This is a genomic window from Spirosoma flavum (assembly GCF_042686045.1).
GTDB lineage: Bacteria > Bacteroidota > Bacteroidia > Cytophagales > Spirosomataceae > Spirosoma > Spirosoma flavum.
Window position 1 is genome coordinate 345,472 of record NZ_JBHUOM010000023.1, and the last position, 57,671, is coordinate 403,142.

At 46.9% G+C, this 57,671-nt stretch carries 45 protein-coding genes (2 of these 45 only partly in view); 20 read left to right on the plus strand and 25 right to left on the minus strand.

The window, feature by feature from the left end; genetic code table 11:
- The 3 genes in view from pepT to ACFS25_RS22165 are tightly spaced (at most 57 nt apart) and all read right to left on the minus strand, a layout consistent with a single transcriptional unit that may run on beyond the window.
- Positions 1-47, minus strand: the start of a protein-coding gene (gene pepT / locus ACFS25_RS22155) for a peptidase T (RefSeq protein ID WP_381505354.1). The gene continues 1,201 nt to the left of window position 1, outside the view; the window shows 47 of its 1,248 coding nt (coding positions 1-47); the start codon lies at positions 45-47; its stop codon lies off the left edge, out of view.
- 49 nt (positions 48-96) lie between these two features.
- A complete protein-coding gene (locus ACFS25_RS22160) occupies positions 97-570 on the minus strand; it encodes a pyrophosphohydrolase domain-containing protein (protein ID WP_381505356.1) in 474 nt (157 codons plus the stop codon).
- A 57-nt stretch (positions 571-627) separates the two neighbouring features.
- Positions 628-1,191, minus strand: a complete 564-nt coding sequence (locus tag ACFS25_RS22165) for a hypothetical protein (RefSeq protein ID WP_381505358.1) — start codon at positions 1,189-1,191, stop codon at positions 628-630.
- 240 nt (positions 1,192-1,431) lie between these two features.
- On the opposite strand from ACFS25_RS22165, the gene ACFS25_RS22170 reads away from it, so the two are divergent.
- Together ACFS25_RS22170 and ACFS25_RS22175 are read left to right on the plus strand one after the other, a co-directional pair.
- The gene (locus ACFS25_RS22170) at positions 1,432-2,334 is read left to right on the plus strand and encodes a hypothetical protein (RefSeq protein ID WP_381505360.1); all 903 of its coding nucleotides are present in this window, start codon (positions 1,432-1,434) and stop codon (positions 2,332-2,334) included.
- Between the two features lie 157 nt (positions 2,335-2,491).
- A complete protein-coding gene (locus tag ACFS25_RS22175) occupies positions 2,492-5,593 on the plus strand; it encodes an AsmA family protein (RefSeq protein ID WP_381505362.1) in 3,102 nt (1,033 codons plus the stop codon).
- A gap of 31 nt (positions 5,594-5,624) precedes the next feature.
- On the opposite strand, the gene ACFS25_RS22180 is transcribed toward ACFS25_RS22175, so the two are convergent.
- The 3 genes from ACFS25_RS22180 to ACFS25_RS22190 form a co-directional block, all read right to left on the minus strand.
- Positions 5,625-6,797, minus strand: a complete 1,173-nt coding sequence (locus tag ACFS25_RS22180) for a M28 family metallopeptidase (protein WP_381505364.1) — start codon at positions 6,795-6,797, stop codon at positions 5,625-5,627.
- A gap of 199 nt (positions 6,798-6,996) precedes the next feature.
- The gene (locus ACFS25_RS22185) at positions 6,997-9,186 is read right to left on the minus strand and encodes a glutamine synthetase III family protein (RefSeq protein WP_381505365.1); all 2,190 of its coding nucleotides are present in this window, start codon (positions 9,184-9,186) and stop codon (positions 6,997-6,999) included.
- A 130-nt stretch (positions 9,187-9,316) separates the two neighbouring features.
- Entirely contained in the window at positions 9,317-10,351 is a 1,035-nt protein-coding gene (locus ACFS25_RS22190; RefSeq protein WP_381505368.1) for a glutamine synthetase beta-grasp domain-containing protein, read from the minus strand.
- A 422-nt stretch (positions 10,352-10,773) separates the two neighbouring features.
- On the opposite strand from ACFS25_RS22190, the gene ACFS25_RS22195 reads away from it, so the two are divergent.
- The gene (locus ACFS25_RS22195; protein ID WP_381505370.1) at positions 10,774-11,748 is read left to right on the plus strand and encodes a gluconolaconase; all 975 of its coding nucleotides are present in this window, start codon (positions 10,774-10,776) and stop codon (positions 11,746-11,748) included.
- 105 nt (positions 11,749-11,853) lie between these two features.
- Here the strand turns inward: ACFS25_RS22195 and ACFS25_RS22200 are convergent, their stop codons facing one another.
- From ACFS25_RS22200 to aroQ, 3 genes are all read right to left on the minus strand, one after another.
- Positions 11,854-12,429, minus strand: coding sequence for a MarC family protein (locus ACFS25_RS22200; RefSeq protein WP_381505372.1), 576 nt, complete (start codon positions 12,427-12,429; stop codon positions 11,854-11,856).
- A 92-nt stretch (positions 12,430-12,521) separates the two neighbouring features.
- Positions 12,522-13,532, minus strand: a complete 1,011-nt coding sequence (locus ACFS25_RS22205) for an aminotransferase class V-fold PLP-dependent enzyme (RefSeq protein ID WP_381505374.1) — start codon at positions 13,530-13,532, stop codon at positions 12,522-12,524.
- Positions 13,529-13,963 carry a type II 3-dehydroquinate dehydratase gene (gene aroQ / locus ACFS25_RS22210; RefSeq protein ID WP_381505376.1) on the minus strand — a complete coding sequence of 145 codons (435 nt, stop codon included), beginning with the start codon at positions 13,961-13,963 and terminating at the stop codon, positions 13,529-13,531. The genes ACFS25_RS22205 and aroQ overlap by 4 nt, the downstream gene beginning before the upstream one ends.
- A 77-nt stretch (positions 13,964-14,040) precedes the next feature.
- Here aroQ and xerD point away from each other — a divergent pair, with 77 nt between their 5' ends.
- On the plus strand, positions 14,041-14,946 hold the full coding sequence (gene xerD, locus ACFS25_RS22215; protein ID WP_381505378.1) for a site-specific tyrosine recombinase XerD: 906 nt from the start codon (positions 14,041-14,043) through the stop codon (positions 14,944-14,946).
- Positions 14,947-15,146: 200 nt separating this feature from the next.
- A complete protein-coding gene (locus ACFS25_RS22220) occupies positions 15,147-16,172 on the plus strand; it encodes a Gfo/Idh/MocA family protein (protein WP_381505380.1) in 1,026 nt (341 codons plus the stop codon).
- 60 nt (positions 16,173-16,232) lie between these two features.
- Here ACFS25_RS22220 and ACFS25_RS22225 read toward each other — a convergent pair whose 3' ends face one another.
- Complete coding sequence (locus tag ACFS25_RS22225; RefSeq protein ID WP_381505382.1) at positions 16,233-17,558, minus strand: ABC1 kinase family protein; 1,326 nt, start codon at positions 17,556-17,558, stop codon at positions 16,233-16,235.
- Between the two features lie 62 nt (positions 17,559-17,620).
- Entirely contained in the window at positions 17,621-18,289 is a 669-nt protein-coding gene (locus ACFS25_RS22230; protein ID WP_381505384.1) for a TetR/AcrR family transcriptional regulator, read from the minus strand.
- Between the two features lie 127 nt (positions 18,290-18,416).
- Between ACFS25_RS22230 and ACFS25_RS22235 the strand changes: the two genes are divergently transcribed.
- Complete coding sequence (locus tag ACFS25_RS22235) at positions 18,417-18,965, plus strand: hypothetical protein (RefSeq protein WP_381505386.1); 549 nt, start codon at positions 18,417-18,419, stop codon at positions 18,963-18,965.
- A gap of 192 nt (positions 18,966-19,157) precedes the next feature.
- Here the strand turns inward: ACFS25_RS22235 and ACFS25_RS22240 are convergent, their stop codons facing one another.
- The 4 genes from ACFS25_RS22240 to ACFS25_RS22255 all read right to left on the minus strand — a co-directional run bounded on the left by ACFS25_RS22240 (position 19,158) and on the right by ACFS25_RS22255 (position 24,118).
- Positions 19,158-21,287, minus strand: a complete 2,130-nt coding sequence (locus ACFS25_RS22240; protein WP_381505388.1) for a ComEC/Rec2 family competence protein — start codon at positions 21,285-21,287, stop codon at positions 19,158-19,160.
- A complete protein-coding gene (locus tag ACFS25_RS22245) occupies positions 21,284-21,736 on the minus strand; it encodes a GNAT family N-acetyltransferase (protein ID WP_381505390.1) in 453 nt (150 codons plus the stop codon). The genes ACFS25_RS22240 and ACFS25_RS22245 overlap by 4 nt, the downstream gene beginning before the upstream one ends.
- Positions 21,737-21,807: 71 nt before the next feature.
- The gene (locus ACFS25_RS22250; protein WP_381505392.1) at positions 21,808-23,172 is read right to left on the minus strand and encodes a M43 family zinc metalloprotease; all 1,365 of its coding nucleotides are present in this window, start codon (positions 23,170-23,172) and stop codon (positions 21,808-21,810) included.
- Positions 23,153-24,118, minus strand: coding sequence for a PhoH family protein (locus ACFS25_RS22255; protein WP_381505394.1), 966 nt, complete (start codon positions 24,116-24,118; stop codon positions 23,153-23,155). Before ACFS25_RS22255 ends, ACFS25_RS22250 begins: the two co-directional genes overlap by 20 nt.
- Positions 24,119-24,478: 360 nt before the next feature.
- On the opposite strand from ACFS25_RS22255, the gene dnaB reads away from it, so the two are divergent.
- Positions 24,479-26,071: a replicative DNA helicase gene (gene dnaB, locus ACFS25_RS22260; RefSeq protein ID WP_381505396.1), complete on the plus strand. Its 1,593-nt coding sequence runs from the start codon at positions 24,479-24,481 to the stop codon at positions 26,069-26,071.
- Positions 26,072-26,181: 110 nt separating this feature from the next.
- A complete protein-coding gene (locus tag ACFS25_RS22265) occupies positions 26,182-26,757 on the plus strand; it encodes a DUF2911 domain-containing protein (protein ID WP_381505398.1) in 576 nt (191 codons plus the stop codon).
- A 76-nt stretch (positions 26,758-26,833) separates the two neighbouring features.
- On the opposite strand, the gene ACFS25_RS22270 is transcribed toward ACFS25_RS22265, so the two are convergent.
- From ACFS25_RS22270 to ACFS25_RS22295, 6 genes are all read right to left on the minus strand, one after another.
- A complete protein-coding gene (locus ACFS25_RS22270) occupies positions 26,834-27,634 on the minus strand; it encodes an LOG family protein (RefSeq protein WP_381505400.1) in 801 nt (266 codons plus the stop codon).
- 301 nt (positions 27,635-27,935) lie between these two features.
- Positions 27,936-29,147, minus strand: coding sequence for a pyridoxal phosphate-dependent aminotransferase (locus tag ACFS25_RS22275; protein ID WP_381505402.1), 1,212 nt, complete (start codon positions 29,145-29,147; stop codon positions 27,936-27,938).
- A gap of 71 nt (positions 29,148-29,218) precedes the next feature.
- Positions 29,219-30,094, minus strand: a complete 876-nt coding sequence (locus ACFS25_RS22280) for an alpha/beta hydrolase (protein WP_381505404.1) — start codon at positions 30,092-30,094, stop codon at positions 29,219-29,221.
- 92 nt (positions 30,095-30,186) lie between these two features.
- Positions 30,187-30,837, minus strand: coding sequence for a hypothetical protein (locus ACFS25_RS22285; RefSeq protein ID WP_381505406.1), 651 nt, complete (start codon positions 30,835-30,837; stop codon positions 30,187-30,189).
- A gap of 33 nt (positions 30,838-30,870) precedes the next feature.
- Positions 30,871-32,409: a TolB family protein gene (locus tag ACFS25_RS22290; protein ID WP_381505408.1), complete on the minus strand. Its 1,539-nt coding sequence runs from the start codon at positions 32,407-32,409 to the stop codon at positions 30,871-30,873.
- Between the two features lie 428 nt (positions 32,410-32,837).
- Positions 32,838-33,041, minus strand: a complete 204-nt coding sequence (locus ACFS25_RS22295; protein WP_381505410.1) for a hypothetical protein — start codon at positions 33,039-33,041, stop codon at positions 32,838-32,840.
- Between the two features lie 588 nt (positions 33,042-33,629).
- On the opposite strand from ACFS25_RS22295, the gene ACFS25_RS22300 reads away from it, so the two are divergent.
- Together ACFS25_RS22300 and ACFS25_RS22305 are read left to right on the plus strand one after the other, a co-directional pair.
- Positions 33,630-34,460 carry a hypothetical protein gene (locus ACFS25_RS22300; protein WP_381505412.1) on the plus strand — a complete coding sequence of 277 codons (831 nt, stop codon included), beginning with the start codon at positions 33,630-33,632 and terminating at the stop codon, positions 34,458-34,460.
- Positions 34,461-34,568: 108 nt separating this feature from the next.
- Positions 34,569-36,716 (plus strand): alpha-galactosidase, encoded by a 2,148-nt coding sequence (locus ACFS25_RS22305; protein WP_381507051.1) that lies wholly within the window; start codon positions 34,569-34,571, stop codon positions 36,714-36,716.
- A 121-nt stretch (positions 36,717-36,837) separates the two neighbouring features.
- On the opposite strand, the gene ACFS25_RS22310 is transcribed toward ACFS25_RS22305, so the two are convergent.
- Entirely contained in the window at positions 36,838-38,151 is a 1,314-nt protein-coding gene (locus ACFS25_RS22310; RefSeq protein ID WP_381505414.1) for a PQQ-dependent sugar dehydrogenase, read from the minus strand.
- A 179-nt stretch (positions 38,152-38,330) separates the two neighbouring features.
- Positions 38,331-39,212, minus strand: a complete 882-nt coding sequence (locus ACFS25_RS22315) for a TraB/GumN family protein (protein WP_381505417.1) — start codon at positions 39,210-39,212, stop codon at positions 38,331-38,333.
- A gap of 165 nt (positions 39,213-39,377) precedes the next feature.
- Between ACFS25_RS22315 and ACFS25_RS22320 the strand changes: the two genes are divergently transcribed.
- Complete coding sequence (locus tag ACFS25_RS22320) at positions 39,378-42,773, plus strand: methylmalonyl-CoA mutase family protein (RefSeq protein ID WP_381505418.1); 3,396 nt, start codon at positions 39,378-39,380, stop codon at positions 42,771-42,773.
- Between the two features lie 398 nt (positions 42,774-43,171).
- Here the strand turns inward: ACFS25_RS22320 and pheA are convergent, their stop codons facing one another.
- Both pheA and ACFS25_RS22330 read right to left on the minus strand, forming a co-directional pair.
- Positions 43,172-44,245 carry a prephenate dehydratase gene (gene pheA / locus ACFS25_RS22325; RefSeq protein ID WP_381505420.1) on the minus strand — a complete coding sequence of 358 codons (1,074 nt, stop codon included), beginning with the start codon at positions 44,243-44,245 and terminating at the stop codon, positions 43,172-43,174.
- Between the two features lie 88 nt (positions 44,246-44,333).
- On the minus strand, positions 44,334-46,232 hold the full coding sequence (locus ACFS25_RS22330) for a DNA topoisomerase IV subunit B (protein WP_381505422.1): 1,899 nt from the start codon (positions 46,230-46,232) through the stop codon (positions 44,334-44,336).
- A 247-nt stretch (positions 46,233-46,479) separates the two neighbouring features.
- On the opposite strand from ACFS25_RS22330, the gene ACFS25_RS22335 reads away from it, so the two are divergent.
- The 9 genes from ACFS25_RS22335 to ACFS25_RS22375 all read left to right on the plus strand — a co-directional run.
- Positions 46,480-49,071, plus strand: coding sequence for a polysaccharide biosynthesis/export family protein (locus ACFS25_RS22335; protein WP_381505423.1), 2,592 nt, complete (start codon positions 46,480-46,482; stop codon positions 49,069-49,071).
- A 16-nt stretch (positions 49,072-49,087) separates the two neighbouring features.
- Positions 49,088-50,212 (plus strand): hypothetical protein, encoded by a 1,125-nt coding sequence (locus ACFS25_RS22340; RefSeq protein WP_381505425.1) that lies wholly within the window; start codon positions 49,088-49,090, stop codon positions 50,210-50,212.
- A gap of 41 nt (positions 50,213-50,253) precedes the next feature.
- Entirely contained in the window at positions 50,254-51,093 is an 840-nt protein-coding gene (locus tag ACFS25_RS22345) for an ABC transporter permease (RefSeq protein ID WP_381505427.1), read from the plus strand.
- 111 nt (positions 51,094-51,204) lie between these two features.
- Positions 51,205-52,461, plus strand: a complete 1,257-nt coding sequence (locus tag ACFS25_RS22350; RefSeq protein WP_381505429.1) for an ABC transporter ATP-binding protein — start codon at positions 51,205-51,207, stop codon at positions 52,459-52,461.
- Positions 52,462-52,552: 91 nt separating this feature from the next.
- On the plus strand, positions 52,553-53,662 hold the full coding sequence (locus ACFS25_RS22355) for a DegT/DnrJ/EryC1/StrS family aminotransferase (protein WP_381505431.1): 1,110 nt from the start codon (positions 52,553-52,555) through the stop codon (positions 53,660-53,662).
- Positions 53,663-53,761: 99 nt separating this feature from the next.
- Positions 53,762-55,858, plus strand: coding sequence for a hypothetical protein (locus ACFS25_RS22360; RefSeq protein ID WP_381505433.1), 2,097 nt, complete (start codon positions 53,762-53,764; stop codon positions 55,856-55,858).
- Between the two features lie 59 nt (positions 55,859-55,917).
- Positions 55,918-56,625 carry a WbqC family protein gene (locus tag ACFS25_RS22365; RefSeq protein ID WP_381505435.1) on the plus strand — a complete coding sequence of 236 codons (708 nt, stop codon included), beginning with the start codon at positions 55,918-55,920 and terminating at the stop codon, positions 56,623-56,625.
- Between the two features lie 64 nt (positions 56,626-56,689).
- The gene (locus ACFS25_RS22370; RefSeq protein WP_381505437.1) at positions 56,690-57,343 is read left to right on the plus strand and encodes an acetyltransferase; all 654 of its coding nucleotides are present in this window, start codon (positions 56,690-56,692) and stop codon (positions 57,341-57,343) included.
- An 84-nt stretch (positions 57,344-57,427) separates the two neighbouring features.
- On the plus strand, positions 57,428-57,671 hold the 5' end (the start) of the coding sequence (locus ACFS25_RS22375; RefSeq protein ID WP_381507054.1) for a glycosyltransferase family 4 protein. 935 nt of this gene lie beyond the right edge of the window; 244 of the gene's 1,179 nt are visible here — the first part of the coding sequence; the start codon lies at positions 57,428-57,430; its stop codon lies off the right edge, out of view.

Genomic DNA, 57,671 nt, shown 5'->3' on the forward strand with positions numbered 1-57,671 from the left:
ACATAACGCAGAAAGCGATCTACAGCGGTGAATTGATAGTCTTCCATAAAGTTTATTTGTGCAGCGTATTGACCCAAGTAACTAGTACACGAAAATTCACAGCGTATTGGCAAGGATTTTATCCAAATCAGCCGGAGAGTAATTTACACTTTTGAGCGTTTTATGATCGGCATCGCGATAAACCAGAAACTTACCATCTGATTCGATAAAGTGGCAGGGAACACCTTTGGCCTGATACTGCGCCACCGTAGCTTCGGCTTCGGCAACGGTCAGGCAGGCTTTGCTCATATTCGAGCGTTGTACTTCATCAAACAGGGCTTTGAATTTATCACCCAAGCCAAATTCAAGCACCGCTCCTGATAGCACATATTGCAAATCGCAGAGAGCATCGGCTACGGCCACAAGGTCGTTATCGGCAATGGCTTCCCGCAGTTCGTCTAACTCTTCGGCTAAAAGAGAAACCCGTAACTGGCTGCGCGCTTCGGACGGAATTTGGGGAGTTTCTAAAACAGGCGCATGAAAAGTGCGGTGAAATTCCGCTACCTGATTAAGCGAATCGGGTTGTTGCATGATGGTGGAAAGGGAAGCCTGCAACCGGGGCCATCCCGGTTGCAGGCTTCATTTAATTTAATCTTCGTCTTCTTCGCTGGTGAAAGAATAGAGCGTAGTATCCAGCGATAATGTGTTTGCTTTGAAATGCGTGATGAAGTTTTCGATCACTTCGTCGGTCATTTCTTCAACGTTCAGGCAGACGTCTAAAGCAATACCATAATCGGACTCCATATCGACTTCAACGTGCTCCTGCACCTTAACCGTCTCCGTCTCTTCAATTTCCTCGATGATTTCGGTCAAGGCTGTTTCTGCCTCTTCCTCCAGTTCGGGAGCGATTTTGTAGTTGAGTTCGCGCTCTTCGGGCGGTATATAAGTAGGAAATGTTTTCTGAACCTGCTCAACGGCCATTTCATACACTAAGCTGCTATGGTGCAGCCGGAGCGTATAAACCAGCGTGTCGAAAATAACTTCCTGGCCCTGATATTGCCCCGGAAACTGAATGTGAACACATTCGCCAGCTTCCAGCACGTCCAAATCATCGTCTTCTACATAAATAAACGATTTGCCTTCCTGCTGACACTCCTCTTTGAGCGCGCTTATTTCTTCAGGGTCGAACCCTTCATTTTTGTAGTTTGCCATGCGACAAAAGTAATGGATAATAGGCAATCGACCACGCAGGCCACGTTGAAAGAGCAATCAGGCAAGCCCGTGAATCCGTAAGTTCATTTAGTAGTTTACTTGCCTTTCCCCTCAAAACATACCAGAAATGTTGATTTATTTCTTTCGGCGAACCTTTCCTACGGTCGCAACGCCGTTGGCAGAACTTGCGTATTCAGTGTAGATTTACCTATTTATTGGGGCAACCTTTACCACCCTTCGATGAGAAACATCTCACTTCTTTCTTTCTTAATTGGCTTGACTATAGTTGCGCGGGCTCAGGAGGTCGTGATTGATACGAATTATTATGCGCCACCGCCTGTCGTTCGTCGGCCAGTGCTAATAGCTGATCCTGACCAGAATCTTAACCATCGCCAATTAAAAGGTAATAGACAGGCTGACAATCGACGCGACCTGCTCAATCAATTCAACGAAGTGCAAACGTGGTATATAAGTGCCGAGACTGGCTTTCGTAGCGACGGCAGCATACTAAGTAATTCACTCGACAGATTGGTGAGTAACCCCACTCTGACGAAGGCCGTTTGGAGCGGGTTATTTGGATATACATACCGAAATTCATGGGCCGTTGAAGTTGGCTATACCCGTGCACCTATCCACCTGAATATTACCATTGCCAACAGCAACGACCCACTTGTTTTCAACTACACGAATAGCGGCTATGGTATTCCTCTACGAATAAAACGGCGCATTGGGTCTGGGAGCCGGTCAGCCAATGGTACCGGTTTCTGGGTTACGGGCGGTGCCTGGCTGATCCCGAACGGCAACGGACAAACGGGCGATTTCCGTCTGATTGGGTATACCTATCACAGTAGAAATCGTACCGATACACTAAGGCTCAACAACTCAACAACCATTTTTAAGCGCGTAACGGGAGTTGCCGAACTGGGAATTGACTACACAACCCGGCTATCGCCTACTATAGAACTAGGATTCTACGCCCGCAAATACTGGGGTCTTGGCAACGCCCTCCGATCAGATCTGGTCTATACCGTCAATAATAGTGCAAAACAACAAGCGACTATTACAGCCGATGGCACGGGATGGGGCTTCGGATTGGCGTTGCGTTATATTTATGGGCGACAACAAGAAATGAAGAAGCCCTAAAAATCAGTCTTACTCAGACTCCTTCGTCTGCAATAGGTTAATCCGTTCCCGATTACGTTCTCTTAGTCACCTCTATTTAAAAAGAGACTAGTTATTGGTGTCCTGCACTACCTTTATTGTCCGGCATTCGTTGGCAACACATCCCATTCCACTACTAATGAAATTTGTTCCGAAATCCGTACCAACGGTGCTTAAACGAGTTAGTCTCGGCTTAGGCAGTGCAATCTTGCTAATCGGCCTGTTACCTTACTTATTCCCAGGTTTTTTTACCGAAAAGATTAACGGCTGGACAGCTAGCCATCTTAAAGGGAAATTGACTTTTTCGCACGCGACCCTGTCATTTTTCTCGCACTTCCCCAATCTAACGTTAACTCTCTACAACATTTCGCTCAATGGTTCAGCGCCATTTCAGCACGATACATTGCTGGCAGCCCGCGAAATCGGATTGGGTGTCGATCTATCCAGCCTATTCAACCAGCGTATTATCATTGACAACTTATTCATGACCGATGGCATAATCAATGTTCAGGTAGACAAACAAGGGCGAGCCAATTATAACGTATATGCAGCTTCGTCTGATTCGTCACCTACTCCTAGCAGCGACAGTGCTACTGCCCTAACCATCGAAAAAATACAAATTGAGCGCACCAATATAGTTTACAATGACCAGTCAATTCCAATGTTGATTCGGGCAAAAGGGGTATTCTACGAGGGAAAAGGAGATTTGAGCAAAGCGATTTTTGATTTATACACGCACACCCACATTGATTTTGTCGATCTGTATTACGACCATCAGCCCTACGTATTGGGAAAGCGCATTGATGCCGATCTGATCACGCAGATAAATACGAATTCACTGGCCCTGGGATTTGCCAGAAACGACCTGAAAATCAATAAGCTGCCGGTTCAGTTTAATGGAAAATTTGTTTTCTTACGCAACGGGTATAGTATGGATTTCAATGCTAAATGCGTTGAAACCGATCTTCAAAATATTATTACGGCCTTGCCGCCTGAGCTTTTGCGGTGGTCGGCTAAAACCGACATACAGGGCTTCGGGGCGTTTACGGCCTCGTTGAAAGGGCAATATATCGCGGCTACGAATACCAAGCCTGATTTACAACTTAACGTCAAGCTGCGAAATGGCTTTGTGGCCTACGAAAAAGCACCCTCGCCGGTAAAGAATTTATGGCTCGATTTAGCCGTAAAAATCCCTCAATTAAACCCTGAAGAACTGGATCTGACGTTGGATTCGCTCTATTTTACGATTGATAATGGCTTCTTGGCTTCACGGTTGCGGTTGAAGGGGCTTAGTAAACCAACCATTCATACCGTCATCGACAGTGATATTGACCTGGAGAAGTGGGATAAAGCCTTTGGCCTTCCATCCTTTGATGTGAAAGGACTATATAAATTACACTTGCAGGCCGACGGCACATTTGCGACTGCGCTTAAACGCACCAGCCTACGCAAAATAGAACGGGTAATTACCAGCATTCCGAGCTTTACCATGACATCCTCACTGTCAAATGGTTACTTCAAATATGCATCTCTACCCCAACCGATTCGTGATATAAACTTCACCCTTGGTGCCGCCTGTCCCGACCACAATTACCGGCACGCTCATGTAGCGCTGGAAAACCTACGGGCTAAAGCACTGAAAAATGTGGTCAGTGGATTCATCAAAATCAACAACACCAACGGCTTATCAATTGATGCGAATGTGCAGGCTCTCGTTCACTTAGCCGAAATCAACTCGTTTTATCCCCTCGATAGTCTGAAGCTAACCGGCGACATGATCGTTCAGGCACAAGCAAAGGGTCAGTACAAACCCGCTGAACGTCAGTTTCCCGTTACCAATGCTACCTTCCAACTTAGGGATGGCTCCATTCAAACCAAATACTACGCACACCCGGTGGAGCGTATTCAGGTCCGCGCCAGTGTGCACAGCCGAACACCGTCATTGCGTACACTACATGTTGCCCTAACTCCAGTTTCATTCTGGTTTGAGGGACAACCATTTCATTTACAGGCTACTCTGCGCAATTTCGATAACCTGACTTACGCCATCACATCGCGGGGCATCGTCGATATAGGAAAACTATATGGCGTGGTGGCCCAACCGGGATATGATGTAAAAGGTACGATCAAAACGGATTTATCACTGCGGGGCAATCAACAAGACGCGATGGCCGGTCAGTATGATCGGCTTTCTACTAAAGGGACGATGCTGGTTCGGGAGCTAACGCTTTCCTCTGACCTGTTTCCCTTGCCTTTTCAGATCAAAACCGGCCTGTTTCGCTTCGCACAGGATAAGGTGTGGTTTGACCAGTTTAGAGCTACATACGGCACTTCTACGGTAGATATGAATGGCTATCTTACCAATCTGGTTGATTATCTTACTAAGCGTCAGGCACCGCTTCGAGGCAGTTTTATGCTGACAAGCAAGGCTATTGATGTAGATGAATTTATGGCTTTTGCCCCTAAATCACCGACGGCGGCTACCAAAAAGATACAGCCATCGGGCGTAATAATTGTTCCGGACAATCTATCCGTTGACGTCAAGGTGGCTGTCCAAAAGGTGAATTATACTGGTTTAGTACTTCAAAATGCCAAAGGCCAAATGGTGGTTGATAGTGGTCGGATCAAGCTCCAGCAAACCGGCTTCACATTAATTGGTACGCCCGTTATGATGGATGCTACCTATCAGAGTCTATCGCCCAAACAGGCTGCGTTCAATTACCATATCAAAGCCAGCGATTTTGATATTCAACGGGCCTACCACGAAATTTCTTTGTTCCGTGATTTGGCTACGTCAGCGGCCAATGCCGAGGGGTTAATTTCAGTAGACTACCAATTGCAGGGAAATCTGGATGCGTCGATGCAACCCATTTATCCGTCGCTCACAGGGGGTGGTGTGTTATCCGTTCGGAAAGTAAAAATGAATGGCTTTCGCCTGTTTGGCGCGGTAAGTACTAAAACCGGACATAATATTAGTAATCCAGACTTAGCCGATATTACGATCAAGTCTACAATTGCCCACAATACGATCATAATTGAGCGGACCAAAATGCGCGTTGCTGGCTTCCGCCCCCGGCTGGAAGGAAAGGTAGGGCTGGACGGTCGGCTGAATTTAACATTCAGACTTGGCCTTCCACCATTAGGTATCCTGGGAATCCCTATGACCATCACGGGTACGCAAACGAAGCCAAAAGTACGTGTAGGTAAAGGTACTGACCACGATGAAACAGCTCAACAATAGGACTACCCTTTTTGCTAAATACCATTAGAGTTTATGCGTTACTAGCTGTAATCCATTGCATTACAACCACTTCAGCGAGATCAATGGCCGCATCGATAGGTGCCAGATCTATATGATCAAGCGTATCGTTAGGCTGGTGGATACGCGGCATCTGGCCATCAGTGTCTAGGGCGCACAAAGCCAGAACAGGTATTTTATTCCGCACGAACCAGATGCTGTCAAAATCGGCGGTGTGCCATTGCCCAACCTGCGCACGATCTCTAAAGTCATCGGTTGCAAGTAGCTGACGCGCCAATCGGGTCGGTTCGTTTTGGTAGTGTATCGTTTCGAGCGTACCCGTCTTCTCTACAACCGTCAGTTTTCCCGCCCCAAGCGTATCGAAATTAATGGCCATCATTTGAGCCCGGTTCCATTTTCGTTTATGTGCTTCGACATAGTAATAGGCTCCAACCATCCCGACTTCGGCGGCACTGGTCAAAACAACCTCTATATCCAGATTAGGAAGGTTAGTTTGCCGGAGTCGGTCAGCGGTAGCCAGAACAGCCGCCACACCCGTTGCGTTATCGTTTGCTCCATTAGCGTAGCCTTTGAGCCAGTAGCCAGCCGTGACGATAATCGCTTGCCCGACAAAATAGACCATCAATGTGTAACGTAGATAGATGATATACGGTAGGCCAGCGCCGGCAACTTCAGCTAGAGCCGCCACCCCGGCCAGTAGCGTCAGGCTTAGCGAGATAATGAGCGACGATCTGAAATTAGCCTGTTGTTTCGGCCCGTAAAGCCACGAGATGGGAGCAGTGTCGTAATGGGCCATCAGAATCACTTTTTGTCTACTTTCCACGGCCCCACTAGCGGGCCAATGCCCGATAATGTTATACGCCGTATGTTGAGCGGGGAACTTGACAATGAACGAGTACCGCCAATTGAAATACAACCAGGTCAACCACACAAAATACCAGACCAGGCCAATGGCTACACCCGTGACCGGCAATAAAGCTAGCCCGATTAACAATCCTCCAGTTAGCCAATAAATAATTGTGGCATACGTTTTGGGCGTTTGAAAAGGCTCCTTACGCACGCTTGCACCCATTGTTGACAAGTACGTTTGCAACAGTCGGACGGCTTCAGTTTCGTTTGGGGTTGCCGTTCCCCGATGGGGTATTTTAGTGAGTTCGCGGAGAATAGTTTGAATCGAAATGGGCATTTAAAAGAAATTAAGCTGGGGTTATACGATAGCGCAGATCGACAAGGCAACAAAAAATAGTTCGATTTTAACGACCTGCGCTAAGGCTAAAATTCGGTCGAAGTCATTCTGTTTAGATCGCTAAAACATTTTATTCATCAACACACCAGGTGGTTAGGCAGGCCATAAGATATGGCTTACTTAACCACCTGGTGTGTATTTATTTTACAAACAATAGCTCTCTATATTTCACCAACGGCCAGTCTTCGTCATCCACGATTTCTTCGAGTTTATCCACTTCATAGCGAATTATGTCGAAGTGATCTTTTACTTCTGTTGCATAAAGTTTTGCCCGCTCGGCGGTGTCAGTCACGTTATTGGCCTTTTTACGCGATGCAATCATAGCCTCTACCCCCTTTTTGATAACGATCACGCGGGTCGAAATTTCGCGTAGTATATCCTTGATGGGTTCGGCTTCAGCGTCCATACCTAATCCGGCTAAGTTACGAGCTGTCTCGGCCAGATTATTCTGGTATTTCAGCGCGGTTGACACGACATGGTTCATGGCCAGATCGCCCATTACCCGCGACTCGATCTGCACATTTTTGATGTACTTTTCGAGTTCAATCTCGTATCGTGACTCTACCTCAGCATGATTCATAACCCCTGTTCGCTCAAACAGGGCCAGTGATTCGGGTTTCACAAAAATACCTAATGCCTCGGGCGACGATTTAATGTTCGACAAGCCCCGTTTTGCGGCTTCTTCCACCCATTCATCGGAGTACCCGTTTCCCTCAAACAGGATCCGCTTCGAGTTTGTATAGTATTCTTTTAAGATATCGACAATGGCCAATTCTTTCTTTTCTCCTTTGGCAAGTCGCGCGTCGAGATCAGTTTTGAACCTGTTTAGCTGATCGGCCACAATAGCATTCAACACGGTCATTGTTGAGGCCGAGTTAGCCGCGCTGCCTACCGCCCGAAACTCAAATTTATTCCCGGTGAAAGCAAACGGTGAGGTACGGTTACGGTCGGTATTGTCGCGCATCAGACTTGGAATGCGATTCAGACCAAGCTTATAATATACGTTATCGCCCTTGTTGACAGTCACTTCTGATTTTGTCTCTAAGTCGTTGAGGGCTTGCGTAAGCGACTCACCCAAAAATATGGAGACAATGGCGGGGGGAGCTTCGTTAGCGCCAAGCCGATGTTCGTTTCCGGCTGATGCAATGCTGGCACGAAGCAAATCGGCGTTGTCGTGAACTGCTTTTACTACGTTCACCAGAAAGGTCAGGAAGCGTAAACTTTCTTTAGGTTTCGTACTGGGAGCCAATAGATTAACACCCGTATTAGTCCCCATTGACCAGTTGTTATGTTTGCCGCTGCCATTAACCCCGGCAAAGGGTTTCTCGTGAAAAAGCACTTTTAAGTTATGCTTCTCCGATATTTTTTCCATCAAATCCATCAGCAGGGCATTGTGATCGACGGCCAGATTGACCTCTTCAAAGGTGGGTGCTACCTCAAACTGACCCGGTGCTACTTCATTATGGCGCGTCCGGACAGGCATTCCAAGCTTCATCGACTCAAATTCAAAATCGACCATGAACGCATTGACGCGGGGCGGAATTGACCCGAAATAATGATCTTCCAATTGTTGTCCACGGGCGGGCGCGTGCCCAAAAACCGTACGGCCCGCCAGCACCAAATCAGGTCGGGCGTAGAACAAAGCCCGGTCAACGACAAAGTATTCCTGCTCCGGCCCGAGTGTCGGCGTCACTTTCGTAATGTTCCGATCAAAGTACTGACAAACGGCGGTAGCGGCTTTATCTACGGCATTGAGGGCTTTCAACAATGGCGTTTTATAGTCCAGAGCCTCCCCCGTGTAGGAAATAAAGACCGACGGAATGCAGAGTGTTTTACCACCTGCCCCATTGTCCATCAGAAAGGCGGGCGACGATGGGTCCCAGCCAGTATACCCACGCGCTTCAAAGGTGTTGCGAAGCCCACCGTTTGGAAACGACGACGCGTCAGGTTCCTGTTGAACCAGCGCACTCCCTTTAAATTTCTCAACAGCTTTACCATCTACTGTGATGTCGAAAAAAGCATCGTGTTTTTCGGCTGTTTCACCCGTTAACGGCTGAAACCAGTGTGTGTAGTGGGTGGCCCCTTTAGAAGTAGCCCACGATTTCATGGCACTGGCTACTTCGTCGGCAATGGTCCGGTCAATCTGGCCGTTGGTGCTGATAGCCTCCGTCACTTTCAGATAAGCTTCGGGCGAGAGCAGCGTCCGCATGACCTCATTATTAAACGTATTACTCCCAAAAAAATCACCAACGCGCTCGGTGGGCGCAACTACCGGCACCGCATGACGACTTTGCGCAATTTCAAGGGCTTTAAAACGAAAATTAGACATTATAAGGTTTAGGCGTTTTTAGGTTTAAAATTTAACCAAACTTACACGCCTTCGGCACGGATTACAATGGGTAGCATAAAAAAGCCCGGTCACTCACGTAACCGGGCTTCACCAGGGTATTTATTCAGGCTTATGCTTCTTCCAGCACGTCAGCCGATTTAACAGTTTTGATGATTACAGCTGCTACTTTATAGGGATCAGCCGCTGAGTTTGGCCGACGATCTTCGAGCCAGCCTTTCCAGCCGCGTTCTACCGTGGCGATGGGGATACGGATTGAAGCACCCCGGTCAGAAATACCGTAGGAGAACTGATCGATAGACTGGGTTTCGTGTTTACCCGTCAGGCGCAGTTCGTTATCGGCACCATACACCGCGATATGTTCCTTGATAATGGCTGCAGGCGCGAACGACTTGCAAATTTTATCATATACTTCCTTGCTACCCGATGTACGAAGCGCCGTATTCGAGAAATTGGCGTGCATACCCGAACCATTCCAATCAGTGTCGCCCAGAGGCTTACAATGCCAGTTGATAGCTACGTCATATGTTTCACCAATGCGCTCAAGAAGATAACGAGCGATCCAAATCTGGTCGCCAGCATCTTTTGCACCTTTGGCAAAAATCTGGAATTCCCACTGGCCCGTGGCTACTTCGGCGTTGATACCTTCTACGTTCAGACCAGCATCAAGGCACACATCAAGATGTTCTTCTACGATGTTCCGGCCATAGGCGTTCTGTGCACCTACTGAGCAATAGTAAGGTCCTTGTGGGCGTGTTGGAAAACCTTCAGCCGGGAAGCCAAGAGGTTTATCCGTTTCCATATCCCATAGGAAATACTCCTGTTCAAAACCAAACCAGAAATCATTATCGTCGTCTTCGATCGTAGCGCGGCCATTGGTAATGTGGGGAGTACCATCGGCGTTTAACACTTCGCACATAACGAGGAAGGCATTTTTACGCTGTGGATCAGGACAGATGTAAACTGGTTTCAGCAAACAGTCCGATGAACCGCCTTCAGCCTGTTGGGTCGAAGAACCGTCGAAAGACCACATAGCGCAATCTTCGAGTTCACCCGAGAAATCAGCTTCAATCTTAGTCTTGGAACGCAGGCTTTGCGTGGGCTTGTAGCCATCGAGCCAAATGTATTCTAACTTCGCCTTTGTCATGATTACAGTGGAATTGAATTGAATTAGGGTTTTGTTACGATACTTTCAGCAAATATAGTACGGCTTTACAATAAAATATAAATGCTAATAGGCCTTTTAACCGTATTTCTTATTGGTTTTACGGAAATATTATAATTATAATTCGTTTGGTACTGTAAAACACAATATTTACTGGGAATTTTTATGACATTATAATTTAAACCGGCAAGCCCGGAATATTAACATATAGACCATATACAGCCTTGAGAATCTGCTTGTTTTAGTAAAATTCATGTGTTGTTAGCCCGATAGCCTTTTCACAGAAGTTGATGTCGGGCAACAAGGCAGTTAAGAATCCATTAAAAAAGCACTGAACAAAGTTAGGTTACAGACGATTAGTAAAAAGCGTCCTATTCGGCGTGTGTTCACTCAACATAATCAGTATGAAAACAGATTACACACTCAGTATTTTTCTGGTAGCTATTGGTATAGGATTGGTAGCTTGCGAAGACCATAGACTCAGTCCAAATGCTTCCTTTCCCGAACGAGTTAATTTTGTGGCTCAACGCCAGTATCCGGAGGGAATTGCCTACTCGGCCCAACTCGATAGATTCCTTGTTTCCTCAATTACTCAGGGTAAAATTGGTGCCGTCGATATCAACGGCAATTATACCGATTTGATAACGCCACCCGAACTGATTAGCAGTATGGGAATCAAGGTGGCCGACGGACATATATTTGTCTGCAACAGCGATCAGGGTGTTTCCATCAAAAGCACACCACAAACGGCCACCAAAACCGCCGAACTGTTGGTATTTAACCTCAATAGTCTTCTGCTTGAGCGTCGGGTAGACCTTGACGATTTGTATGCAAGTCCCCGTCATTTGGCTAATGACTTAGCCCTACAACCCGACGGAACTGTCTATGTAACCGACTCATTTGCGCCCGTCATTTATAAGGTAACATCGACTGGGCAGGGTAGCGTTCTGGTCAGCAATCCCTTATTTTCGAGTGCTACGTTTGGCCTGAATGGAATTGTTTATCATCCCAATGGCTACCTGATCGTGGCCCAAACCGGGGCCGGGAAGTTGTACAAAATTGACTTGAATAATAATAACGCCATTTCAGAAGTGGGTGAACTGCCTACTTTACCCGGCGACGGGCTGACTTTACTTAATCAGGATTTGTACGTGGTAACGGGTAGCGGCAGTCGAGTCGCTCAAGTGCGTAGTACGGATGACTGGAAAACCGCATCGATTGTAAAGACGGATGAAGTTGGTTACAATCAGGCTACTACGAATGTAGCCGTAAATGGAAGTATTTATACGCTCAATGCGCGAATTGGAGAGATTAGTGCCGCAATGGGCAATACTGCCTTGCTACAATCCAAAGATTATAGCATACAAAAATTTAAGTAAACAGAGGTGGGCGTATGTCCGTGGCACCCAGATCATAAGACCAGTCTTAGTTAACCCCAAAGCCCGGATGGTTGTCCTTCAGGGGCTTTGGGTTAAAGTTGTCTTCTAGAAGTCAGCGATTAGATTGGTTTTGAACAGCTTAATAGCAATTGCCAATAAAATAATCCCGAATATCTTGCGCAACACTTCCAGCCCGCCCGACCCTAACCGCGTTTCGAGCCATCCCGACGATTTTAGAACGGCATAGATCAAAATCAGGTTGAGGATGATACCAACGACTATATTAATCGTCTGGTATTCTGCCCGAAGTGAGATAAGCGTTGTCAGTGTACCAGCTCCGGCAATGAGTGGAAAAGCAATGGGTACAATGTGCGTGGCCCCACCTGTACTTACCTCCGACTTAAAGATGGTTCGTCCCAGAATCATTTCCAGACCGATCAGAAAAATGATCAGCGCACCCGCCACGGCAAACGAAGCGACATCAACCCCGAATAATTTTAGAATCCGCTCGCCTACAAACAGAAAGGATATCATCAAAACGCCCGATGCGAAGGTAGCCTGCCCGGACTCGATTTTACCAGCTTTCTTGCGAAGATCTATAATTACCGGCAATGACCCGACAACGTCGATAACCGAAAAAAGGATGAGTGTAACGGAAACAATTTCTTTGAAGCTGAACATGAGTAGTGGTACAAACAGGCTGTCTGAGTAGTAATAAAAGACTGAACAGCCTGTCTGGTGGCCGTAGCCAACCTGTTCATGACTGATACAATTCAGTATGACCGAAGAAATTGCTTTAAGGTTCCAATTTCCTCGTCGGTAATAGCTGGAAAGTTAGCGATTCGGAACGTCGTATTTTTCCAATCGCCATACCCATTGCCAAGCATAATGTCCATTTTCTGAGCTGCCTTTTTAATAGCACTGACCTCCGTTTCAGACCCTTGCACCGCAATTACTGTATCGGACCGGAGAGCCAGATCGTTGATAAGCACCGTAAAGGGTGATGCTTTCATTTCCTGTTCAAAAAACGTATACCACTCAATCGCCCGTTTCTTTGTTCTACCGCTGATGTCAGCAATAGGCGTCACCTGCTGCAACACCCGCATGAGCAGATAAATACCCAGCCCATTTGGCGTATACGGCGTCTGAAATTTTGAGAAATTCTCGTGAATAAACAGAATACTGTTATAATGAGCAGTCTCGCCAATTTCTTCCGCCCGTTTGAGGGCGGCTGGCGAATAAACCAGTACGGCCAATCCAGCCGGAAGACCGAAACATTTCTGAACCGAAGCAAACCAGACATCGGCCAGCGACCAGTCGAGCGTTATCCCGGCCATAGAGGAAACAGCATCTACGGCAATCAGGGCCGAGAAATCCCGCCGAAATTGTGCCAGCGTTTCCATATTGACCTGCGTACCGTTGGAGGTTTCATTTTGAACGATACACAACACATCTGCCTCGTTCAGACTAACAGGCGGTTTGATTCGATAGGCATACTCCGCCCATTTTTTACCGAAAGCGCCACTGTACGGATGTAAGCTGGATTCAGCCGTAAGCGACTGGGCTACAATCTCCCAGCATTCGGTTGCCGATGAAACAAAAGCGATGTGGTAGTCAGACGGAATATCAAGTTTTTCGTGAAGCAGCCGTACGGTTTCTTTCACAATATCCATAAAGCCCGCGCTACGGTGATTTAGGCTTACAATACCCTGACGCACAGCCTCGACCGCGTAATCGGCTACCTGCGGGTATACTTTAGACGGACCTGGATAAAAGGTTATCATGATACAACTTTATAATTCAGCAGATACCGCACGGCCATTTCGTAGCCCGTCAGACCCAAACCAATAATAATACCTTTACATTTAGCCGACAGATAACTGTGGTGCCGGAACGACTCACGAGCATGTACGTTAGAAATGTGCACCTCCACAGCCGGGGCTGTTATGGCTGAGAGTGCATCGGCAATGGCGATGGAGGTATGCGTATAAGCACCCGCATTTATTACGATGCCATCCACGTCAAAGCCCAACTCGTGAATTTTATCAATCAATTCACCTTCATGATTCGATTGAAAATAGCGAAGTTGCACGTCAGGGAACATTTCTTCGATAGTTTTCAAATAATCGACGAACGAGCGATTGCCATATATAGTTGGTTCGCGCTTGCCCAGCAGGTTCAGGTTCGGACCGTTAATGATGAGAATTTGTTTCATTGTGTAGAGCCGCTTTTTTCAGTTGGCTATAAACTGTTTACTTGTTATTTGGCCAACCGAGACGGTCGGCACTACGTATGTGGCAAAGTTATATAAACGCTTTTAAGAACTACCTCAAACTGGAACGGTCATTGGCCGAAAATTCGGTGGAAGCCTATCTACACGATGCCGAAAAACTTCACGAATATATCCTGCTGACAAACCCCGACCGAACGCCTATGCAGGTGACGGAAAAGGAGTTAATAAATTTCCTGATGTATTTGGGCGAGTTGGGTTTATCAGCGCATAGTCAGGCCAGGATGCTATCGGGAATAAAGTCATTTTTTAAGTATTTGTTGCTTGAAAACCTACTTCAGCACGATCCAACCCAGTTGCTTGAAGCCCCGAAACTAGGCCGAAAGCTGCCCGATACGCTCAGTTTTCCCGAAATCGAAGACATGCTGGCGGCAATTGACCTATCGACACCCGGCGGTACCCGTGATCGTGCCATGCTCGAAATTCTGTATAGTTCGGGACTTCGCGTGTCCGAATTGCTTAACCTTCGCCTGACCAATTGCTATTTTGATGCGGGTTTTGTGCGGGTGATTGGCAAAGGGGACAAGGTTCGGCTGGTGCCGATTGGGGAAGATGCCATGCACTACACACTCATCTACGTCGAACACGTTCGTGGCAAACTGGATGTACAGAAGGGCGACGAGGACACTATTTTCCTTAATCTACGCGGCAGACAGCTTTCGCGTATTTCGGTCTTCACGACTATTAAGAAGCTGGCGTCGGAGGCAGGTATCAAAAAAACAATCAGCCCGCACACTTTCCGACATTCGTTTGCTACGCATCTTATCGAGGGCGGTGCCGACCTAAGGGCCGTGCAGCAAATGCTTGGTCATGAGTCAATTACAACAACCGAAATCTATACTCACCTTGACCGCGATTATTTACAACAGACTCTGCGTGAGTTTCATCCGAGAAGCAAAAAGTTCTAGTACTGGTAACGCAAACCTAGGTTCGCTCCTACTCTACTCAATGAAATCTGCAACCAAATATTGAGATTTGTAGACCAGTCAGCTTCACGTGCATCTCAAACAAATCAAGGTTGTTGAAAATCTTCCTTGCCTATAATTGTGTACCGTCTGGTCAGTGAGTAAGTTGGCTGACAAATAGATTTACTGCCTAATCAACAACTATGACCTTACTCAGAGCAGCAATTATTGGTGGGGGCCACATTGCCGATAGCAATCATATTCCGGCACTTAAACAGTTATCCGATCGGGTGGTTATCGTAGCTGTTTGTAGTCGCGATCTCGAAAAAGCCCGCGCCCTGGCCGATAAGCACGGCATTGCCGACGCCTTTGACAATACCCATGAAATGTATCGTCAATGCACTCCTGATCTGGTTATTATCTGTACACCCAACAATCTGCACTACCCGCAGACAATGGAAGCACTGGAACATAATTGCCACGTTTTCTGCGAAAAGCCACCGGCAATATCTGCCCAAAACGCCCGCGACATGGCTAATCTGGCAGCTCAGAAAGGATTGACATTAGCCTATAATTTTCAACTTCGGCAGTCGAGCGAATGGGCCTTATTGACGCGTTGCCAAGCCGATGGCCTATTGGGAGATATTTACCACATCAAAGCTCATTTTCTCCGTCGGCGGGGTATTCCGGGTTGGGGTTATTTTACGAATAAAGAAATGCAGGGCGGTGGTGCATTGATGGACCTCGGCGTTCACGTACTCGATTTAGCCTTGTGTGCATTGGGTTACCCTACTCCTGATCAAGTTCTTGGTAACACGTACGATTTCATTGGAAAGACCGGAGGCAAAGGGCTTTTAGGTGATTGGAACCCGCAGACATTCGAGGTCGAAGATGCCGCTATGGCTTATATTACCTTTCCAAATAGAGCGTCGATTATGTTATCAGCGTCGTTTGCGCTGAATACGCAAGCCGATAAAGACCGGAATCTGGAAATCTTTGGTAGCAAAGGTGGTGTAAAGCTTTTTCCGTTTACGCTACATACCGAATTAGCAGGCGAACTGGCTGACATTCAGTTTCCTTATCTGGAAGAAACTGACATACAATTAAAAAATACGACGGCTTTTCTGGATGCCTGCCAAGGGAAACCATCGAACGTTTGTACTGCCGAACAGGGTGCAATTTTACAGGAAATCGTTGAGCGAATTTACAAATCGGCAGAGAGGCTGTAAACAGGAATGCCACAACTATAAAGCTGTGGCATTCCTGTAAATCAACATAAATGTGCGCTTTTAGACCAGAACTTTCGTTGAGCGCAACCACTCAGGCTTGGTCGTTACAACGCGGGCTTTGAGTTCATTCAGCATAGCGTAAAGCCCGTAATATGTTCGGTTTACGTACAACCCATCCTGCGACCCACGGGCGACTTTCGAGTTTTTCAATTCCTGTACATTCGCTAATCCTTCGGCAAACGCATACACCTTGTTGAAGTACCTGTCGTCGCCAAAATCAAACGTATCAACGGCAAAGGGTTCAGCCAGCATCAGCGTCATTTCTTTGAATAAATCAGAAAAAAACACTCGATCTTTCGGTGAATCTTCCGGGGTTAGAAACTCCAGATTATTAAAAATTTCTTCAGTCAGAACAGGGTCCTCAAGCGTGTCGGGATTGACAAGCCGGAAGTAATTATCATAATAAAAATCGGGGATGACTTTCACACAACCAAAGTCAATGACACCCATCGAACCATCGGGACGCATCAGAAAATTGCCGGGATGCGGGTCGGCGTGAACTTGGCGGAGCGTGTGAATCTGAAAATCATAAAAGTCCCATAGCGCCTGCCCAATCTGATTACGAACATCCTGTGACGGGTTCGTCTTCATGAACTCCTTCAAATGCATACCGTCGAGCCAGTCCATTGTCAGGATACGTTTTGACGATAATTCAGGGTAATATTTTGGAAATACTACGTCTGGAATGTGGGCACAAGCTTCCGAAATTTCAATAGATCGTTTCAGTTCCAGTTCGTAGTCTGTCTCTTCCAGAAGTTTAGATTCAACTTCGCCCATGTAGCGGTCAATATCGCGCTCGTTGAGGTTCAGTAATCGAACGGCCAGTGGTTTGGCAATTCTCAAATCTGAACTAACAGCATCGGCCACACCCGGATACTGCACTTTCACCGCTAATTTCTTTCCATCTTTCCAAGCCTGATGCACTTGACCAATACTGGCAGCATTTACAGCTTCGATGGTGAATTTATCAAACAGTTGCGAGGGTGATTTCCCAAAGTATGTTATAAATGTTTTGACAACCAGCGGCCCCGATAAGGGCGGTGCTGAATATTGAGCCATCGCAAACTTATCCGAGTAAGCCACCGGCAGCAAGCCCCGGTCCATGCTTAACATCTGCGCCATTTTCAACGCTGATCCCTTTAGCTCACTTAGGGCCTCATAAATATCGGCGGCATTATCTTTATGTAGTTCGTCTTTCGACAAACTGGGGTCAATCAGCTTCTTACTATAATGCTTAATATAGTTACCGCCAACCTTTACTCCAGCCTTCATAAACTGACTGGCACGCGCAACTTTACTTGTCGGAACGGATGTTTGAATTTTCATACAGCGAAAGAATGAACGAGCGAAAACGTGGGTATCAAAAGAATCTGCTTTCGCTCGTTCGCCTACTTATTCTGGTACATAAACTTAGCGAAGTCGAACAGGGTATCTAAAGGCGAACGGCCAATTAGATCGAAGGCGGTGTTAACTGATTTCTCAATGGCAGAGTCGGTTTTTTCGAAATTCTTACTCACATCGCGCACCCAGAAATCAAGTAGATAAAGTGTTTGGCCCCAAAGTGCGTTCGGGTAACGGTCTGTTATAAACGGGCGCGGTTCAACTTCTTTGCTTTCCCGGCCTTCGGCCAGCAAATCGCGGGAATAGTCGAAAAATGCGTCTTTAAACACAGATAAAACGGGCGTTTTTGAGACCATACCCCGCGCTCCTAGTCCCGCAGTCTGACGCTGGGCTGACGGACCAAATCGGCCATAGCTATATACCACAAAACTACGCTGGGCTTTGAGCAACTCGATCCATGTATAGTAGAAAGCGAGTAACTTCTCCCGAACAGAATATCCCTGATACGTTTCATCGGCTTCGACGGTCGCTTTTGCTTCATTGAAAAACGCCAGCCAAATGTCGGCTTCAATAGCATCGAAAGACGCGTAATGAGGATAAAATTCAGCTTCGGCAATTTTCAGTTTTTTGGCAAACTGAAAAACAGAGGTGGGTTGCTTCCCATTTTCGAGCACGTACTCCGTGTACGCCTTGCGGATTTTTTCGAGTATTTCCATACAAATAAAGAACGGCTGGTGTAGCGAAAAAGTTTAAGGCTTTTGGCCCTCTGAAAGCCCAATAACTTCCCGTATTTTTGCCATGTTTTTACACTAACTATTTCTAAACTAATTTGTAATAGCTATCATGAACAAGACAAATATGTGGTTGTATTGCCTAAGCCTGATTGCAGGCCTATCCATCAGTAGCCATAGCTTTGGTCAGTATGGTGGAATGGGCGGTGGCATGGGTGGAGGAATGGGCGGTCGCCGAATGGGTGGAGGGATGAATCAGGGAATGCCTAGCAGCCCTCCAAGAGCCTCTATACCGAATATTGCCGGAGATATGGCTCAGAAGGAAACCAAATGGCTGAAAGAAAACCTGGCCTTAACGAAAGATCAGGCGAAATCGGTAAAACAGCTCAACAATGAGTATGCCAGCCAGCAACAGGATGCGGTTAAAGACATTATTGGTACAGGTGGTGGCCGTCCTTCGCCTGAAACGATAAAGCAGGTTCGGGAGGTAATGTTGATGTTTAACGAAGAAAAAGAAGAGAAACTCCACCCCATTCTTACGCCGGAGCAATGGACGCTGTATCAATCCAAGAAAGGTGATATGCAGAAGGAGATTGGCGGCTGGCGTCCACCTGCCCCGAAAAAAGATTCGCTAGCTAATAAGGGAGTCAATCAACCCTAACCTAAGGTCTGTTATCAAGTAATGATACAGTCAATGACGGCAAAAGTCCCTTATTGAGTATATAGATGATAAAAGGACTATGTTGATAACGCGTAAACGAGGGCGGTAGGAATCGGAAAATGTTTTGATTCAGGCCACCCTCCTTTAGTGGATTTTATCCCGTCGAACCACAACGATGCAACTGGCTAGAAATCACTCTAGTTCAGCCACATACGCGCCCATCTGCCGAACGGAGAAACAGGTAATACCACTGACCTTAGCCTCGGCTAATAGCTTGTCTGTCAGTGGTGTTTTGTTGGAATCGTCAAAGATGATGTGACGGGCTACCACCCGGCCATTGAGTTGATTCCACTCGCGTAAGGCATTACGCCGGATGATGAGGTAGTCCACCACCGCGGGTAAACGCCAGGGATTTGGCCCGTTCAGTTTGTTAACCAACAACAGCGTTTTGCCCTGCCAAACCCACAAAGCATAATCGCGGGTTTGGTGATGGACCGAAGTAGGTTGAAGCGAATCGGCTGATTCGACGTTTCGGTTTGCATTCGTAATGGCTAAATCCGAAACGCCCCATTGCCCAAAAGTATTTTTGAGGTAAAAATCGAAAGAGCGCGTATCGTTTGAATCGAGATCAGTTATTAACAGACTGTGATATCCATTCGTCAGGCTAACCGCGGTTCGGTGTGGCAAAAAATGTACAGCCAGCCGTTGCTGGTGAGCTTGTTGGTAATCGCTCCAAATGGTCACTCCTGCTAATAGTATGGCCGAAGTACACGTTGCCCATAGGTATGTCCGGTTACGTGTCAGCAACAGCGCAGCACCACAAAAAATAACGGCATACGTCAGCATCATGGCCGCTTGCGAGAGCCACAATCCATCCCAGGCAGCCCCTGGCAACTGACCCGTTTGGGTAACCGCGTAGTTGAGCAACCAGGCCGTTTTTTGCAGCAGCCAGCCCAAGCCATCATTTACGTAGGGAATCCAACTAAAAGCCAGCGTTGCCATCGCCAGAGGTAACAATAGTTCCGACATACCAATAACTATTGGGTTTGCCAGCAGAAAATACGTTGGAAACTGATGGAAATAGAATACGCCCAATGGAAACGTAATCAGTTGAGCGACAAGAGCAACGGCAGTAAGTTTCCAAAGCCAGTTGGCCCACTTGTAGCGAAAGGTAACGGACTGGTAGAGTGCTGATTGCCACATACCAATACCTACCACCGCCAAATATGACAACTGAAAGCCCGCCGAAAACAAGGCGTAGGGATCAAAACAGAGAATAAAAAAGGCCGACGCTCCTAATGTATTAGCCAGTTGCTGTTGACGACCTGACGCAGTGGCTATTATGAGAATTGAAAACATAGCCGCCGACCGAAGCACCGGAGGTGAAAAACCCGTAATGAGGGCATAGAACCACAAAATCGTCAATTTCAGCACGGCTATCATGATTTCACCTCGTGGCCGCTTGGGCAGAAGACCCAGCAGAAGCGTCATTACGGTGAACAGGATACCGACGTGAAGCCCCGACACCGACAGAATATGCACGGCTCCGGCGGCTGAATACGCCCGGTATAATTCGGTATCCAGATCGTCGCGAACGCCCAGAATCATGGCGTTTACAAGACCATATTCGGCACGGGTACCAACTTGATGAGTAAAAACGCTATCGGCCCAACGATTGACAATAGTGGCTAGATTGGTAATGCGGCTGGGTGGATCAATGGCAAGAACCGTTCGTCCGAAGGTTCGCAGGTATTGCTGATGATAAATATTCCGGTAACTAAGGTAGCGTTTGTAGTCAAATTCGCCGGGGTTTAAAGGTGGATCGATGGGCCGGGGCGGACCAGCGACCAGCCATACTTCACCATAGTGAGGTACCGGACTACCCGCCTTATCTAAGTAAACAATGACCCGACCACTAAGCGGTTGCCATTCATCGGCATCACGACTTCTCCACTTTCCCCGACGAATGTTCAGTTCAACACGAAAGGTTTTGGCACGTTCTTCGGGTTGAGTAGCTACTACGCCTTCGTAGGCTCGAAGTGTATCGGTTAAGTGAGCAATATTATCGGGCTGATTAATGGCGGTGCGCTGATAGGTAGTAGCCCAACCGAGAGCCAGTAGAATCAATAAACCACCAATGCCTGGGGCAGCGTGGATAGACTTGACAACTTTACCTGTATTCCGGGCAAAGCCCCAAATGAGTAACCCCCCTCCCACCAGCAACGCAGCCAGTGGGATTATCAGACAATCAGGCAATTGAACATATAAAAGAACTCCTGCAATGAGGGCGGCTGCATAGCGCACAAATGGGTTGCCTTTCATTCTTTAGGGTAAGCAGACCCCGGCAGTACCATTTTGTTATGCTGAATACCAGCTTCCTCGAACATAGGACCGACCGGTATGAACCCAAAACCAGTATAAAGTGGCATAGCGGTTACCTGCGCATGAAGATAGACTCGCTCGATGGGTTCGGGTTGCTGACTAAACACATCAGCGAGAACCGCTTTCACTAATGCCTTGCCGACACCCTGCCCACGAAAAGAGGCCAGAACGGCAAACCGCTCTAACTTAATCCCATTCGAAGTGCGTCGCCAGCGGGCTGTACCGCATGGTGTTTCATCGGCACGAGCTAGAAAATGAGTGCTGCTATCCTCAAATTCATCATATTCTTCTTCAGCCGAAACGTGCTGCTCCTCCACGAATACCCGTCGACGAATAGCAAAAGCCGACTCAAGGTCGGCAGGGTTCAAAATAGGTAAAACGTTAACCATATATCTTGAGTAGTGCGAGTGTCAACCCGCCTGTATAATTAGACTAGAAAGTGGAGTACCACCCGCATTACTTAGTGCACCAGCAAGCGCTTACTGGTAATTTCGCTGCCGGTCTTGACCCGAACAATATAAACACCCGTTGCCAACCCATTTACGGATAAGGTAACTCTGGTACTGGGTGAGTCTGTATATGTATCCGTTCGTAACTGACGCCCGGTTGCGTCGAACAGATCAACACTAAACGTTTGAAAACCCTTTAACTGCACATCAAGGGATGGACTTGTTGTCGTTGGATTTGGATATACATTAATTGTCAACACATCGGTTTCAGCTAAGGGAGAGGAGACTGATTTAAGCAGTTGCACCCGACGCGGGCTTAATGTCATCACCAGGCGCATTCGGGCAACCTGTCCGGCTGTAAAGAGATTCATGCACGCATCGGGCCAATAATTCATGTAATCTTCAACAAGATCGCGCGTTTGTTTACCGCTGATACAGGTTGAGTACGTCTGTTTACAGGTCGTTAACTGCGAGACATCAGACCTATCTTCCGTAAGGGGAGTATCGGCAACATAATCCTCATTACAGCCATTTCCATCGCCCCAGGTATGAATTAGCCCCAACCAATGGCCAATTTCGTGCGTGGCTGTTCGTCCTAACGCATACAAAGACGAGCTATTGACTGTACCGATTTTATTACCAAAATAACGATAGTCAATAATTGACCCATCGGTGAACTCATTCGTCGAACCAGGTAGCCCTTTCAGGGTATCTGCCGCCGTCGGAAACTGTGTATAGCCAATGTAGCTATCAATTTTCGTTACCCAGATGTTCAAATACCGATTGCTGGGCCAGTACGCAATTTGTGAGAGCAGCACATCGTCGTTGAAAACATTGAAGGACGATTTCGGTGCATAATAGTGTCGCGTAATACCAGTCGTAAAGTTTCCGTCTGGGTCGGTAGTCGCCAGAAAAAACTCAATACGGGCATCGGCACCTATAGCGCTGGTATTGTATCCATTCGTACCTTCTTTACGCCGGTAATCTTCGTTCAGAACCTGAATTTGTGAGAGAATCTGCTCGTTAGAAATATTACCATTATTCGTCCCGCCAATGGCTTCTGATGCGTTGCTATGTACTACATGAACCACAACCGGAATGCGATAAACAGTCTCGTCTGCCGCCTGTCGCAGCGCCTTACCACTTGTTTCGGCCTGCTTAATCAGGCGGTTCAACTCAGTAAGTTGTTGCAATCGGGCGGGGTTACGCTGTTGTAGAATCCGCTCGTGCTCAACCACCCCGCATCGGTTAAGCAGCTCCTCGCCAGTAGTCTGCGCCCAAGACACGGACGTTAGTAAACAGAAAAACGAACCGGCCAGCCAACGCCAGCCGGTTCGTTTACACTTTGTCAGACTATTATTTACCGGCTTCATCATATGCCGAAATAATTTCGCGAACGAGCCGGTGACGAACCACATCACTGCCATCAAGCTCAACAAATGCAATACCTTTGATGTTTTTCAAAATCTCAACAGATTCTACCAAACCAGATTTTTGCCGATTGGGTAAATCAATTTGCGAACGGTCGCCGGTAATAATCGCCTTAGAGGTTGGCCCCATCCGCGTCAGAAACATTTTCATCTGCATAGAGGTCGTATTCTGCGCTTCATCGAGCAAAATAAAGGCGTTGTTCAGCGTTCGACCACGCATATAGGCCAGTGGTGCAATTTCGATGATTCGATTTTCGGTGTAAAACTTCAGTTTTTCAGCCGGAATCATATCATCAAGTGCATCGTAAATAGGGCGCAGATAGGGGTCAATTTTTTCCTTTAAATCTCCCGGCAGAAAACCCAGATTCTCACCCGCTTCAACAGCCGGACGCGTAATAATGATCTTCTTGACCTCTTTGTTTTTCAATGCCCGCACCGCAACCGCAACCGCTGTGTAGGTTTTTCCAGTACCTGCCGGCCCAATCGCAAACACTAAATCGTACTTCTCAGCGGCTTCGACCAGACGTTTCTGATTTTCGGTCCTCGCCCGGACGACTATGCCCCGCGTACCATATACCAGTACCTCATCATCATTGGGCGGTACTGGCGGAACAGTTCCGTTGCCATTTATCAAGTGGCCGCTATGATTTATATAATTCTGGACATTTTCCTGGGTAATTTTCCCATATTTCTGGTAATGATCCATCAGCGAGTCCAGAATATCACTGATGCGGCTAATTTCGGGCGTTGTGCCCTTAATACGAATCTCGTTGCCACGCGAGATAATTTTGCTCATTGGAAACGCAGCTGCCACCTCTTTAATAGTGTGGTTCTCTACGCCCAGAAAGTCGATGAGCGATACATTGTCGAGGGTAATGACTTTTTCGACCAAACGATGAATAACGTTAAAGTGTGATTCCGAAAAGTAAGCGATTTCTTTGCTTCTACAACGCGTTTCGACGAAAATTTATTCACTCGGAGCGGTTTCTTATTTACTGCTAAATTTTTTCATAAAACAAGTATTTTATATGAGATAATCTCTATCTTGCTGACGTACAGGTCTCTACTTCACTTCAGTATTATGTACGCAGGCTCCTCCCCAAACCGTTGCTCAAATAATAGAATTTTTTTTCGGCGTGATAGCATCAACATTACCAGAATGTTACGTACATTTTGGGTCCACCAAGGCCTATACGTTGAATCAGTCAAATTGCCTTATGCGAGCTTGATTTCGTAAACTTGCAGTAAGATAATGGAGAACAACGCACGCCCAAACCAACACCTTCGCAAACCGTCTGGCTTTGCCGGAGGTCGTCAGCAAGCCGGAAATCATTGGCTCGATACGGGTCTTGGTAAACTGCCACCGCAAGCCCTTGACCTTGAGGAAGCGGTTTTGGGCGCATTAATGATTGAAAAAGATGCTCTTTCGTCGGTCGTTGACATTCTCAAACCGGAGACGTTTTATAAAGAAGCTCACCAGCGAATTTATCAGGCGATCCTGACCCTGTTTGGTAATTCTGACCCAATTGACCTTCTGACGGTTACCCAGCAACTGCGCAAAACCGGCGAGATTGAACTTGTGGGTGGGGGCGGTTTCGTCTCCGAACTTACCTTTCGGGTCAATTCGGCGGCTAACATAGAATATCACGCTCGTATTGTGTCGGAGCAGGCGCTCAAACGGGCGCTCATTGCCATGTCGTCAACGATTCTGCGTGACGCCTACGAAGACACAACTGATGTTTTCGAACTCCTTGACCGGGCGGAGCAACAGCTCTTCAAGATTTCGGAATCAAACATCAAGAAGAACTACGCCGATATGAGTACCATCGTCAGGATGGCACTCAATGAACTCGAAACCAAGAAAAATCAGGAAGGATTAACCGGCGTGCCATCGGGCTTTACGAATCTCGACCGCGTCACATCGGGTTGGCAACCAACCGAATTGATTATTTTGGCGGCCAGACCCGCCATGGGTAAAACAGCTTTTGTCGTTAGCGCCCTGCGTAACGCGGCTGTTGACCACGGAAAACCCGTCGCCATTTTTTCCCTTGAGATGTCGTCGGTGCAGTTGGTAAACCGGCTTATCTCGGCAGAAGCCGAAATTGATTCCGAAAAAATCAGAAAAGGTACGCTTGCTCCGCACGAGTGGACACAATTGCACCACAAAATTCAGCGACTGACCGAAGCACCAATTTTTATTGACGATACCCCTGCCCTATCTATTTTGGAACTGCGGGCCAAGTGCCGACGATTGAAAGCCCAGCACGATATTCAAATGGTTGTAATTGACTATCTCCAATTAATGTCGGGTGATACATCGGGCGGGCGGGGTGGCAACCGTGAGCAGGAAATTGCGTCGATTTCGCGGGCGTTGAAGAACTTAGCCAAGGAGTTGAACGTGCCGGTAATTGCGCTCTCTCAGTTGAGCCGGGCCGTTGAAACCCGCGGTGGCGACAAGAAACCACAGCTTTCTGACCTTCGGGAATCAGGGTCTATTGAGCAGGATGCCGACATGGTATGTTTTCTCTACCGCCCTGAGTACTACAATATTACTGCCGATGAAAACGGCAATTCGACAGCTGGAATCGGCGAGGTAATTATTGCCAAAAACCGGAGTGGTTCGCTGGATACGATTCAACTCCGGTTCATCAGCAAATTTACCAAATTCTGTGATCTAGACTCCTATTTCGAGCCAGTACCGACACAAGGTTTTGCACCTGAGGTAAATGGTCTGAGTAGCTTTGACACGACCCCACAACCATCGGCGGGTAGTGTCTTTAAAAGCAAAGCCAATACGATGTCGAACTTCGGCAACGCTGATCCTACCCAGGAAACCCCGTTTTAAGGCATTAGGCACTAGCTAAGAAATTTTGTTAATAGATAATCGCCAGCGCATATGCATGGTGTGGAAGTAGCTTACGTCTTACCTTAATTTGCCATTAAACTACCGATAGCATGAAATTTTCCGGATTACTCACTTGTCTACTTATTTGTTTTACTTTCGTTGCTGAAGCACAGACATTGAGAGGACTTGATAAAAGCCCTATGGACATGGCTTATTATCCTGACGATTTTGCCCACGACCGCAAATTTGCTCCTGCCAAGGTAGGCGATAAAGTATTCGCAAGGATAACGTATAGCCGTCCTGCCAAGAAAGAAAGAGATGTGTTTGGGAAGCTGATTCCTTACGGTAAAGTGTGGCGAGTGGGTGCAAATGAAGCTACGGAGATTAAATTTTTCACAGATGCCACCATTCAGGGCAAGAAGATTAAAGCGGGTGTGTATTCTTTTTATGCCATCCCAAATGAAACAGAGTGGACGCTTATCTTCAACACTGATTTAGACCAATGGGGCGCGTATAGTTATAAACCGGAATTAGATGTTTTACGCGTGACAGCCCCGGTCAAAAAAACTGAAGCGCTGGTTGAAAACCTTTCGATTCAGTTTAAAAATATGAAGGATAACGTCAAAGACTCAGTACTGCTAATTGCCTGGGAAAATACGCTGGTTGAAGTACCAGTTTCTTTTTAGAATTATAATGCGGCTGGAAAGCCACGTAGTTGGGTAGTCTTATCCTTCAACCATGTGGCTTTCCAGCCGCATCACATCAGAAATTAGGTTTCAGTAAGTATTTATTATAAAAATCATCAATGACTTTGACAGCCTCGGTAGGTGTGTCAACGATGCTGATGAGTTTCATATCTTCCGCATTAATATTATGCTGTTCGTCCAGCATCACGTTGGTAATCCAATCAATTAGTCCCTGCCAATACGACTTGCCAACAAGTACAATTGGGAAACGGGCGATTTTACGAGTCTGAATCAGCGTTACAGCCTCGAATAATTCATCGAGCGTACCCATACCGCCGGGCATCACCACAAACCCCTGCGCGTATTTAACGAACATCACCTTCCGCACAAAAAAGAAGTCGAAGTTAATATTTTTGTCGGGGTCAATATAAACGTTGCTGTGTTGTTCAAACGGTAGCTGGATATTCAGGCCAACCGATTTGCCACCCTGCTCAAAGGCTCCTTTATTACCGGCTTCCATGATGCCCGGCCCACCACCCGTAATGACGCCGTAACCATGCCGTACTAATTTAGCCGCTATCTCTTCGGTCATCTTGTAGTATGGATTGTCGGGCTTTGTGCGGGCTGAACCGAAAATTGACACGCAAGGGCCAATTTTGGCTAGCTTATCGAAGCCTTCCACAAACTCGGCCATCACCTTGAAGATAACCCACGAATCGGCTGTTTTTATTTCGTTCCAGTCGTGGTCCTGAAAGGCATCTTTGATGCGTTGTTCGTCGGGTGTCAGGAGTAACTCGTCGCGCTTAGGTAAATCTTGGGTAATGCGTTCAGTGCTCTGCGTTTCAGAGCGATGAATATTTTCTTTTGTTTCTTCCATTTATGTACTGAAAAAAGACAGTGGGCGCGAAACGTACTCACTTTATTTTATGAATTGATACTTTTCTAAACTAATCAAAATCTTCTCGTTGCAAACCGCCACACCAACGAGATTTGTTATAGAGAAGGAATATATTAACAACTGATTCGCCAAAAACGTTTTACACATGTATTAATACGCTTTAGTGCTATTACGATCATCAATATACGTTATCACAGCTTACCACCAAAAGTTCTGTTAAATGCAAAAAGACTCAGAATAACCCGAGTCTTTTTGCATTTAACAGAACTTTTACTATCAATTACTTCCGTCGACTTTCTAAAAAATTTTCAATCCGGTCCATTGCCACATTCAGTTCATCAATTGTTGGCAGGCAAACGATACGAAAATGATCGTTGTGAATATAATTAAAGCCATTCCCCGACACAACCAATACTTTCTGTTCGGTCAGCAGATTCAATACAAAATCGTCATCATTAGTAAGGCGAAACTGTGTTAAATCAATTTTCGGGAAAATGTATAATGCCCCTTTTGGCTTCACGCAGGTTACGCCCGGAATAGCTGTCATGCGTTCGTAGGCCAGCATGATTTGCTTATGCAATCGGCCTGTAGGCATCACTAAATCATTGATACTCTGATAGCCGCCCAACGCCGTCTGAATCGCGTATTGCGTGGGTACATTCGCGCAAAGCCGCATGCTGGCCAGCAGGGTTAGCCCCTCGATGTAGGATTTGGCCCGCTGCCGCGCTCCGCTCAGAATCATCCAGCCACCCCGAAAACCAGCTGCTCTATAGTTCTTTGACAAGCCGCCCATTGTGATGCAGAGCGTGTCGTTAATCATTTTGGCAATGGGGTAATGAACGGCTCCGTCATATAGAATCCGGTCGTAAATTTCGTCGGAGAAGACAATGAGTTTATGTCGCTCGGCAATTCGGGCAATGCCTTCCAGCACATCCTTACTATAAACTGCACCAGTCGGGTTGTTGGGATTGATGACAACAATAGCCCGTGTTCGGGGCGAAATTTTGCTTTCCAAATCGGCCAGATCAGGGTTCCAGTCAGAGGCTTCATCGCAGATATAGTGTACGGGTTTCCCCCCGCAAAAAGCTACGGAAGCCGTCCAGAGCGGATAGTCGGGCGATGGCACCAGCACTTCGTCTCCTTCGTTGAGTAGCGCCTGCATGGATAACATGATCAGTTCGCTCACCCCGTTGCCAATGTAAATATCGTTGATCGCAATGCCCGGTAACCCAATATTCTGGGTATGGTGCATGACCGCTTTACGGGCCGAGAACAGCCCCCGTGAGTCGGAATAGCCTTGTGCGTTACGAATATTTAGAATAATATCGTGGACAATTTCGTCGGGAGCATCGAAGCCAAACGTAGCCGGATTGCCAATATTCAGACTAATAATTTTATATCCCTGACTCTCCAGTTCGAGGGATTTTTCATAAATCGGCCCCCGAATATCGTATTTGAGGTGAGTAAGTCGATCGCTTTTAAGGATTTCCATTCCAGGCACTTCTACGTCTATGCACGCTACTTCCATGCCGCAAAAGTACGGAAAGTAGACAAATTTAGTCGCTACGGATGCAAAAGGTTCGTGTCTGCCATCCAGTCGGCCAGACGCTGGGGCCAGGTTTTTATAGAATTTAGTTTAGACCGATCGCCCATATTGAAGCCGTGCTTCCCCTGCGTGTACAGATGAGCTTCTACCGGCACATTAGCCATACGATACTTTTGAATGAGACTAACAACAGGCCCCGAACAGCAGGGGTCGTCGTTTGCAGCCAATAGGAAAGCAGGAGGTGCATCGGCAGGAACTGTATCAGGAATACCATAAGGCCCCGGATAAATGAGCATCTGAAAATTAGGTTTCCCATCCAGTCGGTCGATTGGGTCCGGGGCATCGGGCAAGCCTTTTCCGGGCGCATAAGCAACCATAGCCACAACTTCACCACCGGCGGAGAAACCCAGCATGCCTAGTCGATTTGGATCAATACCGAATTCTTTGGCCCGGCTTCGAACCAATCGCATGGCCCGATACGCATCTTCGCGCGGGTGCTTATCCAGTGAATACGGCGAACCCGTTTCGCGACTCAATCGGTATTTCAGCACAAAAGCTGCAACCCCAATACTATTCAGAAAGGCGGCTGGTTGCTGACCTTCGGCGTTAAAAACCAGTTCGCGGTGCCCACCACCGGGACAAATAATAACGGCGGCACCTGTCGCTTTCTCCTTGGGAGGCAAATAGACTGTGATCGATGGATTATGGATGTTACGAATCCAGTAGTCTTTTGCCTGAGCGGGTTCATTCCGTCGATTTTCAAAGCCGGGAGCCCCACCCGACCAAAGGGGTATTTCTGTAGGTGTAGTCTGGGCCAGCGATAAATTGGGCATCAGTCCAACAAACGAGTATAACACCAGTTGCCCAACTACATGAGATATTTTAGGTAGCATATTGATAGTGATTTTCTCGCAGATTCTCGCAACTAGAAGCGATGTGGTGTCGGTTGTGAGCAACCGACACCACATCGCTTCTAGTTACTCATTTAAGATTTGGGCTGAACAATCTGAACGTTTCTCACGATAGCTTCTTCAACTTTTTCGGGATTATGCGAACAGATGTACAGCCCCACAAATAGCGGCCCCGATAAATTGGACATGGTGTGTGAACCAACGGTTTGTAAAGCGTCCCCTTTTGCGGCTACCCGCATGGTGTACTCATCGCCTTTACGCTCTATCTGAATCGTCTGGATGTTTTTTTCGGGGCTAAAAATTTCATCTTCGGGGTCGCGCATAGCCATCCCTTTGGTTACCCGCCATTGGAATACCGTCAAGCCATCACCATGAGCAACCGCACTAATGTGGGAGGCATTGTCGTCCAATGATTCACGAACCATCCAGCCCACTTTGCGGTGCGGGTCAGTACCAGTTCCGACGAACTCAAAATCGGCGGTTACCGTAAAATCACCGCTTATCTTTTTGAACAGGTATTGAAATTCGTCGCGCTCGAACCAGATGTTGTATCCAGAGCCCTTCAACGTATACTCTTTAGTTTTTTTGTCGTACTGCGATGAACCCGCGAGTTTAGGTTTACCAACATCCTGACTTTCCTGGAAAACGCCAATGGTTTTGGTCGGTATAAAGCTGATGGAAAGAAAAATAGCTACGACTAGGAGAAACAGGTTTGTTGTACGCATGAAGCCAGATTTGTTGGTCAGGAAACACAGAAGTTATTTTTCGACCGGGCTGACACTGCTTTCTGCCGTGTTGCTGATAAAAGCGACCCGTTTGCTATCGGGCGACCACGAAGGGGTATTGATTGTACCCTGACCACCGTAGATGTAGGCAATTACTTTGGGTCGGCCCGCCCCCGAAATTGGCAGCATGCGCAGGTAAACGTGCTTATAAAATGGATGATCGTCAGATTTTACCTCCTCCTTCAGAAAGGAAACAAACACAATCCATTTACCATCGGGCGAGATGTGCGGAAACCAGTCGTTAAACTCCCCGTTTGTGATAGCTTCCTGTTCACTACCATCGGGTTTCATGCGGTAGATTTGCATGGTGCCGGTGCGACTCGAATTAAAATAGATATACTTGCCATCAGGGGTGTATTCAGGCCCATCATCGAGTCCTTTGGCATCGGTCAGCCGAACTTCAGCACCACCGGCAGCGGGAACGCTGTAAATATCATATTCGTCATTCCGAGACCCCGTAAAGATCAGCGTCTTCTTGTCCGGCGACCAGCCATGCAAATAGGAAGGGCCTTTGGGTGTAATCTGTTTGGGTTCGCCACCCGTTGCCGGAACGGTGTAAACGATTGAGCCACCCAACTCTTTAACGCCACTGCTCAGACCCAGCATCTTGCCATCAAAGGACAGTACATGGTCGTTATTATTATTTTTAACCGCCCCCGTGTTTAGTAACGTTGGCTTGCCTTTGGCCAGATCAAACGTATACATCAGGCCATCGCCATTATACAGCAGGGTTTTACCATTTGGCATCCAGTTGGGTGCCTGAATAGATTTTGGTGCATTGAAGATCACTTTTCGGTTACCCGTCGCTACGTCCAGTATTTCCAGATTACTGGCCAGATAGTCACGGTAGGGTACCAGCCCGTCATGCGCAGGAACGCTGATCCGTACATCGCGGAAGACACCCCGTTCGAGTACGTCTTTGTTATGCGACCCAACAAATAACCCAACGTAGACTTCATCGCCAAGATCGAGATCGGTCACCTGCTCGGTCACAAACGCTTCACCAAACTTAGCCATTCGCATCGTGTAGGTATTTCCTTTCCGTTCCAGTTGGATTACGTCGGCACCCGTTATTTTTGAACGAACCTCTTCCGTATTAGCCCCGGTAGTCCGTCTAAACTGTAGTGATGTAAGCCCATCGCCATGTTCGACAGCGTTAACATGAGCAGATTTACCATCCAGACTACTCCGAACCATCCAGCCCACTTTGCGGTGAGGATCAACGCCTTTGCCGACTAAGGCGGCTCGCGTGTAGAGGATAAAATCGCCTTTTATGCGTTTCCACATAAACTGAAATTCATCGTGGTCAAACCAGACATTGTAACCCGAACCGGAGAGTTCATACTGGTGGGTCTGGGCATTGTAGCTGGCAGAACCGGGTTTGAGAACGGCACCAATGTCACCATGTCCCTCAAAGATTCCCAGATTCTGTTTTTGCGCCAGACTAGGAACGCTGGTTACTAAAGATAAACTGGTTAAACAGGCAAGTAAGGTCAGTTTTACGTTTTTCATCAAGGTTATTAATCTACTTAAATCGGCTAATTGAGCTAAGAATTGATCCTAAGTAGGAAAGCTCGGCTTTTAATATTCTACCGATTAAGTAATGATTAAATTAGGACGAAAGGAGTTTCGCTTAAATGCTCATCAGACGAATAATAACAGCAACCAACTATCTGTTGGACGTCACATTACTTAATAAGCGATAGGGTTGATAGTGGAGAAATGACATAGTATTAGGGAGGTAACCTTACTTTTACACAGTAGCGCAAACCGACCCTGTTTGAGTTGGAATTCTTGTCTACCGGCCTGCACAATATAAGTGGATATTAGCCCAAACGATATCTATCCATCGACGCATAAATCCATGAAAATGAGCGCTATCAATACACCCAGTCGCGAAGTCTGGATTGTCATTTATGAGTTAACTTTCTCATCCTCACTCATTTTTCAATACGCCAATTGGAATAAGCCAGGATGTATAGCGCAATTAAAATGCCTATTCCGGGAAGTAAAAGCAATAAACTAAACCAAGGATTTTGGCCGGACTTTTTAAAAATAGCCCAAAGAGGAGGAATAGGAGTAATGTAAAAAAAGAGGAAAATAACAAGAAATTCTGGACCACCCAGACCTATAAATGCTAGCATAGTTTTATAGTTAATAGTAGGACGAAACTTAATCAAAAACGCATTGTCCATTTACTCGATCTCACGAAAGCCCAAATGCTGTGGCTCGTATTGGCAAAAACTGGCCAAATGACTATTGATGAAGCCGTATTAACCGATTAACTGGAACCATCCAACACACTATAGTACGCAGCATAATGGAACTATATTTTGTTGGTTTTCAGCCGCTTCTACCTCCGGTATTCCTTCAAACACAGCTTAATGAGTCGTTCAAAAGTAAAGCAGCAGTTTAGTCATGATACTTCCAAATGACATTAGTAAGCGGTAGGTTTAGCTCTACACATATCACCCACCCCTTGCCAATTCAGCCGTTCTTCAATCAGGCAGTTTTTCGCGGATAAAGACGCCATTAACTAAAATCCCGTTCAGATGCAGGCTATATATATTGGAATCAATCAACAGCAAGGTTTCATTGATTTTTAGGGGCCAACCTAACGTTCATGCTATCTAGAAAAGCCGTTTTTGGTTAGATTGCCCCGGTAAACTCTTTACTTTGCTATTTCCCTACTGTTACTTCCCTAAAATCCTTTCCCAAACAAAACCCCTTCCATGAATCAGTTATCATTTTTACTGCGTACAGCGATCCTAATGAGCTTCTTAGCTGCTCATACGGACAACGTACGCGCTCAATCCAAGGCTCCACAGAAAACTTACATGTACCTGATTTACCACAAACTAAATCCGGGACTGACCATTCAGGATGCGTTGCCAGTGGAGCGGGAATGGAAAAAAGTTAACCAGGCGGCTGTGGATGAAGGAAAGTTAGAAGGCTGGTATATGACGGTCAAGCAGTTTACATCCAATCCAAACCAGACCGAATATGATTACGTAACGAGAATTATTACGCATGAGATGGCCATAAAAGGAGCGTCGCCGGAGGCAATGACCCGTATGTATGGCGATAGCGTACAAGCGAAAATGGCCGATCTGCAAAAACGCGACCGGAACACCGCTCCTGTTGTTAAAATAGAAATCTGGGAAATAACGGATGGTACTTTTGCCCCAAAATTTGCCCCCGATGGCACCCAGTTTATGGTTATTGAGCGGATTAAACGTCGAAACCCGGGCGCTGATTATGCTGGCGTAGTTAGCCAGATGAAGCGGCTGAGCGAGGACCGTATCAAGCGGAATAACCTCCTCGGTTGGGATTTTTCATCCTTGGTTATCCCTAATGGCAGCGAAAAGGGTTATGAGTTCAGCATCGCTCAGTACGTGACAAACCTGAGTGCCATTGCCGACCCTACTCTGGCCGACACGCCTAATCCCATCATGCCAGCTCCAGCTTATAAACAACTCCGCAGCCAGACGGCCCAGATGTTTGATGTAGTACGGCAGGAGGTGTACCGGTTTCAGGAGTATACCACCAAGCCAGGCAACTAATATGTGTCAATTGTTTTTTCCAGTGATTTCGCCCAACTTTCCATTTTCATGAACGTCTATTTTTATACATTACTCGCTGTAGCTAGCGCTGTCTTGACCATACCAGCTATGGGAAGTCAGGCTGCACCAGACGATGTCCATATTACGATTGAAACCCAGCAAACCGCTCTGGTTATTCGGGTCGATAAAGAAAAAATAGCCACCATCGTCCACTTGGGACCGAAACTCCGCAACACGGCAGAGTATGCTGCGATTCCAGCTAACGGTAAGCGGGGTGAAGACTACACGGGTATTTATAATTCTGCGTATACCTCGGCGGGAAGCCGTAATTTGCTGGAACCCGCTATTCAGGTAACCCATGCCGATGGAAACCCTTCGCTCGACCTTAAATATGTTCGGCACGAAACACAGTCTATAGCCGATGGCGTCGTGCTAACGAAGGTCTATTTGAAAGACCCTCAATACCCGTTTGAGGTAACGCTGTTTTACAAGGCTTACCAGAAAGAGGATGTCATTGAGCAATGGTCGTCTATTCGCCATACCGAAAAGAAGCCGGTGGTGCTCCAAAAATATGCGTCGGCTAATCTGTATATTCCGGCTCAGAATTACTACCTGACACATTTTCACGGCGACTGGGCTAACGAAATGAACCCAAGCGAAGTGCCACTCACCGAAGGTATTAAAATACTGGATTCCAAGCTTGGCACGCGGGCCGATTTATTCCAGCCGCCTTCGTTTCTGGTGTCGCTTAACCAACCCGCCGATGAAGACCGTGGCGAAGTAATTGCCGGTACGCTTTCGTGGTCGGGTAATTTTCAACTGGCTTTTGAAGTGGATCCTTTGCATAATCTACGTATAATACCCGGCATTAATCCGTATGCATCCGCTTATACATTAGCTCCCGGCGTTGAGTTCACTACGCCCGCTTTCCTGTTCACATACTCCAACAAAGGTAAAGGTGGAGCCAGCCGAAGTTTTCACCGCTGGGCGCGTAAACATCGTATTCCGCAGGGGGAAGGCAACCGCCTGACGTTGCTAAACAACTGGGAAGCAACCTATTTCGATTTTAACGAAGAGAAGTTGGGCGCACTTTTTAAAGACGGCAAAAAACTTGGTGTAGACCTGTTTTTGTTAGACGACGGTTGGTTTGGCAATAAATACCCCCGCAATAACGATAAGACAGGATTGGGCGACTGGCAGGAAAACGTCAAAAAACTTCCGCACGGACTTGGTTATCTAGTGAAGGAAGCCGAAAGCGCGGGTATCAAATTCGGTATCTGGCTGGAACCCGAAATGGTGAGTCCCAAAAGTGAACTATACGAAAAACACCCCGATTGGGTCATCAAGCTACCAAACCGGTCGGAGTATTATTTCCGAAATCAGTTGGTTCTCGACCTATCGAATCCGAAAGTTCAGGATTTCGTCTATGGGATTGTGAACGACCTGCTCACCAAAAACCCAACCCTGGGCTACATCAAGTGGGATTGTAACGCCGTGATTTACAACGCTTACTCGGCCACGATTCAGAACCAGTCAAATCTCTATGTCGATTATGTGCAAGGGCTTTACAAAGTGCTGGAACGGCTTCGGACCAAGTACCCTACCCTACCGATGATGCTTTGTTCGGGGGGCGGTGGCCGAGTAGACTACGGTGCCCTCAAATACTTTACTGAATACTGGCCAAGCGACAATACCGACGCGCTGGAACGGGTGTTTATTCAGTGGAATTATTCGTATTTCTTTCCGTCAATCGCGAGTTGTAACCACATAACGGACTGGGGTAAACAGCCCATTAAATTTCGGACGGATGTGGCGATGATGGGCAAAATCGGGTACGATATTGTGGTCAGTAAGCTAACGGAACCGGAGTTGCAGTTCAGCCAGCAGGCACTCAAAACGTATGAAAACATCAAGAACGTAATCTGGAAGGGTGATCTTTTCCGGTTGGCCTCTCCTTACACCAACGACGTGGCCTCGGCGATATATGTGAGCGAGTCGCAGGATCGGGCAGTTTGGTTTACGTTTTTAGTGAAGAATCGCTATAAAGCGGGTAGCACTGCGCCTATCAAACTAAACGGGCTTGATCCGGCTAAAAACTACCGGATTCAGGAACTGAACGTTTATCCGGGAGCCTCATCGGCAATCAACAAAAACACAGCGACCTATTCCGGCAACTACCTGATGACCATAGGCTTTGACCCGCAAGTCGATACCCGCCGAACCAGTGTTGTGCTAGAGATAACAGATGTGAAATAAGGCTAGTCTATTTCACGCAGAAGCCCGCAAATGAAAAAAGCAGATTTTCGCAGAAAACAATTTTAATTGTCTGCGAAAATCTGCTTTTGTGAGTGATGCCGTCAGTGATCAAAAACGACTGCTATTTCTTCGAGGAAGCTGTTATTTTTCGGCTAGAAGCCTGATAACTGATTTTAAAAAGTGTTCCGTTCAGGTCGTCGGTCACATATAAAGACCCATCCGGGCCTTGCGCTAACCCACAGGGACGATGCTGAACAGGGCCCGTTGGTTTGACTAAATCCGTTCCTGCAAAATTATCCGCAAAGATTTCCCAAGGCCCCGACGGTTTCCCATTTTTGAAGGGAACAAACCCAATTAAATACCCTTTATGCAATTCCTGCGATTGGGCATGAAAGGCGATAAAAGCGCCATTCCGGTACCGCTCCGGGAAGGCTGTCCCCGTATAAAACAAAAGTCCATTGGGACCCATGTGAGCCGGAAAAGCCACTAATGGGCTGATTGTCTTTGCCGTACCCATTTTTTTTCCATCACCCCCATACTCCGGTGCCAGAATTTTCTTTTTCTGAAACTGATCGTAATAAACATAGGGCCAACCAGCATCATCGCCCTGATGTACTTCATACATCGTTTCGGCAGGCAACTCAGCACTTTGCTTAGGCGTGTAATACTGGGGGTAAAAATCATCGAACTTGCCCCGGCCATGCTGCATGACAAACAAAGAATTGGTTTTACTATTCCAATCCAATCCCACAACATTTTTCAAACCGGTAGCATAACGCATGCCATTGGCGTAGGTCTGGTCAGGAACGTTGGCTTTAAATTTCCAGATGCCAGCCGCCGAATCCAGCAGTGTGCAGGGCATTTGACCCTTTCCAGTCCCCGCTTCCCGACAGGCATCGTTATCCGACGCGATATTGACGTAGACATTTCCCTGATTATCGACAGCAATAGACTTCGATTTGTCGCGATCTTTTTCCCTCAGACCCGATACCAGCTTTTCGGGCTGATCTGGATTGATTACTTCCTGATTGTTATTCAGTTGGTAGCGATATATGCTGCTGTTAGACGATGTATACAAATACCCGTTTCTAATAAAAATCCCCGTACCCGGATAATCTCCAAAGCCAACGCGCTCATCGACAAGGCCATCCTTATTCGTATCTCGCAAGCGGTAAATTCCTTTACCATCTTTCAGCTTGGCAAGTTTTACGTAAATATCACCGGTCTTGCTGATGGCAATGTGCCGGGCAGATCCGATCTCCTCCGCAACGATGGTCGCCGAAAAGCCAGTCGGCATCTTTAATTCTGCCGGGGCAATTGCCTTCTTTACGGTACGGGCGGGTGGCACCGGGGTAACATTAGTGAGGTGCCCCCACACAGTATTTACAACTAGTAGAGACGTGACTATGCCACTAAATGAGAAAAAATTGTTCATGGATTAAGGATGATCGTTCTAAACAGAATTTATGTTGATAGTCTTTTCGCAAGAGCTTACACCTTACTCAAAGCAACAAGAGGTTCAAGTCTAACCGTCAGTACATAAAAAGTGGCTTGTGGAGACACATAAGCCACTTTTTATGTACTGACTCTCTACTTATTTATAACCCATCTTGCTTACTGTACTGGTGTTACCGTGTAGCCCTTCCTTCGGAGCAGCTTTACAACGCCTTTATCACTACCTAAATGCCCGGCACCAAACGCAAAAAATGTTGGTTTTTCCTTGGCAGCTTTTTCAATAACCGGAATCCAGCTAAGGTTACGGTCACCGAGAAGGCTCTCCTCATACTGCGTAAAATCTCCCCCGCTGAACTTGCTGCTTTTCATCGTACCCATCAGTTTGGTCAGGTCATGGCTTTTGTAAATGGCGATCAAGTCGGCAAATTCTTTCTTCGCTTCCTCCGGATTTTTAGCCATATCCACTAACCCTTTTAGCTGTTCAGATAGCGGAATTTTATCAAGTGCGGCCATTTCCGCGTCAATCGTTTCTAAGCCTAACACTTCTTTTTTATCAGCCGCAGCCATCTGTGCAAAGGTCAGATCGTAAGATGCAGGCTGGCAAGGCAGCATCGTCATGTACATCATCGACATAATACCAATGGGTTTGAAGGCCCCCATCTGCGCCAGTCCCACAGTCATTTTCTGCTTCAGGTAATTGTCTAATACGGTGTAATCTTCGGGCGATAGCAGATCTTTTATCGTTTTCCCATCAGACATCATCATCGCCTTCTGCATACTCCCCATCATGGCGGGGTCGTCCATATCAAGTTCCAGATACACCTGTTGGGCATAACCGATGGCCTTTTTTATGGGGTCCGTAATTTGCAGGTCGGCAGGGCAAATCAAGTGAAACGTGCCATAGAGGTACGACGGTTTTGCTATTCCTGGGCCTGTCACTTTATACAGCAGAGCTTTATCCTGTGCCTGAACGGTGGCAGTTACTGCGCCCGCAATGAAAAGTCCAGCAGCAATCAATCGGGCAACGCGTTTACGTTTCATGTGCATATCAATGAAATACAGACACAAAGCTACAGGATAGGTTCGCTCAGCGACAAAAAAAGAGAAACAAACTCCTTCGTGTGCTGAATGATCGTAGATTTGGCAATACAATGTTGTACGATTTAAGGATTCAACATTAACAAACGAATAAAGTCAGCATCAATCATGACTGTCCAAAAGTCGAAGGCCGAGCCATTACTACCCCAAGCATTCACCCATAAAATCCGCATTGTTACGGCGGCTTCGCTATTTGACGGTCACGACGCAGCTATCAACTTGATGCGCCGGCTTATGCAGTCGTCAGGTGCCGAAGTTATTCATCTCGGCCATAATCGCTCTGTCGTCGAGATTATAAATTGTGCTATTCAGGAAGACGTACAAGGCATTGCCGTGACGAGTTATCAGGGTGGGCATCTGGAATTTTTCAAGTACATGCACGACCTGCTGAACGAACGCGGGGCTGGGCATATCAAAATTTTTGGCGGAGGTGGTGGCACTATTCTACCGTCAGAAATTAAGGAACTACAGGCTTACGGCATCGCCCGAATCTACTCCCCCGATGATGGCCGGTCGATGGGCTTACAAGGAATGATTGATGATTTGTTGCAACAGTGCGATTTCGCCTTGCCACCCATAAAGACGCAGGATATTGCAGAACCGGCAGTGATGAGCGGTTCTCCTTTGGGACATTCCGACCGGTCTTTACAGGAAAATCCAAACCAAATTGCCCGGCTCATTACCACTGCTGAAAATCATCCCGACCAATTTAATCCACTTCAGAAGCCCGCTCTTTCGCCAAAAGTCCTCGGCATCACCGGCACCGGGGGCGCGGGAAAATCGTCACTGATTGATGAATTAGTACTGCGGTTTCTGCGGACGTATCCAGACAAAACACTGGCAATTATTTCGGTCGATCCGTCTAAACGAAAAACGGGCGGGGCACTTTTGGGCGACCGTATTCGCATGAACGCCATTAATTCACCTCGGGTATATATGCGTTCGCTGGCTACCCGCCAGTCGAATCTGGCCCTCAGTCGTCATGTGCAAGATGCAATTGATATCTGCAAAGCGGCACGATTCGACCTGATTATTGTCGAAACGTCGGGCATTGGGCAGTCCGATACGGAGATTACCGAACACGCCGACAAAACGCTTTACGTGATGACAGCCGAATATGGCGCGGCTACTCAACTGGAAAAGATCGACATGCTCGACTTCGCCGATGTAATCGCCATTAACAAATTTGACAAACGCGGTTCGCTGGATGCCCTCCGCGACGTACGAAAACAATACCGACGTAACCACAATTTGTGGGACGTGCCGGATGAGGCTCTGCCCATTTTGGGAACAATCGCGTCGCAATTTAACGATGCAGGCATGAATGCGCTCGTTGACCAGCTGGTTTCTGTGTTGGATTTACCAGGGCAATCAGACGGGTTTACCACAACAACCAATTCGGATCCTGTGCCGACTACCGAAACCCAAAATCCGACGCCCGTAATTCCGGCTGACCGGGTTCGCTATCTAGCTGAGATAGTGGAGGAAAGCCGCCGATACGACACGTTTGTGAATGAGCAAACAACGCTGGCGCGGAAGTTATACCAGCTTGATGGAACGCTGAAGATGGTTGGCAATGGGCCGTTGACGCAAGAGTTACAGCGACTATATACCGAACTCGAAGCCCGGTTGCACCGCGACTGCCTCGCCCTACTGCAACAGTGGCCCACGATGCAGCAACGCTACACGGCAGAGTTTTATGAGTTTACTGTTCGCGACAAAATCATTCGGCAACCCTTATATTCAGAGACGCTTTCTCATTTAAAAATACCGAAAGTCAGCCTACCGAAATACCACGACTGGGGCGACGTACTGCGCTGGCTACTGACCGAAAATGTACCGGGTGAGTTTCCTTACGCAGCCGGCGTATTTCCACTCAAACGCGAAGGCGAAGACCCTACGCGTATGTTTGCGGGCGAAGGCGGGCCGGAGCGCACCAACCGACGATTCCACTACGTCTCAAAAGGATTGCCCGCAAAACGGTTGTCAACAGCTTTCGATTCGGTTACACTTTACGGCGAAAACCCGGCTATGCGGCCCGACATTTTTGGTAAGGTTGGTAACTCGGGTGTAAGCATTTGCACCCTCGACGACGCCAAGAAACTTTACTCCGGCTTCGATCTTTGCAACCCGGCGACCTCCGTCTCTATGACCATAAACGGCCCTGCACCTATGTTGCTGGGCTTTTTCCTCAATGCGGCTATTGATCAACAATGTGAGAAGTATTTAAAAGAGAAGAGACAGGAAGGAAACATAGGGCAAGAAAATTTGGCAACCACGTATCAAGGTGACCTGCCCGACGGCAATGACGGCCTGGGTCTATTACTGCTGAGCACAACGGGCGATAAAGTGTTGCCACGCGATGTGTATGAGCGAATAAAAGCCGACACGCTACGGAAAGTACGCGGGACTGTTCAGGCCGATATTCTGAAAGAAGATCAGGCGCAGAATACCTGCATTTTCTCTACCGAGTTTGCGCTCAAAATGATGGGCGACATTCAGCAGTACTTTACCGACAACCGGGTACAGAATTTTTATTCCGTTTCCATTTCGGGGTATCACATTGCCGAAGCCGGAGCCAACCCCATTTCGCAACTGGCGTTCACGCTCTCCAACGGTTTTACGTTTGTGGAATACTACCTTAGCCGAGGCATGAACGTGAATGATTTCGCCCCAAATTTATCGTTCTTTTTCTCGAACGGTATGGACCCCGAATATACCGTATTAGGCCGGGTGGCGCGTCGGATTTGGGCGAAGGCGATGAAGCATAAATACCACGCCAACGACCGCTCACAGAAACTCAAATACCACATCCAGACATCAGGCCGAAGTCTGCACGCACAGGAGATCGGCTTCAACGATATCCGCACGACGTTGCAAGCTCTACTGGCAATTTACGACAACTGTAACTCGCTTCATACCAACGCTTACGATGAAGCCATAACGACGCCAACCGAAGAATCGGTCCGGCGGGCAATGGCGATACAATTGATTATCAACCGGGAGTTTGGCCTAACAAAAAATGAGAATCCTTTGCAAGGCGCGTTTATCGTTGAGGAGTTAACCGATCTGGTTGAAGAATCTGTCTATCAGGAATTTCTGGCGATTAATGAGCGGGGAGGTGTTTTGGGCGCGATGGAACGCATGTATCAGCGCAGCAAAATTCAGGAAGAGTCGATGTATTACGAGACGCTGAAACATAATGGTCAACTCCCCATTGTTGGTGTCAATACGTTTCTTGACCCGGCTGGTTCGCCTACCGTAATTCCAACCGAAGTTATCCGCTCTACCGACGACGAAAAACGCTACGCGGTAGAATCCTGTCAGGTATTTCAGGAACGAAACCGCGCCGAAGCTGAAATTGCACTGACAAATCTGCAAGCCGCTGCCCTTACCAACGACAATATTTTCGAGAGTTTGATGGAAGCCACTAAAGTGTGTTCACTGGGGCAATTGTCAAACGCACTTTATGCCGTAGGCGGGCAATATCGGCGGAATATGTAAAGTAGGCATGGTTTTACTGAAATCTACTTTTCTAACGTGAATCTGGGCTTATATTTTACTTAATAAAAGCGCAATAGAGAGATAACTGGTTTAGTTGCCTATCATTTTTATGATCCTACCCCGTCCATATTCGTCAAACCTGTTCAACTGCAATACAGTATTCAGTTTTTTTAATAAAAAATTGTACAGCTAGTACCACGGCTCTATGGTGTCGGCGGGGCCGCACTCGCTTTTTACTTTCCCCACTATACGTAAAATGCGTAACGTGAAACCACGTTACGCATTTTATAGCAAGGCAATGATCACCTGATATTTCTTCTTGTGGTTTTAAGTATAGCCTACTCGTAATTTTGCGGATTAACTAGTCTAATCGTCCGCAAAGAGCAACTAGCCATGAATTACGATACCCGCACATAACTTCCGAGCAGTTTTACCTCGGCAGAATGGTGATGTAAGATTTCGTTCAAATCAGGGTCATTGGCATGACCCTCGCACTCAAGCAGAAACCAATAGCGAAAAGTGGCCCCATCACGTAATGGACGGCTTTCAATTTTAGTCAGGTTGATGCCGCGGGCATTGAATTCCTGCAAAAATTCGGCTAGTACCCCTGGTGATTGGGTATTAGGCAACCGGGCAATGAGGGTGGTTTTGTCGTGGCCGCTGGGCTGGTTTACAAAATCTTTGGCCAGAATCAGGAAGCGTGTCCGGTTCAGATCACTATCTTCAATATTATCGAACAGCACAGGCACATCGAACAACTTAGCCGCAATATGCGAACAGACAGCCGCTGCATGTGGCTGCTGAGCCGCAAGTTTAGCGGCTTTGGATGTCGATTCGACCGGTATCAATTCAGCCTTCAGTCCATCGAAATAATCAGTCAAAAACCGACTGCATTGCCGAAATGCGATGTCCTTGGAATAAATATGGGTAATGTCGGATAATTTCTCAGCCTTCGTTGCAAAGGTAAAATGCACCGGAATCTGAACTTCAGCCGCAATGCGAAGGTCTTTTTCGAGCAGTAAATCAATAGCTTCTTCTACAACGCCTTCCTGATTGTTTTCGATAGGTACAACGCCAAATCGAACTCGTCCCGTTTCAACACTTTCAAACACAGAACGTATGGTGGGCAGGGCCATGTATACGCTCATTGCCCCAAAGCGACTTTCGGCGGCCTGATGCGTAAAGCTCCCTTCCGGCCCCAGGTAGGCTACCTGTTCGGGTAGTTCGAGGTTGCGCGATACAGCAAATATTTCCAGAAAAATGGCCTCAATAGCCGATCGATTCAAAAGACCCTCATTTTGCCCATGAAGCCGGTCCAGAATTTGTTTCTCGCGCTCCGGCCGATAAATAACCGTGTTGGTAGTGCGTTTGAGATCACCCACCCGGCGTACCAGTTCCATACGTTGATTAAGCAGCGTCAGAAGTTGATCGTCGAGGGCATCAATGTCGTTACGGAGAGACTCTAAAGTCATAAGGCGTAAAAAAGGTAAGGCGTAAGTAGTATTCGCGACTGCAAACTTACCACTTACACTTTACCCCTTTTACGCCTTACCCTAAAATTTATACCAGAGCCACTTCGTCTACGTCTTTCTCGACACGCAAATTGTCGATAATGAACCGTTGGCGGTCGGGCGTGTTTTTGCCCATGTAATAACTGAGTAACTTAGGAACTGACGTTTCCTTTTCCATAATGACTGGTTCCAGACGCATGTTTTCGCCAATAAACAAGCCAAATTCGTCCGGCGAAATCTCACCTAAACCCTTAAAACGTGTTATCTCAATCTTTTTACCGCCCTTTGTCAACTTATCCATAGCGGCTTGCTTTTCCTCTTCCGAATAGCAATACGTTGTCTCTTTATGGTTTTTCGGGTTACGTACCCGAAACAATGGCGTTTCTAAAATATACAAATGACCATTGCGCACCATGTCAGGAAAAAATTGCAGAAAAAACGTCAACATCAGCAATCGAATGTGCATTCCGTCTACATCGGCATCCGTAGCAATTACAATGCGATTATAACGTAACCCTTCCAGCCCGTCTTCAATGTCTAAGGCGTGTTGAAGCAAGTTAAATTCCTCATTCTCGTAGACCACTTTTTTTGTCAGGCCGAAGCAGTTGAGCGGTTTACCACGCAAGCTGAAAACGGCCTGCGACTGCACATTACGCGATTTGGTGATTGACCCACTGGCCGAATCGCCCTCAGTAATGAACAGTGTAGACTGGTAGCGATCCTCAGCTTTCAGGTCGGGTAGATGGTTGCGACAATCACGCAGTTTTTTGTTGTGCAGACTTGCTTTTCTGGCACGATCATTGGCAAGTTTTTTAATACCGGCGAGTTCTTTGCGTTCCCGCTCCGATTGTTCGATTCGCTTCTTAAGCGCTTCACGCACAGCGGGGTTCATGTGCAGGAAATCGTCTAAGCGTTCTTTAACGAAATCTTTGACGAATGAACTGACCGATTGAGCATTTGACTCAGGAGACATGTTTTGCGACCCGAGTTTAGTTTTTGTCTGCGATTCAAATACAGGTTCCTGAACCCGAATACTCACCGCTGCTATGATTGACGACCGTATGTCCGATACCTCATAATTTTTGTCGAAGTGACGGCGAATCGTTTCAACAACGGCCTCTTTGAGCGCGTTGAGGTGCGTTCCACCCTGCGTAGTATATTGCCCGTTGACGAACGAATAATATTCTTCGCCATATTGATTGCCGTGCGTCATGGCGATTTCAAGATCGTTGCCTTTCAGATGGACAATCGGGTAGCGGAGCGAGTCTTCGTCCTTCTTGGTTTTGTCGCGCAACAGATCGAGCAACCCATTTTGGGATATGTATTTTTGCTTGTTAAACGCGATAGTCAGGCCCGCATTCAGGTAACAGTAATTCCAGATCATATTCTCCAGAAACTGAGGAATGAAATGAAAATGCTTAAATACCGTATCATCCGGCTCGAAGCTAATGAGCGTGCCATTGCGTTCATTGGTCACCTCTTCTCCCCGCTGTTTGAGTTCACCCCGCTCAAACTCGGCCCAGACAGCGCGCCCTTCCCGGAAAGACTGAACCCGAAAGTAGCTGGAGAGCGCATTAACGGCTTTCGTACCAACGCCATTGAGACCAACCGACTTTTGGAAAGCCCCGGAGTCATATTTACCACCCGTATTAATTTTGGAAACGACTTCAACGACTTTACCAAGAGGAATACCCCGACCAAAGTCGCGAACATCGACCCGGTGGTCCGTTACGCGCACCTCAATTATTTTACCAAAGCCCATCACATGCTCATCAATGCAGTTATCGATGGTCTCTTTAATAAGGACATAAATGCCATCATCGGCGGCCGAGCCGTCGCCGAGTTTGCCAATATACATACCCGGTCGAAGGCGGATGTGCTCGCGCCAATCCAGTGATCGGATACTGTCTTCATTGTATTGAACAGGCTGATTCTGCAATTCTGCCATAAAGGATTGTTAAGTAATACACTAAAATAGGCGGCTATATGAACTAGCCACGTTAAGCGAACATCGGAAAAATCATACACCCTCTACGAGAGCACGAAAATTCACCGCACAATACGAAACTATTTACAATCCAACAAAAGTTCGCTTACTTTGCCGACTGAACTGCACTATGTACTACCTAACCCGATTGTTCGTTAGATATGGGCTTCATATTTATTGTAGCCAAGCCGTTCGACATCTTAAAAATATGCAAAATCTAAGAATTTTCCACGTCTTGCCGCTAAAATTTTTTCTTTTTGTTGTTGCTTTTGCTCAACGTCACTTTAGTACGCGTTTAGCCGTTCTATTAGTATCGGTAATTGGCTTGACAGCCCATGCCCAAGTCATAGCTCCAGCAGGAAGTGGTGCCACAACAGCACCCGGCGCAGCCCGGCCAGGCACATCATCTGGCACCGCATTGCCACAAGGTATTAACGCTACTAATATACCCGCTAACATTAAACAACAAATTAAGGGACAGACGACTCAACCCAAGGCCCAGCCTGGAGTTAATGGCCGTACGTCACCAACATCTCAATCCATCACCGACAGAAAACTGCTTACAGATCCTGTTCAGGTTTCCCCAGACACGAACAACCAGGTGCCGATGACCGACGAAGAGATCATCAAAGCCGGTGCCGAACGGGCGCAACTTCGCGAACAACAGGAAAGACGCCGAAAAACATTTGGCTATACGCTTTTCAACGATCCGGCAATGCAGAAAACATTTGAGCCTAACCTGAACATAGCAACGCCCCGTAACTACGTTGTTGGTCCCGGCGACCAATTAAATATTCAGATGTATGGGTTTTCGGAGGCCGAATTTAGCCAAACCGTTTCACCCGATGGCAATGTTTATTTCGCTCAGGCTACCGGTGTTGGACCTGTAGCGGTATCGGGACTGACAGTTGAGCAAACGAAAGCACGGATAATTGGCCGGTTATCCAAGCGATTTGTTGGTTTGCGCACTACATCTTACGGTCCACAAAATACCTATCTGGAAGTCTCCCTGGGGGGCACAATCCGCAGCATCCGGGTAACAGTAACGGGTGATGCAGTGCGACCGGGCACCTATACACTTTCATCGCTGTCGACGGTCATGAATGCGGTCTACCAATCAGGCGGGCCAAACGATGTAGGATCATATCGCAAAGTGCAGCTTATTCGTAACAATAAAATAACCGCTACACTCGATTTATACGATTACCTTCTAAATGGTATTCAACGCAACGACCTGCGCCTTCAGGATAATGATAATATTCGTTTTACGACATTTCTTGAGCGGGTTGAAATTACGGGAACCGTTAAGCGGGCTAATATTTTTGAGATGTTGCCGGGCGAAACGCTCGAACGACTTTTATTCTACGCCGGAGATTTTGCCGCGCAGGCCTACAAAAATCGGTTGAAAGTAACGCGCCTGACCGATCGTGAAGTGAAAGTTATTGATGTTACAACGCCCGAATTCAAGACATTTGCCTTACAGGATGGCGACGTTGTTAATGTTGAGCGGCTACTCGATCGCTTCGAAAATCAGATCACTATTGAAGGAGCGGTTTACAGACCTGGTCAGTATTCGCTTGATAACAATCGGACGTTAAAGCAAATTATCACTACTGCTGAGGGTCTTAAAGGCGACGCTTTTACTGGACGCATTACTATCGTTCGGACGCGTGAAGATCTGGCTATTGAAAACCTATCTATCAATTTGGCAAACATTCTGGCTGGTACCGAAGCCGATATTGCCTTGCAACGCGAAGACCAAATCATCATCCCGTCGCGTTTTGATCAGGTGCAACAGGCGAATATCTCGGTGCAGGGTGAAGTAAATAGCCCCGATACGGAAATTCCATATATGGCTAACATGACGCTGAACGACGCATTGTTGCGTACCGGCGGCATGAAGGAGTCGGCGGCAGCTTCGGTAGTAGAAGTCATACGCCGGAAGAAAGATGCCGACCCCCGTTCTGCATCGGCCCAAATCGCGGAGACTTTCCGCTTTAATGTAAACCGTGATCTCTCGATTAATTCCGATGCCAATAAAGATTTCGTTCTGGAGCCATTCGACCAGATTATTGTGCGCCGGTCGCCAAATTACGCCGTTCAAACGTATGCGTTCGTTGCAGGGGAGGTAATCATTCCCGGCTCTTACCCGATTCGGACTAAAGACCAAAAAGTTTCAGACCTTGTTAATCAGGCGGGTGGGCTAACGCCACAGGCTTATGTAGAAGGTGCAACCCTGGTTCGCCCGGTAAAACTTAGTGCCGACGAGATAAGAAGGAAGCAAAGGGCAATTGACAACGTAGCGGACAATCTAACGAAAACAGTAGTTGAAACAGAAGTAGTTTCACCCAATGTAGCCGAAGCCATTGGCATCAACCTAAAGAAAATTCTGGCTAAACCTGGCTCATCAGAAGATATTCTACTTCAGGAAGGCGACACGTTACGCATTCCTAAATTACTCGAAACGGTACGCATTCAGGGAGAAGTACAGTTACCTAATACGGTTAAATACCGAACCGGGCAAACGTTTCAGGACTATATTTCACAGACAGGCGGATTCACGTCCAAATCCCAGCGTCGGAAGGCATTCATCATTTATGCCAATGGATCCGTTGATCGGACCCGGAAGTTTATGTTCTTTAATGTATATCCAGGTGTTGAACCTGGTGCGGAGATTGTGATTCCAAAACGATCGACGACTCCATTAACCGCTCAACAAATACTGACCTCGACTGTTGGAATAGCCGGTTCCTTGTTAACACTCATCACGACCCTTATCTTGCTCACCCGGGTAAATTAAACAGGCATTTTCAGGTATGGCTTCTACAAACGTAAACGATACAACTAACTCTAATCAACTGGCCTCATCCCGACCGTTGCCGCCCGATCAGATTTCGCCTAAAGCAGTTGTATTGCGTGTTTTTCAAATAAAGCACGTATTTCGGCGGAACTGGAAATTACTGCTCATTCTGGTAGCTGTTGGCGGTGTCATTGGCTTCATCTATGATCTGGCTCACAAGAAAAAGATTACTTATACCGGTACAATCTTATTTAACCTCGGTGGTGGCGGTTCATCTAGTGGTGGGTTACCTGGCGACTTAGGGCAGTTAGCGGGTGCCTTTGGTCTGAATTCGGGCGCGCCGGATGCCAATATTTTTGTTGGTGATAACTTCCTTATTTATGCTAAATCGAGGCCGGTTGTTGAGAAAACATTAATGAAAAATGACACCATTAATGGCAAAGATACGCTGTTGGTAAATTATTATATTCGCCACAGTGGTATCCGCGATGATGAATGGGAGAATAATGATTCGCTGCGCGCTTTTTACTTTAAGAAGCCCAAAGTCGCCACTGAATATACAAAGATGGAACAGGTTGTGATGTCAGATATTTACACCCGCATCGAGACGGAAATGACTGTTAAACAACCAGAGCGAAAATCATCATTTATGGAACTGAGCAGTTTCATGCAGGATGAAAAGTTGGCCGCTACATTTCTGACAAATCACCTCAAAACAATTGAAGAAGACTATCAGCGGAAGCAAACAAAGAAGACCAGCGAGATGTACGAGCTTCTTACATCGCGGGCTGACTCCCTTGCCCAGTTACTGACAGGTACAGAAAACAAGCTGGCTCAATACATGGATCAGAATCAGCAGGTCGTTGTTGCGAAGGCGCGTATCACTGAAAACAAACTAACGCGCAACTCCGGCTTTCTCACTACGCTGTTCTATCAGGCACTGCAACAGGCCGATAATATGCGTTTGTCACTCATCCGCGAAACGCCCTTATTCACGATCATTAAGCCCGTCTATTTTCCATTGTACCGGGAGGTGTTAGCGACAATCGGTATGCAGATTGGGATTATCTTCGGTCTGATTATATCCATAATTGTTATTTTTCTGAGAGAGACGTATCGCTCTGTTATGAAGGAAGAATAACGAGCTGTTTTGTTTAGCGACTCTCCAACTAGTAATCAAATTTGAAAACGTACGAAGTTATAATACAGCCTGGCCGCTCGGAGCGGCATTATTGGCGCGAGTTGTGGCGAAACCGCGAATTGATGTACATTTTGTCTATGCGGGACGTTTCGGTACGCTATAAGCAAACGGCTCTCGGTACAGCATGGGGGCTAATTCGCCCGTTAACAACCATGCTGATTATGGTGTTTGTTTTCAGCAAGATTGCTAAACTACCCGCCGATCCGGGTGTTCCTTACCCATTAATGGTATTGGGGGGCATTACGGTCTGGACCTTTTTTGCAACGTCTTTCACCCAGATCAGCAACAGTGTGACAATGAACTCTAACCTTGTCACAAAGGTGTACTTTCCCCGACTAATCATGCCGATTAGCTCCGTAGCGGTTAGTTTTATTGACTTCCTGGTATCATTGGGCTTGTTCATTGTACTGGCCATCTGGTACCGATTCATACCGGACTGGCACCTGCTCTTGTTACCTGCCTTTATCGCGCTGGCTCTACTGGCCTCATTTGCATTCGGTCTTTTTTTTGCGGCTGTAAATGTAAAGTTTCGCGACATTGGGCAGCTTATTCCCTTTATTGTGCAGGTCGGCTTCTACGTTTGCCCAATTGCGTATAGTAGTCGTCTCGTTGCCGAAAAAGGTGATGTATGGTGGACTCCTTTTTATTGGATGAACCCCATGGTTGGTATTATCGACGGTTTTCGCTGGTCGTTACTAGGCGAAAAAGCGTATTTTAACCCTCAAAGTTTACTTATCTCTGTTAGTATCGTAGTCGTCTGTTTAGCCTTGTCAATTTACTTTTTCCGCAAGCGCGAGAATACTTTCGTAGATGATATTTAACTTTATACGTAAAACGTAACAAAAGCATGCAAAAGCATGGCATAAAACCGTTTGCCAGCTAGCTACTTACGACTTTACGATCGCACGGGTAGTCCCGTTACAACTTTTATTATGTCTGTTATTACTGTCGAGAATATAAGCAAGCAATACATCATTGACCATCAGAAGGGCAAAGGTGCCTCTACGCTGCGCGATGTTATCACGGAAAACTTCCGGGCGATGTTCGGCAGCAAAAAAGACCAGAATACCGTTACACATGAAGAATTCTGGGCGCTACGCGATGTAAATTTTTCAATTGAGCAAGGTGATCGGGTGGGCATCGTTGGGCACAATGGCGCGGGCAAGTCAACCATGCTCAAAATCCTGAGTAAAATCATTGAACCCACTACCGGCACTGTGCGTATACGGGGACGGGTAGCCAGTTTGCTGGAAGTCGGCACGGGTTTCCATCCTGAACTTACGGGTCGGGAAAATATCTATCTGAATGGGTCACTGCTAGGCATGAGCCGCAGCGAAATTCGTAAGCAGTTTGATGAAATAGTAGCGTTCGCGGGGGTTGAAAAATTCCTGGATACACCCGTAAAGCGATACTCATCAGGCATGTATGTTCGGCTGGGTTTTGCTATTTCGGCTCACCTCGACCCCGAAATCATGATTGTCGATGAGGTGCTGGCCGTGGGCGATGCTGAGTTTCAGAAAAAGAGCCTTGGCAAGATGCGGGATAATTCTGCCAGTGGCCGAACAATTATCTTTGTAAGCCATAACCTCACAGCGGTACAGGCTTTATGCAATAAGACATTGTATTTCGAAAGAGGCCAACTTATTGAGCAAGGGGAGACCAACCAGGTAATTGCGTCCTACCTGAGCAAAGTATCAAAAACCCGGCTCCTACGTGAGTGGAATACACCCAAAGAAGCCCCCGGCAACGATTTAGTTCGTGTTAAGCGGATTGAATTAACGCCAGAATATCTTGAAGATCTTACCCACATTGATGTTCGAACGGCTATGAAGTTTCAGTTTGAGTTCTGGAACCTAATGGACCACGCCAATCTGAACTTGAGTCTGCACCTCAACTCAATGACGGGCGAATGTATTTTCAATATTGGTACGCTATCGCAGCCGTATGGTAAAGGTTTGATTGTGGGCGAATGCACAATTCCGGGGTATTTCCTGAACGATGGAACCTATACAATTTCCATGATGATTGTGAAGGATACGGTTACTCCACTCTACGTTATGGAAGAAGGTATTACCTTTGATGTGGAAGATTACCGGGAGGGCATTGCCTGGTACGGAAAATGGCCGGGTTATGTACGCCCTCAATTTCCCTTTCACACAAAAATGCTGGAACCCGTCATCAGCGAATAGTAAACTAACTAGTTGTCTATGAACAGCAAACTTCATCCACAAACTGTTTCTTACACTTGTCTGCTGTTCACTGCAAACCGACTTTTGCTTAATGATTAACGTCACTAAATCATATTTACCAGACCTCGACGAGTACAATAACTACTTAAAAGGCATCTGGGAACGCGTTCACCTGACTAATGACGGTCCGCTTGTGCGCCAACTGGAAGATCAGTTGAAGGAGTTTTTAGGTGTAAAGTACCTGAAGTTTTGTACCAACGGAACCATTGTGCTTCAGATGGCCCTAAAGGCGCTGGACATTACAAAGGAGGTTATTACAACGCCGTTCTCTTATGTTGCCACCACCAACGCAATACTTTGGGAAGGCTGCACACCCATTTTTGCTGATATCAATCCGGACGATTATAACATCGATCCCGATAAAATCGAAGCACTCATAACTAAAAATACACAGGCTATCATGGCTACCCATGTGTATGGAAATGCCTGCCAGATTGAGCAGATTCAAGCCATTGCGGACAAGTACAACCTGAAAGTTATTTATGACGCAGCGCATACGTTCGGGGCAAAATATAACGGTCAGTCGATTCTAAGTTATGGCGACCTGAGTACCTGTAGTTTCCATGCAACGAAGGTATTTCACACTGTTGAAGGAGGCTGTATCGTGACCGATAATGAAGAAATGGCGCAGAAACTGCATCATTATCGCTCGTTTGGGCATCAAAATGATAATTATTACGGCATCGGTATCAACGCCAAAAATTCGGAATTACATGCCGCCATGGGTTTGTGTGTTCTGCCGAAAGTTCCTGAACTGATTGCCGCCAGGAAGAAGCGATTTGGCTATTACGACAGTCAACTCGATTTTAGCAAAATTACCCGTCCATCGCTCTTGCCCGGCATGGACTACAATTATGCTTATTACCCTGTTGTTTTTGATTCGGAGGAGACATTACTTCGGGTAATGGATGCCCTGAAAGCGGATGATATCATGCCCCGACGGTACTTTTATCCTTCACTCAACATGCTCCCGTTTGCGTTTGCTCCCGGCTCCGACACAGCTCAGCCCTGCCCTGTGTCTGAAGATGTAGCACTGAGGGTACTATGTCTGCCACTCTATCCAGATTTGGCCGAAGCCGATGTTGATCGTATTGCTTCCATTGTAAACATGGCCGTTGCCATTGTACCCGAAAGTGTATAGCGTAAAGTGACTGATGACTTATGAACGGACTTACTCCTATCAGGTCCGTTTGTAAGGTCATTTTTCATTCGGGGCCGCCCGCACCATACATTATTCATTATGAGCATTTTATACTTCCTATCTCTCCTCCTGTTTGTCATTTATCTCGGTCGAATCGCGACGGGTATCTGCCGTCGGTCCCTTACTGAATGGTGGCTAACAACCTTTCTGTTAGGGGCTGGAAGTGTTATTTTGACGGGCTTTATACTTTCGGCACTTTACCAAACAGCGAATGCTCCCGTTTGGGCTGGGTCGGTCTTTATTACGGCAACTGTACTGGGTACAATTTTAAGCCGACTGACTCCCCATCAAGAACGTTTTTCGGTACCACTGCTCATTCGCGAACGCTGGCAAACGCTCCGGAGTTGGTTCAGCGAGTTATCAGGTTACTCCCGTTTTCTATTCTCAACTTTATTTGCAACACTGACTGTTATTGCCGTAATGAATCTGTTGCTGGTGTTATTTACCGTTCCCAACGAGTGGGACAGTATGACGGGCCATTTAAACCGCGTGATGCAGTACATACAACGCGGTACGATGCGGCACTTTGGCGGTACAAACTGGAACATAGACACGTACCCCAAGAGCGTTTGTACGCTCCAGATTTATTCTTTCCTGATGACAGGCCGTTTTGAAAATGGCTTTAAGTTTATTCATCACTTGAGTTATTGGACGGCCATTGTAGCTGTATTTGGAATTGTCCAGCGCATTGGTCAGAACCGGTTATCGGCTAGTTTTTTCTGCGCGTTGGCTTACGCCCTGTTACCTGATTTTCTGATGCAGGCCATCACAACCGAAACCGACATTGTGCTAACCGCTTACTTGAGCGTGTTGCTGTACATGTTGTTTACCTACCGAGTTGTCGGCCCACGAGTCAACGGACTACAAAATGCCAAATCGCAACAACCAGCCGACAGCCGTTATCTGTATTTAGCCGGAATGGCCTTTGGTATTGCTTTCGGGCACAAAATTACATTTGCCCTCCTGCTACCATCCGTATTTGTCATTATGATTTATACGGTCTTCTTATCGTCTTCCTGGGCAATTACGTTTGGGAGAACCTGGCGGCTGGCAGTGGCTATTGGTGTGAGCGTGTGTTTGTGGATGCTACCGACAGGCTATCTCAAAAATATTGAAGTGTTTGGTCATCCTATTGGTCCGCCAACAGCCCTCAAACACCAGTCGGTAGAGCGGGCTGGATCACTACCAAATCTGCTTGAACAGGGAAGCCGCAACATGGTCCGCTATGGTTTCGACCACATTAATTTAGACGGTATCCGAAATATTAAAACAGGGGCAGAACTGAATCATGCCATGCGTCAGCCACTGGTTTTAGTAGAGGATAAACTGCATATGCGACTGGATGAAGAAACCGACTTTTCTATTCAACCCTTCGCCTTCGACCGGAAATTTGTTTTTTATAATGCCAATCCATACTGGGGTATTTTTGGCTTCGGACTGGTCTTTCTTTTGCTGTTATTAGTGATGATTGGGTACGTTCGCTCAACACCTCACATATTTCTAGGGATAGCCCTTCTGCTCCATTTCGCAGCTCTCTCCTACTCAGCGCCTTATGACCCATTCAAAGGACGTTATTTCATTGAAACAGGGCTGTTTGGCATCACCTTTCTGGCCTTGTTATTCCTGAATCCGCGTACAACGGTCGATGTTCCCGGCCGAACGATCTGGAAAAGTTATGTGGGAATCGTAACCGTATTAGGTTGCTTATCAGCGCTGATGTGCGTATTTCTAAACACACGGGCCTTGCCGCTTGCCTGGACAGCTCCCGACGAAATAGCGTTCCCGTCGGCGTTTCACTCTGACCGAACCCGACAAATGACGATTGGTCGCCCTGACACGTATATTCCATATAAACGATTCGACGAAGTGGTGCCAGACAGCGCGACGGTTGCACTGGCCACGATTAACGACGATTATGAATATCCGCTTTACGGCCCTAAACTGTCCCGCCGACTTATTGCCATCAACCCATTTGAGCAGGGATTGAAACCAATTCCCAAAAATGCGGACTATCTATTTTTCGACAAAAGCGTTATAAAGCCCCAACCCGGTGATTTACGTTTAGGTACCGACACTACGCTACGCGCTACCATGATCGTACCTGCAGAAGACTATTATCTACGAAAATTACACTGATTTATGAACTATGAGATACCATGTACCTCGTAAAGCATAAATCGTAAATCATATTTCTAATGACCCTTGCCATCATGCAGCCTTACTTTCTGCCTTACATCGGCTACATGCAACTGATGAATGCGGTCGATACGTTCGTATTGTATGACGATGTGGCATTCATCAATCGAGGCTGGATCAACCGTAACAAACTGCTAATCAATGGGCAAGAATACCTCTTTACGGTACCGCTTAAAGATGCCAGCCAGAATAAGCGCATCAATGAAGTACATTTGGCCGACGACCCAAAATGGCGCAGCAAACTGCTGAAGACCATTGAGCAGGGCTATCGCAAAGCACCCTATTATCAAACGGTTATGCCGCTAACCGAAAAAATCATCAATTTTGCCACCGATTCAATTTCCGATCTGGTCCACTTTAGTTTAGTTGAGTTAAATCAGTATCTGGGAATAACCACCCGATTGATTGCGTCCTCGTCGATCTATAATAATGCGGAGTTGAAAGCACAGGAGCGTATTCTGGACATTTGCCTACAGGAGAAGGCAACCCATTATATCAACCCAATCGGTGGCACCGAATTGTATGATAAGCCCCTATTTGCGGAGGCTGGTATCAAACTAAATTTCATTAAAGCCAACCGGGTTGAATACCCACAATTTAACCGGGTCGGCAACGAATTTATCCCCTGGCTGTCAACCTTAGACGCTCTGATGTTTAGCGACATAGCCAGCGTTCGGGTAATGATGGGAGAGTATGAATTGGTATAAACACTGAGTTATAAATGAGTAGTGGCACACCGTTCATCTTTTGTAATTCATCATTCAAACAAGCATGGCAAAAGTTATTATTTTTGGGGTAATGGATACGGCCGAACTAGCCCACTTTTATCTCACGCACGATTCTGAACACGACGTAGTGGCTTTTACCGTCAGTCGTGAGTATATGACCGGCACCGAATTTTGGGGGTTACCGTTAGTGGCCTTTGAGGATGTTGAAACGCTGTTTTCGCCACAGGAATACAAGTTTTTCGCCCCCATGACTGGCCGAAATATGAACCGCAACCGCGAACGGATTTACCTCGAAGCCAAAGCCAAAGGGTATGAATTCATTTCGTACATCAGTTCCAAAGCTACGTTGTTTGGCAACCAGATTGGCGAAAACTGCTTCATTCTGGAAGACAATACCATTCAGCCGTTTACAACTATCGGCAACAATGTTGTGCTTTGGAGTGGCAATCACATTGGTCATCACGGTCAGATAAAAGACCACGTTTTCTTTACATCGCATGTGGTTATGTCGGGGCACTGCGTTATCGAGCCCTATTGCTTTTTTGGGGTAAACAGCACTATTCGCGATTTTCTGCATATCGCTACGGGTACGCTTGTCGGCATGGCTTCGGCTATTTATAAAGACACCGACGAATGGGGATTATACCTCGGCAACCCCGCCAAAAAGCTGCCAAAACCAAGTTACGAAGCCTATTAACGGTATTTTACACGTAGCCAAAGCTGTAACCTGAGGGCCAAAAACTTGTAAACTGAAAACCGAAAGCTGAAAACAATCCTCCTCATCGGCCATGATGCCAACCGCGCCGGTGCACAGCTCGTCTTACTAAACCTGATGCGCCTGCTAAAAGCAGAAAGCATTCATATGCATCTACTTTTGGGCGATGGTGGGCCACTTTTAAATGACTATCGGGCTATTTGCCCAGTCACGATCTGGCCTTCGCCCGACCGTTATGTCATGGGTGCGTTAACCGATAAAGTATTAGGTAAACTAGGGCTTTGGGAGCAGTTTCATGATCGGCAACTGG

Bases quoted from the DNA above. Each gene is read 5' to 3' on its own strand.
- ACFS25_RS22160 (WP_381505356.1), bottom strand. From the start codon at position 570: ATGCAACAACCCGATTCGCTTAATCAGGTAGCGGAATTTCACCGCACT.
- ACFS25_RS22165 (WP_381505358.1), bottom strand. From the start codon at position 1,191: ATGGCAAACTACAAAAATGAAGGGTTCGACCCTGAAGAAATAAGCGCG.
- ACFS25_RS22170 (WP_381505360.1), top strand. From the start codon at position 1,432: ATGAGAAACATCTCACTTCTTTCTTTCTTAATTGGCTTGACTATAGTT.
- ACFS25_RS22175 (WP_381505362.1), top strand. From the start codon at position 2,492: ATGAAATTTGTTCCGAAATCCGTACCAACGGTGCTTAAACGAGTTAGT.
- ACFS25_RS22180 (WP_381505364.1), bottom strand. From the start codon at position 6,797: ATGCCCATTTCGATTCAAACTATTCTCCGCGAACTCACTAAAATACCC.
- ACFS25_RS22185 (WP_381505365.1), bottom strand. From the start codon at position 9,186: ATGTCTAATTTTCGTTTTAAAGCCCTTGAAATTGCGCAAAGTCGTCAT.
- ACFS25_RS22190 (WP_381505368.1), bottom strand. From the start codon at position 10,351: ATGACAAAGGCGAAGTTAGAATACATTTGGCTCGATGGCTACAAGCCC.
- ACFS25_RS22195 (WP_381505370.1), top strand. From the start codon at position 10,774: ATGAAAACAGATTACACACTCAGTATTTTTCTGGTAGCTATTGGTATA.
- ACFS25_RS22200 (WP_381505372.1), bottom strand. From the start codon at position 12,429: ATGTTCAGCTTCAAAGAAATTGTTTCCGTTACACTCATCCTTTTTTCG.
- ACFS25_RS22205 (WP_381505374.1), bottom strand. From the start codon at position 13,532: ATGATAACCTTTTATCCAGGTCCGTCTAAAGTATACCCGCAGGTAGCC.
- aroQ (WP_381505376.1), bottom strand. From the start codon at position 13,963: ATGAAACAAATTCTCATCATTAACGGTCCGAACCTGAACCTGCTGGGC.
- xerD (WP_381505378.1), top strand. From the start codon at position 14,041: ATGTGGCAAAGTTATATAAACGCTTTTAAGAACTACCTCAAACTGGAA.
- ACFS25_RS22220 (WP_381505380.1), top strand. From the start codon at position 15,147: ATGACCTTACTCAGAGCAGCAATTATTGGTGGGGGCCACATTGCCGAT.
- ACFS25_RS22225 (WP_381505382.1), bottom strand. From the start codon at position 17,558: ATGAAAATTCAAACATCCGTTCCGACAAGTAAAGTTGCGCGTGCCAGT.
- ACFS25_RS22230 (WP_381505384.1), bottom strand. From the start codon at position 18,289: ATGGAAATACTCGAAAAAATCCGCAAGGCGTACACGGAGTACGTGCTC.
- ACFS25_RS22235 (WP_381505386.1), top strand. From the start codon at position 18,417: ATGAACAAGACAAATATGTGGTTGTATTGCCTAAGCCTGATTGCAGGC.
- ACFS25_RS22240 (WP_381505388.1), bottom strand. From the start codon at position 21,287: ATGAAAGGCAACCCATTTGTGCGCTATGCAGCCGCCCTCATTGCAGGA.
- ACFS25_RS22245 (WP_381505390.1), bottom strand. From the start codon at position 21,736: ATGGTTAACGTTTTACCTATTTTGAACCCTGCCGACCTTGAGTCGGCT.
- ACFS25_RS22250 (WP_381505392.1), bottom strand. From the start codon at position 23,172: ATGATGAAGCCGGTAAATAATAGTCTGACAAAGTGTAAACGAACCGGC.
- dnaB (WP_381505396.1), top strand. From the start codon at position 24,479: ATGGAGAACAACGCACGCCCAAACCAACACCTTCGCAAACCGTCTGGC.
- ACFS25_RS22265 (WP_381505398.1), top strand. From the start codon at position 26,182: ATGAAATTTTCCGGATTACTCACTTGTCTACTTATTTGTTTTACTTTC.
- ACFS25_RS22270 (WP_381505400.1), bottom strand. From the start codon at position 27,634: ATGGAAGAAACAAAAGAAAATATTCATCGCTCTGAAACGCAGAGCACT.
- ACFS25_RS22275 (WP_381505402.1), bottom strand. From the start codon at position 29,147: ATGGAAATCCTTAAAAGCGATCGACTTACTCACCTCAAATACGATATT.
- ACFS25_RS22280 (WP_381505404.1), bottom strand. From the start codon at position 30,094: ATGCTACCTAAAATATCTCATGTAGTTGGGCAACTGGTGTTATACTCG.
- ACFS25_RS22285 (WP_381505406.1), bottom strand. From the start codon at position 30,837: ATGCGTACAACAAACCTGTTTCTCCTAGTCGTAGCTATTTTTCTTTCC.
- ACFS25_RS22290 (WP_381505408.1), bottom strand. From the start codon at position 32,409: ATGAAAAACGTAAAACTGACCTTACTTGCCTGTTTAACCAGTTTATCT.
- ACFS25_RS22295 (WP_381505410.1), bottom strand. From the start codon at position 33,041: ATGCTAGCATTTATAGGTCTGGGTGGTCCAGAATTTCTTGTTATTTTC.
- ACFS25_RS22300 (WP_381505412.1), top strand. From the start codon at position 33,630: ATGAATCAGTTATCATTTTTACTGCGTACAGCGATCCTAATGAGCTTC.
- ACFS25_RS22305 (WP_381507051.1), top strand. From the start codon at position 34,569: ATGGGAAGTCAGGCTGCACCAGACGATGTCCATATTACGATTGAAACC.
- ACFS25_RS22310 (WP_381505414.1), bottom strand. From the start codon at position 38,151: ATGAACAATTTTTTCTCATTTAGTGGCATAGTCACGTCTCTACTAGTT.
- ACFS25_RS22315 (WP_381505417.1), bottom strand. From the start codon at position 39,212: ATGAAACGTAAACGCGTTGCCCGATTGATTGCTGCTGGACTTTTCATT.
- ACFS25_RS22320 (WP_381505418.1), top strand. From the start codon at position 39,378: ATGACTGTCCAAAAGTCGAAGGCCGAGCCATTACTACCCCAAGCATTC.
- pheA (WP_381505420.1), bottom strand. From the start codon at position 44,245: ATGACTTTAGAGTCTCTCCGTAACGACATTGATGCCCTCGACGATCAA.
- ACFS25_RS22330 (WP_381505422.1), bottom strand. From the start codon at position 46,232: ATGGCAGAATTGCAGAATCAGCCTGTTCAATACAATGAAGACAGTATC.
- ACFS25_RS22335 (WP_381505423.1), top strand. From the start codon at position 46,480: ATGCAAAATCTAAGAATTTTCCACGTCTTGCCGCTAAAATTTTTTCTT.
- ACFS25_RS22340 (WP_381505425.1), top strand. From the start codon at position 49,088: ATGGCTTCTACAAACGTAAACGATACAACTAACTCTAATCAACTGGCC.
- ACFS25_RS22350 (WP_381505429.1), top strand. From the start codon at position 51,205: ATGTCTGTTATTACTGTCGAGAATATAAGCAAGCAATACATCATTGAC.
- ACFS25_RS22355 (WP_381505431.1), top strand. From the start codon at position 52,553: ATGATTAACGTCACTAAATCATATTTACCAGACCTCGACGAGTACAAT.
- ACFS25_RS22360 (WP_381505433.1), top strand. From the start codon at position 53,762: ATGAGCATTTTATACTTCCTATCTCTCCTCCTGTTTGTCATTTATCTC.
- ACFS25_RS22365 (WP_381505435.1), top strand. From the start codon at position 55,918: ATGACCCTTGCCATCATGCAGCCTTACTTTCTGCCTTACATCGGCTAC.
- ACFS25_RS22370 (WP_381505437.1), top strand. From the start codon at position 56,690: ATGGCAAAAGTTATTATTTTTGGGGTAATGGATACGGCCGAACTAGCC.